The organism is Streptomyces sp. NPDC050433 (assembly GCF_044458565.1).
In the GTDB taxonomy this organism is placed as follows: Bacteria; Actinomycetota; Actinomycetes; order Streptomycetales; family Streptomycetaceae; genus Streptomyces.
Genome location: NZ_JBITIB010000019.1, coordinates 1 through 57,110, shown reverse-complemented (window position 1 = coordinate 57,110; position 57,110 = coordinate 1). Strand labels below are relative to the sequence as shown.

Genomic DNA, 57,110 nt, shown 5'->3' with positions numbered 1-57,110 from the left:
GTGGAGAGAGAAGCATGGTGGGTCGAGCGCCTGGAGGAGATCTACCACCTGCTGTGCGCCCAGCAGCGGCCGGCCTTCGCGCAGGCGCTGAACGACGGTCCCGCGGCATGCGGCGAAGGGGCGGAATCGGCACGACGCTGGGCCCAGGTGTTCGCCGAGGCCGGTGAGGCCACGGCGGACGACGCGTTGCGCGACTGGGGAACCGGCTGCCTGGCCGCGTTGGGGGACGAACAGCGGGGTGTCGAGAAGCTGCTCGGCATGCTGCTGTCCCGGACGGAACTCGACGACGGGGCCCGCGCGAGCGCCTTCGTGATCCGTGGCGAGGAACGCAGCGACGCGGGGAGGTACGCGGACGCCTTCGCCGACTTCGACCGGGCTATCGCGCTGGCCCCGCAGCGGGCTCGTCCGTATACGGGCCGGGCGCTGGTACACCGCGCACTCAGCCAGTACGAGCAGGCGCTGGCGGACCACGACCGGGCCGTCGAACGACGGGTGACCGGCGTGCGCGCCTTCTGGCACCGGGGCGAGACGAACAGGATCGCCGGTCACCCCGAGGCGGCGGTGGTGGACTTCGACCAGGTGCTCGGCATCGATCCCGGTCATGTCCCGGCCCTGGCCAGCCGCGCGCGAGTGGCACACACGCAGGGGCGGCCCGCGGCAGCGCTGGCCGACCTCGATCTCGCCCTTGACATCAAGCCCGACCACATCTGGTCCCTGGTCCGTCGCGCTCAGGTACGGCGCTCGCTGCAGGACACCACCGGGGCGTGGACGGACCTGGACAGGGCTCAGACGCTGTCACCACGAAACCCGTGGATCGTGGGAGAGCGAGGGGAACTCCTGCGACAGGAAGGACGGCACACGGAGGCCATAGCCGAGTACGACCGGGCACTCGCGCTGGACCCGGGCTACTCCTGGGCGTTGGGCAGCCGGGCGATGGCGAACGAGGCACTCGGCAGACCCACGCAAGCCCTGACCGACCTCGACCGTGCCCTCGCCATGAACCCGTCCTACAACTGGGCTGCCCAGCAGCGTGAACGTATCCTCGCCACAACGCTGTAACTGGACTCACCGGTTGCTTGACGGTTGCTGATCGGGTGACCCGCAACGCTACGGTGGCACCGGCGCCTCCGGGCAGTGAGCGTGCGTTCAGAACACCGGCAGGGCGACGACCGAGCCCTTGTGAAGCAGGAATACCCGGTTGCCCGCGGCGGCCATGTGCCAGGAACCCTCGGACTCGGGTTCGTAGGTCCACATGAGTCGGCCGTCCGATTCGTCGCCCGGGAAGTTGCCGAAGGCCGATACGCCTGACGAGGTGCCCCCCTCGCCGATCCAGACGGTGTTGCCCTGGACGACCGGTGGAGTGCGGGACGGGAGAGTGCCGTCCGGCCACGAGATCCGGCCCCCGGTGCCCGACGCCTTGTCGACCCGGTAGAGCTTGCTGTCGTCGATGGCGGCGATGGTGTCGTCGGTTATCGCGGGAGAGCCCCACCCGTCCCGATCGGGGTTCAGCGACTGCGAAGCCGCGGACCAGACCTCCTCGCCGCTCTGCGGATCGAGTGCCAAGAGCGACTTCCCGCCGACGTAGACGAATCGTTCATCGACGGCGGGGGTCAGCGCCGTACTGGCGTGGCCGCCCAACTGCCAGGCGTTGTCGCCGTCGGCGGAGTCGAGGGCGAAGTAGTGCCCCTCCGCCGTGCAGACGACCACTCGGCCGTGTCCGGCACTGGCCACGGCCGCGGGGTCGATCACAGCACCCGCGGGGGCCCCCGCGGTCCAGCGGACCTTGTGGGCCTCGGTGTCGACCGCGGCCACCTCGTCGTTCTGCGTCAGCACGTACACGAGCGTCGCGTCGGGTGCGGTGGCCAGTAGTTTGGCCGCCTTCGCCGGGGCACTCCACAACTGCTCACCGGTGGACGCGTCGATGCCGAGGACGTTGCCCTCGGCATCGGCTGTGACGAACTGCTCGGCCGTCAGCCGCAGGAAGCCTGCGGACGGTGACACCTGCGGAAGGGTCCACTTCTGTCGGCCATCGGTCACCTTGTGCGCCGTAAGTCCTCCTGACGGACCGGCGAACATGACGACGTCCCGTACCGGCAACAGCATGAACGCGCTCGGAGCGGCCGCCTTCAGCGGCCCCCACAGCGGCCTCGGCGGCGACCCCGCCTCGTACTCGCCGGAAGTGAGCAGCTCGGCCGGCGCGGCGTCTGCGGCTGCGGGCAGATCGGGCCCTCTGGTCAGCCACCAGGCCGTCGCGCCTCCTCCCAGTGCCAGTACCGCTCCGCCGGTGGCGAGCGAAGCGAGGAGGCGCCGCCGAGACGGCTTCGCCCCTGAACCTTTCGCGCTCGGAGCAGTGGTGGCGGCCAGAGTGGTGAGCTGGTCAGTCCGGGTTTCGTACTCCTTGATCTGCTTGCCGAGAACGCCTTGTTTCCACAACCGGTGTGCGCCGCGCGGGGGTGCGAATGCCTGGATGACCGCCGCGGGGTGGGGACGGTGGGCGGGCTCTTTGGCCAGGCAGGGGGCGATGAGAGGGCGGAGCGTTTGCGGCACGCCGTCGAGGGCGGGGCTTCCGTGCACCACTTCGTACTGCACCGCCGCGGCATGCGCACCTTCGTACGCTTGCCGGCCACTTGCCGCGTACACCAGTACCGCACCGAGGGAGAACACGTCGGCCGACGGGCCGACGCGCTGGCCCAGTATCTGCTCAGGTGCCCCGTATCCGGGGGTGGCCGGAGCCTGGCCCGTGGTGGTGAGGGTGAGGCCGTGCTCGGGGCGTGCGATGCCGAAGTCGATGATGCGGGGGCCCGAGGAAGTGAGCACGATATTGGCCGGCTTGAGGTCGCGGTGGATCAGCCCCGCCGCGTGGATCTCCCGCAGTGTCGATGCCAGGGCGCCGGCCAGCGCGCGCACGCCGGCGTCGTCCAGCGGTCCGTGGCCGGTGATCGCCTGCTCCAGAGTCGGCCCCGACAGGTACTCGGTGGCGATCCAGGGGCGCCCGCCCTCGGTGTGCGAGCCGACGACGCGTGCCACACCGGTGCTGGTCACGGCCTGTGCGGTCTGGGCCTCACGCAGGAATCGCTGGGCGAGGTTGCGGTCGTGCGCGAGTTCGGGACGCAGTACCTTGACGGCCGCGAGGCTGCCGGAACTGTCGTGCCCCACGTACACCTTGCCCATGCCGCCCTCGCCGAGCACTCCGGCGATGCGGTACGGCCCAAGCCTGATCGGGTCGCCGAAACTCAGAGGTTGCATGGTGTCTGCCGAGCCCTTCGTGGGATGAGGCGGGGAGCCTACGAGGAGGCATGGTCCGAGGGCTCCAGCGGTAGAGCGACCATGGGTCCTTCGCCGACGCCGATGAGCAGTCCCGCCGTCATCAGGGCGGTGAACCTGTCGAGAGGCTCCGGGTGGAGCCAGGCGGTTTCGTGGGTCCGGAGATCGATCGCGCGCAGCCCCGCGGCGGAGTGTTTGTAGATGTACTTGTCGCCGACGCTGGGGGCCACTTTCAGCTCGTGGCCGGACGACACGGGATTCTTCTCCCGCCACAGGAGTGCGCCGGTGTCCGCGCTGATGGCCACGAGCCCCCGCGCTCCCGCGGCCCCTGCCTCTCCGGCCTCTCCCGCCGCTTCCACCACGTAGACGACTCCGTCCTTCACCGTGGGAGGCCCGTACCCGGTCACGTCCGCTCCCTGGTAGCTCCAGGCTTCCTCGCCGTCGGTCGTGCGCCGTGCCCGCACCGCGTCCGACGAGGTGTAGAGGTGTTTGCCGTCCACGGCGACGGGACTGCGGGCGGCGTCGTCCGCGTTGAGGTCGAGGGGTGCCCGCCAGACGCCGGTTCCGGTGCGCGTGTCGCAGACGAGTACGTCGACCCCGCCCGATTCCGTACGGAAGAAGAGGACCAGGCTTGAGCCGACCGCGCGCACGCCGGTCACCCACGGGTAATCCTCGGGCACCGGCTCGTCCAGGATCAGCTCAGTGAGCTTCTTGCCCGTCGAGAGTGAGAAGGAGGCGATGAGCCAGCCTCGTTCGGGACCGATGCCGCTGGACTCGTCGGTGTCTTCCTTCCGCACCCGCGCCGTGAGCAGCCAAGCGGCGTCACCGCTGACACAGAGAAGCTGATTTCCCACCAGCTTCCCGTTGTACGCCTTCTCGGTGACGGCCGGATCCATCAGAGCTCCGTCGTCGAGGTCGATCTGCGCGATGCGCAGTCCTTCCCTCGGGGACAGTGAGTAGTCCACCGCGAAGAGGTTCTCTCCGTCTGTGGCCACGTCCCAGGAACTCAGCACCTGGTTTTCGGACCAGAGACTCCTCCCGCTCGACGCCTCGACGGCGCTCATTCCGTCCCTGGTGGTCACGATCAACTTGTCGCCCACCACCAGAGGCCGTCCCAGCTCCGCCGGTGACGCCGTCGCGATGCTTCTCCGCCACAGAGCAGCGGGAGCCTTGCCCGAGCCGGTGGACTCCGACGTGTCCGAGTTCCGCTCTCTCGTCGATGCCCACACACCCGCGCCGATCCCTGTCGTCGCGAGCAGCGCACCGCCGCTGATGGTGAAGAGCTTGCGGCGGCTCAGGCCGGGTGCGGTGGTGACCGGCACGGTCTCGGCCGTCGCGTGATCCGAGGGGACGGGCAGCCGCTCCGGCCGGTGTTGCCAGACCTCCGAAGCCCGCCGGGCTATGTCTGCCAGGAGTGCATCGGGCAGATGGTCGGCGAAGTGGCCCTGACCGCTGTGGAGTTGGCCGGCGAGGTCGTGGGTGGTGGGCCGCCGGTCCGGGTCTTTGGCCAGGCAGGCGCCGAGGATCGGGATCAGGGCCTGGGGGAGGCCGGTGAGGTCCGGGTCGGCGTAGCGGACGCGGTAGAGGAGGTCCGCCGCCTGCCCGGTGCCGAAGGGACCGTGGCCGGTGGCGGCATAGAGAAGAACGCCGGCGAGGGCGAACACATCGCCCGTGGGTGTGTGTTCCTGGCCTATGGCCTGCTCGGGGGACATGAAAGCAGGGGTTCCGGCAGCCGCTCCGGCGCGTGTGAGGTGGTCGTCGCCGGAGGCGCGGGCGATGCCGAAGTCGATGATCTTCGGGCCGTAGGCGGTGACCATCACGTTCGAGGGCTTCAGATCGCGGTGGACGACGTCAGAGGCGTGGAGTTGGGCGAGGGCTCCGGCGAGTGCGGCGCCCAGGGCGCGTACGGACACCTCCGGCAGGGGGCCGCAGAGGTCGATGGCGTCGTCGAGGGGCGGGCCGAGGACGTATTCGGTGGCGAGCCACGGGGTGGGCGCCAGGGGGTCGGCATCGACGACGGAAGCACCGTGGTGGCCGCCGATGACGCGGGCCGCGTCCGTCTCCAGGCGGAAGCGGGTGCGCGATGCCGGGTCGGTCGCGATGGACGGGTGCATGGTCTTCAGCGCGACGGTTCGGCCGCCCGCCGAACGAGCCAGGTAGACGGTTCCCATGCCGCCGTGGCCCAGCCGCGCGAGCAGCCGAAAGCCCGCCAGCCCGGCCGGATCGTCATGGGTCAGAGGGGAGAGCATCGCGTCAGATCCTGGCTGTCTGTGAGATCGGAGTACGGACTTCCGTGGCGAGGACCTCCGAGGACTGCCGTGCCATGGCCGCGACCACCCGGCTCGGCAGCCAGCCCGGTACCGGCAGCGCACCGGCCGGATCCAGGACCGTCGCCATGGGGGTGGACGACTCTCCGGACAGCGCGCGCAGCACCTCGGGCGCGGTCGGACGGGTGGCGGCGTCGCGCGTCAGGCAGCGCGCGACCAACGCCCTGAGCGGCTCGGGTAGTTCCGCGGAGTCGGGGACCGAGTGGCCGGTCGCCGCGTATGCGAGAACCGCGCCCAGTCCGTAGATGTCGCCGGCCGGCCGGGGCCGCCCGCCCGATGCCTGCTCGGGGGCCAGGCTGCCAGGATCGAGACAGGGCAGGCCGGTGCGCCGCTCGCCGTCCGGGGCCGCCGCGCGGACCGCGCCGAAGCAGGTCAGCCGCGGTCCGTCCCAGGCGAGGAGCACAGAGGCGGGGGACAGGCCGGCGTGCGTGATGCCGATGGCGTGCGCACCCGTAAGGGTCTCAGCCAGGGCGGTGCCCAGGACTCGGACTGTGCGCTCGGGCAGCGGGCCGCCGTGTACGGCGAGCGCAACCGGCAGCGGGAGTACGGGAAGGTACGGAGAGGCGTACCAGGGGGTCTCGGACGGGGCGGCGATCTCGGCGACGGGCAGTACCCACGGGCCGAGGAGCCGGCAGCCGGCCTCGGCCTCGACGAGGAAGCGCCCCGGATCGGCGCCGTCGAGTGGCGTGCTGATGAGTACGGTACGGTCACCGTCCGCGCTGCGACCGATGAACCGGCGTACGGGGACCGGTAGTTGGCCGGGGCCACTCGGGTCGAGACGGGTGACGAGGTGGTACGGGCCGATCCGCTGCGACCCGTCCGGGCGTGAGGGTTCTGTGTGTGCTCGTTCCATCTGTGCATCTCCCCAGCCAGGACAGCGGCCTGGTGAGACTACCTGCGTGACGGCGCGGGCCGACAGGAGGGTCGGGCGGCGAGGTCCGGCCGTTCGGACCGGAAGCGTGGAAGGTCGGCCGACGCGGTGCCGGAGAACGCGGGCTAGCGTTCTTGTCGGTTGGTAACACCAGGGAGAGGACGACCCGATGGATCAGCGAACTTCCGACCGCAACGCCGGCATGACCGCCGAGTTCGAGAGCGATGTCGTCAAGCTGTTGCTGGAGACGATGAGCAACGTGGCCAAGCAGGGACGCGAGGACGTCGGTACGGAAAGCGTGCTGGCCGCGCTCGTGTCGGACGACTGGACCGCGGGTTCCGCGATCGCCCCCGGGATGAGGGCCTCCGGATCGCTCAGCGGTTCGATCGGAGCCCGTGGAACATCCGTGTGGGTCAGCGACGACACGGGTGACGGCGCAACGGGAGCCCCGGACGACGAGCGGGAGATCGACTCCGTCTGGCGGGAGGTCCGGCAGGACTGGGCCAAGAAGCTGCGCTGGAAGAATCGAAAGCATCAGCAGAATCAGCAGAATCAGCAGAAGGGGAAGGAGGAGCAGGAAAGTGTTGAACTCCCGCCGATGACGGGTGCGTTGCGGACCTCTCTGCGCAATGCGCTGGAGACCGCAAGGGCGGAGGGCAGTGTTTCGGTACGCGTCCGCCATGTGGCGCACGCACTGGTCGAGTTGCCCGGTACCCGTGCCCGCGAGGCCATGGTCGTGGAAAAGCTGGACGTCTCCGCCGCCTCGGCCGCGCTCGACGCGTTGCGGGGCAGCGACACCACGCCGGAGCCGGGCTCGGTGTTGATGCTGCGCAAGTCGGGGACGTTCGGGAAGAGCGGCAATCCGCTGACCCGCAAGCTCAGCGCCTGGGTGTTCGGCGGCGGCGCGGGGTTCGGCTCCGCGGTCGTGAGCGCGGTGCGCGCGGAGGCGCTACGGGGCGCGGTGCGGCGCGGGGCGTCGGCGCAGGAGCCCGTCGATGTACTGCTCGGCATCCTGGCGCTGGACCGGTCGTTGACCGTCGCGGAACGTGAACTGCCCGAGAAGCTGACAGGCGCGAACCAGGGGGCGGAACTACTGCGCCGACACGGTGCACGGCAGGATGCTGTCGCCGGAGTCCTGTTCTCTTCCACCGGGGCCGCGGAGGAGGAGCTCCCGGTGGTCGACGGCACCGGCGACCGCGACCGACGGCTCCTGCACGTAACGCAGTTCACCGCTTCCTCCCAGGGCTCGCCCACGGTCGGCACGACCCACCTGCTGGCCGCCCTGCTGGACGAGACCGGGACGGACGCGGAGTCCGCGGCGGAGATCGAGCGTGTACTGACCGAGAGCGGGGTGGACGTCGCCGCGCTGCGGGCGGAGCCGGAGCTCCGGGTCCCGGGAGGCGCGGCACGAGCTGCCTGAGGCCGCACAGGTTCGCCAACGCGTATGACGAGTAGAGCCGTTGAGAACGGCACCCACACGGAGGGAACCATGAGCCCGGCAGTGCGACCGTGGAGGCGGGTGCGCCGCGAGGCCGCCGCGATCCGGGACGCGGTGCGCGCCGCGCCCCGGCGGACCGTCGTCACGGAGTCCGTACTCGTCGGCCTGGTCCTGCTGTGCTCGCTGACGCCGATTTCGCTGATACCGCCGGCCCACCCGGTCCCAACGGCCCTCCTGGGGGTGTGGGTGGCGCTGCTCGTGCCCGCGCGGCGGGTGTACCCGGCTCTGACGATCCTGTGCTGCGTGCCCGTCGTCGCCGGGGAGAACGTGTGGGCGACAGTGGTGGCGCCGTGCGTCGTGTGGTCCGCTGCGCGCCGGATCGCCCCAGCACGGCGCGCCTGGTGGGTGGTCGGGGCGAGCGCCGCCGGCTCCGTACTCGCGTCGGTTGCCGCCCAGTCGCTCAGCGGGCTCCCGACGATGCCGTACCTGGCCGCCGGCGCCGCCGTGAGCGCGCTGTTCATCCTGCTGCCCGCGCTGTCCGGCCTGATGCTGGGGCGTCGCCGTCCGCTGACCGGGCTGCTGCGGGAACGCAATGCCTACCTCGAACATGCCCGCTTGCTCACCGACGAGGCGGCCCGCATGGAGGAACGGGCGCGCATCGCCGCCGAGATGCACGATCTGCTCGGCCACCGCATCGGCCTCATATCGATGCACGCCGGAGCCCTCCAACTCGCCGCCGAACGACAGGCGCCCCCGCTGGCCGCCCAGGCCGAACTCCTGCACACCACCGCGGGAACAGCCATGGAAGAGCTGCGCGGCATCCTCGGCGTCCTTCGCCACCAGCCCTGCGAGGAGACCGGCGAGCGAGGAACCCGCGAGGATCTCTCGGCCCTCGTCGCGGACTCCCGGAGCGCGGGAGCCGACGCCGAACTGCACTGGAACGCGACCCGGCCCGCGGACGCGGACGCCCGCACCCGGCAGGCCGTCCACCGTGTCACCCGCGAAGGGCTCGCCAACGCGCTGAAGCACGCGTCCGGCGCGCCTGTCCGCGTGACGTACCACGACGAGGGGGACATGGTGGTGGTCGCCGTCGTCAACGATGCCCCGCCGGTGCCCCGTCCGACCGGGGACGGGAACCGCAGCGGACTCGTCGGCCTCCGGGAAAGGGTCGGCCTGCTCGGTGGCGCCCTCGACGCCGGACCGCGTCCGGAGGGCGGCTTCGCCCTCTCCGCCCGGATACCCGCCCGGCCCTCCGTGCCGCCCGTGTACGCCAATTCGTCCGAGCCGGTGTCCGGCGGGGCGGGCTCCCAGCCCCCGCTGTCCACGGAGGTCCTCACGTGGCCCCGCCTCCTGGGCGGGGGCTGCGCGGCGATGCTGGTGCTGCTGCCGACGGCCGGCGGCGCCCTCGCCCTGCTGATCATGCAGGTTCTAGACTGAACCGATGATCCGTGTGCTGATCGCCGACGACGAGGCGCTGATGCGCGCCGGGATCCGGCTGATCCTGGAGAACGACGACGAGATCCGTATCGTGGCCGAGGCGCAGGACGCCCGTGAGGCCGTCGAAGCCTGCCGCGCACACCCCGTCGACGTCGCCCTCCTCGACATCCGCATGCCCGGCGACGGCATCACCGGCGCCGCCGAGATCGCCCGCCACTCGCCCCGCACCCGGGTGGTGATGCTGACGGCCTTCGGCGAGGAACCGAGCGTCACCCGTGCCCTGCGCGCCGGAGCTCACGGCTACCTCCTCAAGGACACCGGCCCCCGCGACCTCATCGACGCCGTACGCCGCGCCGCCACCGGGCAACCTGTCCTCGCCCCGCAGGTCACCCGCCAACTCATCGACTTCCGGACCCGGTCGGGCCTCAACAGCGACGCCGCGTCCCGTCGGATCGCGGACCTGACGCCGACCGAACGGGACGTCCTCCGGCTGCTGGGCACCGGCCTCTCCAACGCCGGAATCGCCGCACAGCTCCACCTGAGCTCCGGCACGGTCAAGGCCCACATCAGCAACATCCTCACCCGCACCGACTGCACCAACCGCGTCCAAGCGGCGGTGCTGGCACAGGAGGCGGGGCTGCACGACTGACTCCGGGACGCTTCCGGAGGTAGTTGCGGGGCGGGGCTGAATTCGCGAGTTCTTCTTCTACGACCTGCGGCCCACGGCCAATACGCCGGCGGCTGACACCGGCGCAGATCGCGTCACGGCTTTCTGGCAACCGCCCCGTACATGGCGATGTCGCGGCCGTCGATGCCGGCCTGTTCGGGGCCAGGGTGCCAGGTGTGCACCTGGGTGACTCCTGGCTCCTCCAGTTCCAGTCCCTCGAAGAACGATGTGGCGGTGGGGAGATCGCGTAGTGCCATGGGCATGTTCTGCTGCCGGTATTCCTCTGCCACCCGGTTGACTTCCTCGGGTGCGAAGTCGGCGGTGCCGATGGTCATCGCCAGATAGCTGCCGGACGGCAGCGGTTCCAGCAGCCGCTTGATCAGGCGCCGGTCGTCCGGAGGCAGGATGAAGTGCAGGATGCCGATCACCATCAGGCCGACGGGCCGGTTCAGATCGATGAGGTCACGGAACTCGGGGCTGTCCAGAATGGTGTCGGGGTGGTGCATGTCGGCGTCCACATACGCGGTGGCCCCTTCGGCTGAGCTCTGCAGCAGGGCGCGGGCGTGGGCGAGGACGACGGGGTCGTTGTCGACGTAGACCACACGTGATTCCGGCGCCACCTCCTGCACGACCTCATGGAGGTTGGGCGAGGTCGGCAGACCGGTCCCGACGTCGAGGAACTGGCGGATGCCCCGCTCCTCGGCAAGGAAGCGGCCGGCGCGGTGCATGAATCGGCGGTTTTCCCTCATGTGGACGGGCAGGGCGGGCCAGTGCCGGCACATGGCGTCCCCCGCTTCGACATCAACGGGATAGTGATCCTTGCCGCCCAGGATGTAGTCGTACACGCGGGCGGAGTGGGCGCGCGAAGTGGCAAGTCCGCTCTGTCGGTCGTGCGGAGCATTCATGCGGCGCCTCTTTCGGTCAAGGACGGCTCGCTAAAGGTATAAACGTGATGTTCCGGGCGCAAGCGAAGGCCCACGGTACGGCGGGGTCTCACCGCTCCCTCCGGGCTTGCAGGGCGATGACGGCGATGTCGTCCCAGCGGTTCTGGACGGGCGGCAGGAGCCCTCGGATCAGGGTCAGCTGGGGTACCCCCTTTCGGACCAGTGCGTCGGTGTTCTCACGCAGGCGCCGGAGACCGTCACCGATGTCCGTGCCTGGCACCTCCACGAGTCCGTCGGTGTAGAGCACCAAGGTGTCGCCCTCCCGGATGACCGCGTGGAGGTCGGTACGGGGGAGGGCCTCGCCGACGCACAGCGGTGGGTCCGAGGCCGTGAGGTCGTGCAGGTACCGCGATGGCGCGTCGGCCGGGATCAGCAGGGGTGGCGGGTGGCCGGCGTTGGACAGAGCGATGTGCCAGGCATCGTCCGCCTGCCGGTGCAGGACCGCGTGCACCGCCGTGACCATCGACGGGCTGTCGAGCGCCTGCACGATGCGGTCGAGCCGGCTCAAGGTGGCCGCGGGGCTGGCGGCCGGTCCACTGTCGTAGGCGAGTCCCCTCAGCATGCTGTTGACACGCCCCATCGCGGTGGCCGCGTCCACGTCGTGACCTGCGATGTCGCCGATGGACAGGGCGAGTGAGTCGGCCGAGAGTCTGACGGCGTCGTACCAGTCCCCGCCGACCTCGGCGGCCGAGTCGGCCGGATGGTAGAGCGCCGTGATGACGAGACCTTCGACGGACGGCGGGACGGCCAGGAAGGACTGCTGAAGTACGAGGGCCGTATCGCGGATGCTCTGCAATTCCATCGTCCGGCGCAGGGGCCCGCTCATCTGCTGGAAGACGTCCTGCAGCAGGTACAGGTCGGCCTCGTCCGAGGGTGGGTTACCCCGGCAGGTCGCTGTGGTCGCCAGCGCGACGGTCCGGCCGTCCACCACGACGGGCAGCAGGGCCACGCTCGTCGCGTCGGCCTTCCGCAGCCACCGGACGGAGACCTTGGAAAGACTGTCTTGGGGCGGCCCTCCGGGCGGGAAGGTCAGCAGCCCTGCCTCCTGGCTCTCGATGGCCTCTTGTGCGGCCGGCCCCAGCAAGAAGTCCGCGTCCAGCGGATGGATGGGAGGCAGTCCGGGGGCCAGCCCCACCCGCTCCGTCGACGCCGCGGCCGGTACGCCCTCGGAAGTCCGAAAAGCAGCTTCGGCGTCGCTCTGTACGTGGAAGACAGCGACGGCGTCGGCAAGTTCAGGTACGACGGCTGCCGCAGTGGTCAGAAAAGCCTCGGACAGGTTGTGCGCGGCCGGTACCGGTGCCATACGGGCCAGCAGCTTCTCCCGCATGCGGGTGCGCCAGTGGTCCTCGGCATCGGTGGCGGTACCGACCCATTCCAGTTCCCCGCTCCCGTCCAGGACAGGTGCAGCGATGATCTTGATGTGGCGGAAACGGTCGGGGGCTTCCTCAAGCCGTACTCGTACGATCGTGTCGAGGGGGGACCGCTGCTGATTGGCCTTGCGCCACGCCCGCTGGAACCAGTCCCGGTCCTTCGGATGCACCGCATCCATCCATGAGCTCTCATCGTCGGGGTGCCACAGCCTCTCCGGCATCCCGACGCCCAGCAACAGAGTGACGACCCCGTCGGCCGACATCACCCAGACCGACTGCGGCACGGCGCCCAGGAGCGCTTCGTACCGTCTGAGGAGAGATCCTTCATTCACCGACCCTCCCCCGCTGCGGGGCCGACGACCGCGCGGAGCCGCCTTGATCGGCGGCCTTCTCGGCCCCGGACCCGCCGGACAGGACCCGTCACGGACACGGCTGCCTCCGTCACCGCCTCCTCGAAGCCCTGTAGGCCCGGCTCCGCACCGAACACCAGAGGATCACCTCTCATGCTCCGATCATCCCTCGCATGCGGGACAACAGCACGCTCTGACCCTTCGCGCGCTGGACTTCGTCCGGGAGGTCGACGAAGACGTCGACGTCGCGTGTGTCCGTGGCCGGGGGTGGTTGTCGGACCTACCCGGCCGGTTCGGGTGAGGGGCGGAAGCGGGCGGGGGAGGCGGTGCCCGCGTAACCCTGTTCCATCGAGAGTGCGCGGGCGGCCCGCAGGGCCGTCTCGGTGGCGCGGGTGCGGGCCAGCGGGTCCCGCATTCGCTGGCCCGCGGCAGCGAGGGTGATGCTGGACGTGGTCTGGCCGGTGGACCCGAACACGGGGGCGGACACTGCCCAGACGTCGTCGTCCAGTTCGTTCTCGCACACGTCGAAACCCTGCATCCGCACCTGGACGAGATGGGCGGTCACATGCTCCTCCGTGTGCGGGGTGTCCGCGGTGTAGGCCGTCAACTCCTGTGCACGCAGCACCATGGCGACGGTCTCGGGTGTCTGGTACGCGAGGATGCTGCGTGCCGAGGCTGCCGCGTGCGGTGGCATGTCCTGGCCCACCCGAACGAACAGGCGGAGCGGGTGCACGCCCTCGACCAGGGCCACGCAGAGCAGGCGGGTGCCGGTCAGTTCGGTGAGGAACACCGTCTCGCCGCTTTCCCTGGCGGCCTCTTCCATGGGGCGCGGCGGGCTGACCGCCGTGCCCTGTGAGGCGACGGCCATCGTGGACAGCTCGGTGAAGGCCGGTCCGAGGAAGTAGCGGCGGTTGCTGGGGGAGCGGGTGACGTAGCGTTCTTCGACGAGCGCGGCCATCACCCGGTGCAGGCTGCCTATCGGGATGCCCAGCTCTTCGTGCAACTGTTGCAACGACATACCGCGCAACTGGGCCGCGATGACCCGCAGGATGCGCAGCGTTCTGGTGTAACTGTCGGTACTCAGCGGTCTGTCCGTTCGTTGAGGCCAAAGGACTACCGGGCGGGGACAGGGGGGCGTCGTCCTGGCACCGTCGTCACGCCCGCTCGTACGTGGCTCCGGTACTGATGTGCGGCTACCCGTGCCCTGTTCAGGACGTGACCGCGGTGTCCGCCTGCGGATCGTCGTCGTCCGAGAGTAGCGCCGCGGCGCCTACCGCCACCCGCAGCATGGCGAGTTGGGCGGGACGGTAGTCCTCCAGCCAGCCGTCGGTGGCACGGTTGGCGTGCGCGACCAGAACGGCGCCCGCTCGCACGCCGAGGGCCCCGGCCACCGCCAGCACCGTCTCGGTCTCCATCTCCAGTCCGTCGACGCCCAGTCCGCGCAGGACGTCCATCCTCGCGGCGGCACGTTCCTCGTGTCCGGGAAGCGGTCGTCCCTGCCCGAGGTAGTACGAGTCGACCGTGGCGACGGAGATCTCGGTGAGCGGTACGTGCAGGTCGCGTGCCGCACGCCGGAGGGCGGTCAGGACGGCCGGATGGGCCGCTGGTCCGGCCGGGTCGGCGGGATAGTGCGAGGCGGCGCCGCTGCCCGGCACCGCTCGGGTGGCCGCGCAGACGGTGCCCGGCGGTATGCGGCCGGTCAGGGCGCCCATGCCGCCGGTGCGCAGCACGGTCCTGACTCCGAGCCGGGCGAGTTCGACGACGGCGATCTCGGTGGAGGGGCCTCCGATGCCGGTCGAGCAGACCGCGATTCGCCTGCCGCCGGGTGCACGGCCGGTACCGATCCTGAACTCCCGGTTCTGGCCGAGGATGTGGAAGTCGTCGAGCACCTCGGCGGCCAGGTCGACCCGGGCGGGGTCTCCCGGGAGCAGACAGACCGGTGGGAGGGCTTCGGCGGCGTCGGCCGGGAGATGGGGCGGCGCCCCCCTGTGCCATGGATCCTGCGCGCTTCTCGCCATCGGCGACGACCTCCGTATGAGTTCCTGGATTCCACAGATGGAAATAGTGCGTGACGGGGGCGTAACTTTTCGCCATCTGAGTTGTGGTCATGCAGGCCCCTGTGCTGCGAAAAATCGAACCCGCATCACGGTATACACCGAATTGCGGGCCAGATCTAGGTCTTGACTGTGGCCGAAAAACCCTCCAACCTCTGAGCAGCGCAGTGGAAACGCCTTTTCCAGATACGGAAGCTGCGAGGTGGTGGTGTGCCGGTGCCCGGAACGATCCCGCTGGGCTCCGTACGGACACCGACCGCCGTGACTATTGAGGAGATCTTCATGCCACATCGCCCCACACACGCCGATGACAGGTGTCACCGCGGCGCGGGCGTCCCGGTCCGCACGACTCCGGGGGCGGGGTCCGCATGAACCCTCTCCTGTCGGTGCGAGGCGTCCACAAGACCTACACCGCCGCCAAGCGCTCGAAGGTGGTGGCTCTGGAGGACGTCGACCTGGACGTGGGCGAGGGCGAGATCGTCGCGCTCATCGGCCCCTCGGGGTGTGGCAAGTCGACGCTGCTGAGGATGATGGCCGGCCTGGACACGGACTTCGAAGGAGACCTGAGCTGGAGCGTCCCTCCGCGCCCGGGAAAGGACATCGGCTTTGTCTTCCAGGAGCCGGCGCTGCTTCCCTGGCGCACGGTGCGGCGCAATGTCTCCCTGGGTCTGGAGGCGCAGCGCGACACCTCGGAGCAGGGGCGCGAACAGGTGGCGACCCTGCTCGACCTGGTCGGACTCACCGACTTCGCCGACTCGTTCCCCAAGGAACTGTCCGGCGGCATGCGCCAGCGCACCGCCATCGCCCGGGCGTTGGCCTACAACCCCCGGATCCTGCTCATGGACGAGCCCTTCGGGGCGCTGGACGCGATCACCAGGGACCGGCTCCACGACGACCTGTTGCGCATCTGGGAAACGACCCACAAGACCATCGTCCTGGTCACCCACAGCGTCGAGGAAGCCACCTACCTCGCCGACCGCGTGGCCGTGATGTCGGCACGACCGGGCCGTATCAGGGCCGTCCACACCGTCCCCCTGAACCGTGACCGCACCCCTGAGACCAGGCAGTTGCCCGAATTCGCGAAGTTCGCCGGCATGCTCCGTCAGGAACTGGTGTGAGCATGGAAACCCTCACCCGCCGCCGGGGCCCCGACCGGGACGTGAAGGGCTCCGCCGCGTCCGGCCCCGGTGACAGCGGCACCTCCCGCAGGGTCGTACGTGTACTCACGCCGCTCGCCTACGTGGCAGCGGTGCTGGCCGCCTGGAGCGCCTACGTCACGCTGGCCGACGTACCGTCCTATCTGCTGCCCGCTCCCGGTGACGTGCTGGACGCGGGGCTGAAGCTGATACAGGACGGCACGCTGTGGCCCAACCTCACTTACACCCTGCGCAACATCGTGCTGGGTTTCGTCGGCGGGTCACTGATCGGTATCGCCCTGGGCTGGGTCCTGTGGGCCTCCCGCACGGTCCGGGAGATCCTCGCCCCCTACATGGTGCTGCTCCAGGCGGCTCCCAAGATCGCCGTCGCACCGCTGCTGGTGCTGTGGTTCGGTCTCAGCCTGACCTCGCAGTACGCGCTCATCCTGCTGCTGGTCTTCTTCCCGATGGCCATGGCCACGGTGCTCGGGCTGAAGGACGTGCCCGCGGACATCAGCACACTGGGCCGGCTGCTGCATCTGTCCCGATGGCAGTACCTGCGGATGATCCAGCTCCCGGCGGCGGTGCCCGCGCTGCTGGCCGGCGCCAAGATCGCCGTCATCGACGCCATGACCGGCGCGTTCCTGGCGGAGTACCTCGCCTCCGAACGCGGCCTGGGATACCTCATGGTGCTCGGCAACACATCCAGTGACACCCCCCTGCTGATCGCCGCGGTCCTCATCACGGTAGCGGTCGGGCTCCTCGGTTTCGGCCTCGTCTCCCTGGCCGAGCGCAGGCTCCTGCGCGGACGCCGCTGAGTTTCACTCCCACTTCGCCCTAAGGAAAGATCATGAACAGAAGGCCCCTGAAGCTGGTCGGCATTCCCGCCGTCGTGGCCGCCGCCACTCTCCTCGCCGCCTGCAGCCCCGGCTCCTCCGACTCGGCGAAGACGTCGTCCGACGGCACCAAGAAGATCACCATCCAGATCGACGGCGCCGCGGTGCCGTACTACGCCCCGCTGTACGAGGCCAAGGAACAGGGCTACTTCGCCGACGCGGGCCTGGACGTCGAATTCACCTACGCCCAGGGCTCCGACATCGTGAAGAACGTGGCGTCGGGCAACGTCGACTTCGGCTTCCCGAACGGCGACTCGGTCGTCACCGCGTACGGCAAGGGCATCAAGACCAAGGTCGTGCACACCACGTACCAGCAGGGCATCGGCGCGCTGCTGTCGCAGCCTTCGGCGAACATCAAGTCCCCCGCCGACCTGAAGGGCAAGACCGTCGCCGTCACCGACCTCGGCAGCCCGAACTACATCCAGCTCCAGGCGATGCTGGAGAGCGCCGGCCTGAAGCTCTCCGACGTGAAGGTCCGCACCCTGGGCACCGGCGTCATCGTGGACGCGCTGAAGAACGGACAGGTCGACGCGATCGTCTTCTCGCGCCTGCGCTACTACGCGCTCCAGTCCGCCGGGGTCGACGTGAACCAGATCCTGAGTGACAAGTACCTGCCCTCCTTCGGCAACGTGGTCATCGCCGGCGAGGACTTCGTCAAGAACGACCCGGACACGGTCAAGGCGTTCGACAAGGCGCTGAACAGCGGCATCGAGTACACCGTCAAGAACCCGCGCGCGGCGGTCGACATGTCGGTGCAGAAGTACGCCTCCTCCTTCAAGGGCCAGGAGAAGGACATCACCACGATCATCGAGGACCTCTTCGCCAAGAGCCTGTGGCAGTCCGACAACACCGAGAAGAACGGCCTAGGCTCCCCGGACCTCGCGCGCTGGCAGCAGGCCATCGACTCCCAGAGGCAGTTCAAGCTCCTCGACACGTCCTTCGACGCCGGTGACTTGGTGGTGAAGCCGGATGACCTCGGCTGAGGCGCCCGCCCGCCCCGGCCGGACGGCCGACGCCGTCCGGCCGGTGGTGGTCGGCACGTTGTCCCTGCTGGCCGGTGTCGGGCTCTGGTGGCTGGTCACGGTGGCTTTCGGGATACCGGCCTACAAGCTGCCGAGCCCGGCTGCCGTAGCCGATCACGCCTGGCGGTTGGCCGGGGACGACGTGCTCACGGTGCACGTCCAGCAGACGCTGGCCGAGGTGGCCCAAGGTGTACTGATCGGCGCGGTGGCAGGGGTCGTCCTGGCGATCCTCTTCACCCGCTTGCCGCTGGTCGAACGGCTGTTGATGCCGCTCGTCATCGTGGCGCAGGTGACCCCGAAGATCTCGATCGCCCCGCTGATCGTGCTCTGGCTGGGCCTGGGTGTCGGCTCCAAGATCGCCCTCGTGGCCCTGGTGTCGTTCTACCCCGTCATGATCAACATGGTGACGCGGCTACGGTCCGTGCCCAAGGGCGTCGACGACCTGGCCCGTCTGCTGCGCATCGGACCGGTCGCCAGAGCCGTCAAGATCGACCTGCCGTACAGCCTGCCGGCCATCGCCGTGGGTCTGCGCCTGGGGGTTCTGCAGGCGGTGACAGCGGCGGTCATCGGCGAGTTCATCGGAGCGCAGTCGGGGCTGGGCTACCTGGAGAAGCAGGCACAGGACAACGACGACATCAAGCTCGTGATCATCTGCCTCGGGCTGCTCTGTCTCATGGCATGGGTCATGTACGCCCTCATCGGCTGGGCCGAGCGCAAGCTCACCGAGCGATTCGGCGGCTGACACCCCGCCACCCCGGCCGGCCCACGCGTCGGCGGCCCGCACTCCGACCGGCACGGCGGGCTTCCGCCCACTCCCGCCCCCTTTTTCTTCCTCGATCCCCCTGACGCAGAAGGCAGGTCCCATGACGGAGGTCCAGGACCACAGTCCCGCGGTGCTCGACGACCGCGACCGGCATTTCGCGGACCACGCCGCGTTCCGGACCGATCTCGCGGTCTCGCTGGGCCCGCTGCGGCTGGCCAACCCCGTCATGCCCGCGTCGGGCTGCTTCGGGCCTGAACTCGCCGCTCTCCTGCCGGTACACGAGCTGGGCGCCGTGGTCACCAAGACCCTCTTCTCGCAACGGCGTTCCGGCAACCCCTCGCACCGGCTCACCGAGAGCGCGCAGGGGATGCTGAACAGTGTGGGAATCCCCAGCCCGGGCTCGGCGGAGTTCATCCGCACGGTGCTGCCCCGCTACCGGTCGTTCGGGGTACCCGTCGTGGTGAGCGTCGGGGGCCTCGCCGTGGAGGAGTACCTGCGGGTCACCGAGGACCTCGCCGACGCCCCCTGCGAGGCGCTGGAGGTGAACGTCTCCTGCCCGAACCTCGAGCACGGCGGGCTCGCCATCGGAACGGACGCGGCAACCGTGGAGCGTGTCGTCTCGGGTGTCGTGGCACGCACTTCGCTGCCCGTCATCGTCAAACTGACCCCGAACGTGACATCGATCGGTGACATCGCGCGGGCCGCCGAGCAGGCGGGCGCGACCGCTGTGACCGTCGCCAACACCTTCCCCGGCATGGCCATCGACCTGGACGGGCGGAGCGCGGTGCTGGGCAACGGGGTGGGAGGACTGTCCGGACCCGCGGTCCGGCCCATGGTGCTGCGCCTGGTGTGGCAGGCCGCCGCGGCCGTCCGGATACCCGTCGTCGGATGCGGCGGCATCAGCACCGCGCGGGACGTCCTGGAGTTCGTCCTGGCCGGGGCCACCGCCGTACAGATGGGCACCGCGACGTTCACCCGCCCGTACGCGATGACCCAGGTCCTGCGGGACCTCGACGCCCTGTGCCGCGAACTCGGCATCGCCCGTCTCGCGGACGAACGCGGCACGGTGCGGACCTGACCCTCAGCCGCGGACCACCTATGCACCGTCCCGTCCTCGGACCGTCCGGTCCACAGACCGTCCCATCCACGGAGCCCCCATGAACCTCGCCCAGGTCCTGCGTACGGCACCTGACGCCCCCAGCGCCTTCCAGAGCGCCCGGCAACGAAGCGCCGAACTGTACGCCGACATACTCGCGGTGGCCCCCGGCGGCGACGGCCGGGTCGACGTCGAAGCCGTCCAGAGTCGGCCGTCCATCCTGCGCCGCACCGCGGCGCTGCTGTCCGAAGCGCTCCCACCCGGGACCGACCGGTTGGTGTGCGCCGCCCCCGACGGCATCGCCGCCACCACCGCCCTGGCCCTGCACACGGGGCTGCCGTTCGCGACGGTGACCGGTACCGGGGACGACGCCCGGCTGACCGGCGAGGCGCACGCGGGCGAACACACCGTCGTCGTCGTGCCGTTGGTGGGCACGGCGCAGGACGCGGCACCACCGGTACTCGCCGCCACGAAGGCCGGGATGCGGGTCTCCTGCGTCCTCAGCGTGCTCGACAGCGGCGACCGCAGCGTGGCGGACACGCTCCTGGAACAGTACGGAGTACGGTTCCACGCGCTCTTCTCCACCACCCCGTCACGGGCCCCGCTCGGGTCCGCGACCGACAAGAAAGAGGTGGATCCCCGATGACCGAAAGCACCTCCGCGATCCTCTCCGGCATCCGTGAGCTCGGCGCGGCCACGGACGCCTACGGCACCACCCTGAACACGCAGGTTTCCCCGGCCGCGGCCGACCTCGTCGGCCGGGCCGTCGCCGACGCCGTGCGCGACCTGACGCCGGATCGCATCTCGGTGTGGGAGAGCAGCGACGAAGCCGTGCTCGCCCACATCGTGGCCCTGGCGACGGGCGCGACCGTCCTACGGGTCACCGACGAGTCCGGAATCACCTCCGTCACCCCGGCGATCACCCCCGGCGACCGGGTCGTGCTGCTCGCGACCGCCTGGGAGCCGCGCCGGCTACAGGCGATGCTCGGCCTGCTGCGCGGCGCCGCCGCCGAAGTGACCGGGGTGGCCGCTGTCCTGCACACGCCGGCGCTCGATGCCGCGGGTTCCGTAACCGTGGTGTCGCTGCTCTCCGAGGCGGAAGCCTCATCGGCCGGACTCCGATGACCGCACCGACCCTCGCCGCTCCCCGTCGCGCCGACGCCGACCGGCTCCGAACGCACCTGGACACCTTCGCCGGAATGTCGGAGCCCGGCCAGGGCCCCGGCGTCACCCGGCTGGCCTACACCCCGCTGGAGCGCCAGGCCCATGACGTGTACGCGGCGCACATGCGTGCGCTCGGCCTCGACGTACGTACGGACACGGCCGGCAACACAATCGCCGAACTGCCCGGCACGACCCCCGGACTGCCGGGCCTGGGCACCGGCTCCCATCTCGACAGCGTGCCGGGCGCCGGCGCGTACGACGGCATAGCCGGCGTGGCCGCGGCGATGGAGGTGGCACGGCTGTTCGTCTCGGGCGGGATCCGGCTCACCCGGCCGGTCCGCTTCGTGGCCTTCGCCGCCGAGGAGGGAGCCCGCTTCGGACAGGCGTGCACGGGCAGCCGGATCGCCGCCGGACTGACCGGCCCCGCCGACCTGAGGACCAAGCAGGACGCCGAGGGCGTATCGCTGGCACAGGCCATGACAGCCGTGGGCCTCGACCCGGACGACACCGAGGCGGCCCGCTGGCGCGGCGAGGACTGGGCCGCCTTCCTGGAACTGCACATCGAACAGGGCTCCCTGCTGGAGTCCGAGTCCGTTCCCGTCGGACTCGTCGACCTGATCTCGGGCAGTACGCGGCTGCGCCTCGATCTCACCGGACGGGCCTCGCACACCGGGGGAACCCCGATGCGGATGAGGGCCGACGCGATCGCCGCGGCGGCGGAGGTCATCCTGATGATCGAGACCCTCGCCAACGACAGCCGCCATCACGGCACCCGTGCGACCGTCGGACGCATGCACGTCTCGCCCGGGTCCCTCACCACGATCGCCGGGCGCGCCGAGGTGTATGTCGACGTCCGAGACGTCGACAACGACCGGCAGCGGCTGACCGCGGCGGAGATCGTCGACAGTGCGCAGAACATCTGCTCCCGGCGCGGGATCGGGTGCCAGTCCCGGCTGCTGGCCGACGCCTCCCCCGTCATCCTCCCCAGATGGCTCCGGGACACCGTCGCCGAGGCCGCGACGGAGGTCGGGATCGCGCACCGGGTCATGCCCAGCGGGGCCAGCCACGACGCACAGATGATCAACCATGTGGTGCCCACCGGCGTGATCTTCGTCCCCAGTCACAACGGCGGGGTCAGCCACAGTCCCGAGGAGCTGACCCGGCCGGCCGAACTCGCCGTCGGCACCGACATCCTGGCATCGGGTCTTCTGCGACTCGACGCCCGGCTGTCCGCACAGGAGGCCCCAGCGGCATGAACACCCTCGATACGGAAGCAGCATGAACAGCCTCGACACGGAGGTCGGCATACCGGTCCGGGACAGAGTGACACCGCTGCGCGAGTCCAGGCCCGGGTTCGAGTCCAGGCCCGGGTCCGGGACCGACCTGCCCGCCCCGACCTGGCACCGTGCCCGGGTCCTCGCCTCCACCCCGCAGGGCCCGGGCTACCACTTCCTGCGCCTGGAAGCACCGAGCATCGCCCGGACGTGCCAGGCAGGACAGTTCGTGATGCTGACCGCGGCCCGGGACGGGGACAACGGCCCCGTCCTGCCCCGCCCCATGGCCGTGTACGGCCGGAACCCGGGGGCCGGCACCATCGACATCCTCCTCGGAGTGGTCGGTGACGGCACCCGTCGGCTGGCATCCTTCCGACCGGGCGAGCGAATGCTGGTCGTGGGACCGCTGGGCCAGGGGTTCCGGATCACCCGGCGAACGCGGCGCGTCCTTCTGGTCGGACGCGGCATCGGTACCTGTTCGCTGACCACGGTCGCCCAGGAGTGCGCCGGGACCGACGTCGAGATCGTCGCCGTGGCCAGCGGCAGAAGCGCGGACAGGGTCGTAGGCGCAGACGTCTACCGGGCGGCCGGTGTGACACGACTGCACGAGGTCACCGACGACACCGGCGGCAGCGATGTGACCCGGCTCCGGGACATGCTGACGGAGGACCTCGATCAGGCCCCTCCACAGCAGATCATGACGTGCGGTTCGGAGCGGCTGGCCCGGCTCTGCGAGGAGCTCGGCCGACGCTGGGCGGCGGACGTCCAGGTATCGCTGGAAGCCCACATGGCCTGCGGCCTCGGGTACTGCCACGGCTGCGCCACCGGGACCAGAAGCGGTCCCGAGGAGTCCCCGCTGATCTGCGCGGACGGACCGGTCTTCCGCCTCTCACGCCTGGACGCGGACCGGTGAACGGCCCGGCGGGGACGACGATCCTGCGAGGCGTCCGGCCGCTGGGGGGCGCGCCGCGGGACGTGACGGTACGCGGCAGCCGTATCGCCGCCGTAACGGCACCCGGGAACGGGACCGGACCCTCCGAGGCAACGACGGTCGACTGCGACGGGCTGATCATGCTGCCGGCCCTGGTGGATCTCCATACCCACCTGCGCGAGCCCGGTGACACCGCCTCGGAGACCATCGTGAGCGGCACCAGGGCGGCAGCGCACGGCGGGTACTCCGACGTACTCGCCATGGCCAACTGCGTTCCGGTGACGGACACCCCCGAGCGGGTACGGCACATCATCGAGCGGGCGGCGCGAACCGCGTCCTGCCGGGTGCACCCGGTGGGGGCCGTCACCAGTGGGCTCGCCGGCCGAGGCCTCGCCCCCCTCGACGCCATGGCCGCGGCCGGCGCCGTGATGTTCTCCGACGACGGCGTATGTGTCGACGACCCCAGGCTCCTGCTGCGGGCGCTGGAGGCCGCGCGCCGTACCGGAACCCTCGTCGCCCAACACGCGCAGTGCCCGCGTCTTGTGGAGCGAGGCCAGGTCAACGCCGGCGCGGCGGCACACGCCACCGGTCTGCCGCCCTGGCCGGCGACGGGCGAGGAGACGATCGTCGCCCGTGACGTGGTACTCGCCGGGGCCACCGGCGGACGCCTGCACATCTGCCACGTCTCCACAGCGGGGACCGTCGAAATCGTCAGGTGGGCCAAGTCGCGCGGCTGGCCGGTAACAGCCGAAGTGACCCCCCACCACCTGCTGCTCACCGATCTCATGACGCGCGACACCGACCCTCTGCACAAGGTGAATCCGCCCCTGCGCGGTGCCGAGGACGTGGCGGCGCTGCGCGAGGCCCTGCGCGACGGAACCATCGACGCCGTCGCCACCGACCACGCCCCGCACACCGCGTCGAGCAAGGACAACCACTGGTGCGAGGCACCCTTCGGCATGCTGGGCCTGGAGACCGCGCTCCCCGTGGTCGCGGAGGCACTGGGCGCCGGGGGCGAACCGGACTGGGGCCTCGTGGCGACGGTGATGTCGACACGTCCCGCCCGTATCGCGGGGCTCGCGGAGGTGGCGGGCCGTCCGTTGCGCGCGGCGGAGCCCGCGACGTTCACCCTGGTGGACCCCCGGGCCGACTGGCGGGTGGACCGGACCGAGTCGGTCAGCGCGTCGGACAACACCCCGTTCCACGGCATGACGTTCCGCCACCGCGTCGTCGCGACCATGGTCGAGGGCCGCGTCACCGCCGACATCGACCGCAGGCTGACCTTCCCCGCGCGGGTGTCGTAGTCGTGTTCACCAACGGCCAGAGACTAGGTGGTCCTGCCCGTGCCGGTGTCCTGTCCCGGCTTTCGGTGGGCGCCGTCGCGGCAGCCGCGGCCTGGGTGGTGCTTCCCGTGAGCCTCGCGTGACGAGGCCGGGTAGGGCCGAGATGGTGAGGTGCAGCGCCGCTTCGAGTCTGTGGTGCGCAGCGTTCAGGGCTGGCGCTCCACGATCTCGCGTTCCTTCTGGGGTGGTTTGTCGTTGATCAATCGGCACCTGGGCAGCTGCTGTTGCGTACACCGCTCCGGTCGCTGCGCCCCCGTACCCGAACCGCAGGGATTGAGCCGTGCTCCTGGACTCCGACCTCCTCCCCACGATCCCACTCGCGGGCCGGCTCACTTCCGAGGTGCTGGAGCGGGCCGCTCGTCCCGTGCACTTCGAGCCCGGCCCCGAGGTGCGCCAACGGGTCGCCGAATGCCGTGACTTCACTCTGCTGGCCATGGGGGACGGACAGCAGGTGTACGGGGCGACCACCGGGTTCGGGCCGCTCGTGGGGTTTCCCGGCCGGGACAACGGCGCCGAGCAGTGCGACAACGCGCTCAACCATCTGGTGGCCGGGCAGGGGGCGGACCTGCCGCCCGCTGTCGTGCGCGGCGCGCTCGCCGTCCGGCTGTGGTCGCTGTGTCAGGGCCGTTCCGGTGTCTCGCCCGAGGTGGTCGACGCGCTCTGCGCGGCCCTGCGGACCTCTTTCGCACCCGCTGTGCCGACGTACGGATCGGTCGGTGCCAGCGGAGATCTGATCCCGCTGGCCTACGCGGCGCGGGCCCTGCGCGGTCAAGGGCATGCCTACCTCGGCGCGGAGCGCATCCCGGCGGACGAGGCGTTGCGTCGTGCCGGTCTGCGTCCGCTGGAGCTCGACGGGCGAGACGCGCTCGCCCTGGTCAACGGGACGTCGGTGACCGCCGCCGCGGCCGGTCTGGCACTTGTGGGACTCCGGCGCTCGTACGAGGCCGCGCTCACCCTCAGCGCCTGTCTCACCGAACTGCTCGGCGCCGCACCCGCCTTCCTCGCTCCCCAACTGCTCCGGGCCTACGGGCACCCCGACGCCGAGCACGCTGCCGCGGCGCTGCGCGAGCGGCTCGAAGGGAGTGTTCCCTCGGGTGACCGGCCACTACAGGAGCCCTACAGCGTCCGCTGTACGCCGCAACTGCTGGGCGCGGCCAGGTCCTCGCTCGGATACGCGGCGCGGGTCATCGGTGACGACCTCGCCGGGGTCAGCGACAATCCGCTCTTCTTCGCCGAGGACGGCCTGGTCGCCCACGGCGGCAACTTTTTCGGCCAGCCCGTGGCCTTCGCCGCAGACCTCCTCTCGATCACCGCGACACAGATGGGCAATCTGGCCGAGCGCCAGCTCGACCTGCTGGTCGATCCGCACCGCAACGGGGGCCTGCCGCCGATACTGGCCGTCGAGCCGGGCCGTCAGCATGGAGTCCAGGGCGTCCAGTTGGCCGCGACCGCCACAGTGGCCGCGATGCGCCGGGAGGCCGTGCCGGCGTCCGTGCAGAGCCTGCCGACCAACGGCCACAACCAGGACGTGGTGCCCTTCGGCACCCAGGCCGCTCTCACCGCCCTGGCCCAGGCGGAGCGGCTGCGCTGGCTGCACGGCTCGCTGGCCGTGGCCGTACGGCAGGCCGCGCATCTGTCCGGGCGCCGGCCGGCCGCTCCGCGGTGCGCCGATGTCGTGGACCGCCTGATCGCGGCGATCCCTCCGGTGGACCCCGACAGACCGCTCGATGTCGAGGTGCGGCGCGCCGCCGATGTCCTGGACGAGTTCAGCCGTGTCACCGCGACCGAGAACGCCGCCGAGAACGAGGTCCACAGCTCATGACCGAAGCCGTCACCCCCGCCGTCGAGTTGGCCGACAGAGTCCGCGCCGTGGTGGAGGGCGCACTGGGCCGGTCGCTGGACGACTGGCCTGCCGACATGTCGCTCACGGAGTTCCCGAGCGCCACCTATGACAGCCTCATGCAGTTGGAGGTCGCCACTCGACTTGAGCGTGAATTCGGCCTGGAGACAGGTGCGTTGGACACGGGGGATGTCGGCACGCTGGACTCGGTCGCGGCCCGGCTCGCCGAACTGGACGGCCCCTCGTGACCCCAACTCCCGTCCCGTACACCGAGCTTCCCTTCGACGCGCTGTGGGACTCACCCGGCATCGGCTCGACCCCGGCCGGGGCCGAGCCCTCCGACGCGCCGTGGCACCTCCCGTGGGACCGCCTCCCCGCGGCCGACGCCGCGGCTGTCCGCGCGGGACTCGAATCCCGAAGCTACGTATTCCGCACGTCCGGCAGTACCGCCGAGCCCGTGAGCCGCATCCTGTCCGGCGCCCGGCTGAGCGCCGACAGCACACAACTCGCCCGCCTGGTAGACCCGTACGCCCCGCAGGCCGTCGTCAGTTTCGCACCGGTACGGCACGCCTACGGCGCCTCGGCGACGATGCTTCTGCCCGCGGTGACGGGGCTGCCGGTGTGGTTCTGGCCCACGTTCGACTGCCCGCCGCCGATCGTGCCGGCCGCCCGGATCGTCGTGGTCGCCATCCCGTGGACTTTCCGTATCCTGCGCCGGCATCCACGCTGGCTGGCCTCCTTCGAGCACATCACGTTCCTGCACAGTTCCGCCGAACTTCCCCCCGAGGCAAGGGAGTTGTACGACGGCGAGCGCACCGCCGTCGTCGAGGTGCTGGGCTCCACCGAGACCAGCGCGGTCGCCCACCGCCACGGCTGGGACCCGTCGGGCCCCTGGACCCTGTTCGACGACGTCACGATCGCCTCACCCACCCCCGACGCCGGGTCCAACCCTCCGAACACCGCTGACGGTGTTCCGCTGACGGTGTCCGGCCCGCGACTGGCCGCCCTCCCCGACGGAAGCCACCCCGCCTTTCACGAACTGGACGATCTCATCCGGCCCTTGGACGACCGGCGCTTCCTGCGCCTCGGCCGCCGGGCCCACCTGGTCAAGGTCAACGGAGTCCGGCACGACCTCAACGGGATCGCCGCCCGCCTGCGGGCCGCCCTGGACTGTGCCGACGTGGCCTGCGTACGAGTTCCCGACCCGCTGCGCGGAGAGACGTACGACGTGCTGATCGCGGGGGGTACCGGACTCACCGAAGACGCGGTGCGGGCCACCGCGCGCGATCTCGGCGCGGCGCCACGGGAGATCCGGCTGGTGGACCGCGTCCCGCGCAGCTCCCTGGGCAAGCCTCTCGCACCCCGGGCGACCTCATGACCGCGCCGGCCGCCTTCGCGGGCGTCGCCGTGACCGGGATGCATCTCGCCTGCGCGTTGGGTGACACCCCTGCCGCCGTGTGGACGGGAATCTCCGGGGCCGTCCCGGGCCTCACACGGCGCGCGGAGCGCCACACCTGCGGTCTGCTGGCGCGGGACGACAGCGCAGACACCGTACGGCTGGCCGTACGACACGCTGTCGCGGCCTGGGAGCAGGCCGGGCTCGCCCCGCTCCCGGAAGCCGGCCGGTGCGCCGAGCGGGGAGTTCCCGAGCGCGTAGTTCCCGAGCGGGTCGCTCTCGTGCTGGGAACCACCGACTGGGGAGCCCCCGACTTCAGGCACCACCTGCCCACGCACCGGGACCAGGCGCTGGCACGGCCGCACACCGCGGCGGACGCGATCGCCGCGGCACTTGGGCTGACAGGGCCGCGAGAGGTCTTCGTCAACGGGTGCGTCGCCTCCGCCTGCGCACTCGCGCGCGCCGCCGAACTGATCCGCGCGGGAAGGATCGACGCCGCACTTGTGGGCGGAGTCAACGTCCTCGACGACTCCGTACTCGCGGCCTTCGACAGCTGGCGGGCCCTGGACCGCGGCCCGTGCTCCCCCTACGACCGCAGCGCGGGCACCAGCCTCGGCGAGGGCGTGGCCTTCCTCGTCCTGGAGGACGGGGCGGCAGCCGCGCGGCGCGGGGCGAAGCCGGTCGGATACCTGACCGGTCACGCACTGACCGGCGACGCCCACCACATCACGGCGCCGCACCCGCGAGGTGAGGGTCTGCGCAGGGCGGTGTCCGCCGCGCTCGCCGACGCCGGACTTACGCCCGACGAAGTCGGCTACATCAACGGTCACGGGACCGGCACCCGGGCCAACGACACCGCCGAACTGGCCGCCCTGGCAGCCGTGTTCCCGAGCGGTACGCCACTGAGCAGCACCAAGTCCCAGACCGGCCACACGCTGGGCGCCTCAGGTGCCCTCGAAGCGGCCGTCACGCTTCTCGCCCTCCGGCGCGGCATTGTGCCCCCCACCCTCGACGGCGCACTGGGTCCGGCTGCCGACCAGCCGGCCGGTGCTGACACGGTGACGGCGGAAGAGCTCTCGGGGCACACGGCCCGCGGTGGAACACAGGACACGACCGAGTTCCGCCACGCCGTCAGTGTCTCCGTCGGCTTCGGCGGACAGAACGCCGCTCTCGTATTCGCCGCCTCCCGGCCTCCGGCGAGGCCGCCGAAACCCGCCGCGCGGGAGGTGATGGTCACCGGCGCCGGAGTCATCACCCCGAACGCGTACGGACGTTCAGCGTTTCTCGCCCACCTGCGCACCGCCGGACCCGCACCACTCGACTCAGCACTTGAGGCAGTACTCGAACTCGACGAGGACGAGCTGGCGCCTCACATCCCCACGGGGCTCTGGACCAGGCTCGACCCCTTCGGCCGAATCGTGCTCGCCGCCGCCGGCCTCGCCCGGACGGACGCCTTCGGTGAGGAGCCGCCTTTCGGCGAACGCGTCGGAGTGGTCATCGCCACCGCCTCCGGGCCGGTCACCACGCACACCGCCATGGCCGAACTGCATGCCCAGGGCCAGACTCCCAGCCCGCTGCTCGCCCCAAATTCGGTCGCCGCGGTCCACGCCGGGCACGCGGCCATGGCACTCGGCGCCCGAGGCCCGGCGACGGTCGTCAGCGCGGGCGACGCCTCCGGTCTGCTCGCGCTGGGTCAGGCCGCCGACCTGATCCGGCACGACCACGCCGACACCGTGTATGTCATCGCCGCGGACGAGGCGGCTCCCGCCCTCCGTGCCGCCTTCGCCCACCACGGACTGCTCACCAAAGAGGCCGGCCGGCCGTACGACCTCGCCGCAGACGGAGGCGTGCTCACCCCGGCCGGCGTGGCGCTGGTCCTGGAGTCCGCCGGGCAGTCGGCCCGTCGCGGCTTCCGGACGCTCGGCACCGTGCTCACGTGCGCCAACGCCGGGGCGCCCGTCGAGCCCGGCGGCGTGGAGGCGTCCGGCGAAACACTGGCACGATGCCTCACCGAAGCAGCGGCCCGCTCCGGCTTCGGCCCGGGAACACCCCTGCATCTCTACGGCACTTCGTGGGGGAATCCGGCTCTGGACGAGGCCGAAGCCAGCGCTCTCGCCACAGTCCCCGGTGCCGTACTGCCGACGAACATCACCGGCATCACCGGCCATACCCAAGCCGCCGGGGGGCTTCTCGCCACCCTGGCGGCTCTTGAAGCCTGTACGGACCCGGTCGTCGGCCGGCGCCCGCTCACCGCAACCCGCCGCCCGCTCCCCGAGATCACCCGCGCCCTCACCCACCCTGGCCCCGCCCGCGCCGCCCTGGTGACCGCGACCAGTTGGGGCGGCACCTGCGCGGCGGCAGCCGTGCGCGCACCCGCCTGACACGTCACCCCTCCCGAAAGCGACGACCGTCGATGACCGCTGCCCCGCTTGCTGCACTCGTCTGTGTCACATCATGGTGAGCGTCTCCCTGACCGGCTCGGCCCCGACCGGCTGCGCCCCGACTGTCACGGTCCCGCCGCTGCTGCTCCCCATGCCGGACCAGGACCCCGCCGACTGCTCCCACCCCGACTGCCCGGATCTCCTGCGCGTCGAACTGTCCGCCCTGCGCCACGCCCTGACCGGCGAGCCACCGGCGACGCATGTCCCACCCTCCGGCGAGGCGGACCGGGCCCGCCACCGGTGGTTCATCGGCCACCATGCCGCCTTCGTCGTATGGCAGCTACAGGCCCGCGCCCTGCACGCCGTCGCCGCGACCCCCGAACCCCCGGCACAGTCGGCAGTCAGCTGGGCGGCGACCCTGTACGACGCCTACTCCGTACTCTTTCTCTACTCGGGCAGTTGCTCGCCCGAGCTCTACGCCGCCGTCGTGCGCCCTCACATAAGCGCGGCGCACCCCGCGTTCAGCGGCGCGTGGGCCCGTGACTACGCCGCGGTTCCGGCCGCCCTGCGCGTCGTCCGGGGCCGCCACCCCGCGGCCCTCCTCGCTCCGCTGACCCGTGCCGTCCGGGACAATCAGCGAGCACACATGGCGGTGGCCGGGAAACTCGTTCCCAGCGGCGCTTCCCTGCTCCAGCAGGCCGGTCGGCACCCCGCCGACATCACCACCACCGCGGAACACGACCTGTACGACGCGTACTTCCGCGTGCACCGGCGAACGGTGTGCCGTCTCGGCTACGAGGCGCAACTGGTCCGCCGACTCGTCCAGTGCGTGAGCGACATCATGGTGCACGGTCTCGGCCCGAACCCGGACGGATGTCCCGAACGTTTCACGCACGACGCGCTGTCCCTCCTCACGGCCCCCGTCGAGCACATCGCGGCACAGCAAGCACAGCAGGCACAGCAGACCCCAACTCCGCTCCCCTCGAAGGAACTCACGACATGAGCAGCCCTGCGGACCAGATCAAGTCGGTCCCCCTCACCCCCGCCGTGTACGACTACATCGTGGCCCAGGCGGAACCCCTCACCCCCGTCCAAGAACGCCTGATCGCCGACACTCGGGCTCTCGGCGGGCCCGCCGAGATGCAGATCCCGCACGAACAGGGCGTCCTGCTCACCCTGCTGGCCCGGCTCACCGGCGCCCGCCGCATCGTCGAGGTGGGCACCTTCACCGGTTACTCGACCCTTGCCCTGGCCGAAGGGCTGCCCCCCGGCGGCACCGTCCTGACCTGCGACATCTCCACGGACTGGACCGCCATCGCCCAGGAGGCATGGGAGGAGGCCGGCCTGCGGGACCGTATCGACCTCCGGATCGCCCCGGCCCTCGACACCCTCCGGGCCCTGCCGGCGGAGCCGCTCGTCGACCTCGTCTTCCTGGACGCGGACAAACCGGGCTACCGCGCCTACTGGGACGAACTCGTACCGCGCGTCCGTCCGGGCGGGCTCCTCCTCGCCGACAACGTGCTGTACGGCGGCGAGGCGGCCAGCGCCGACGCAGAGGGGAACGGCCTGGCGATCCGCGAGTTCAACGCACACGTCCGCGCCGACGACCGGGTCGAGTCCGTGCTCCTGCCGATCGCGGACGGCCTGACCGTCGCTCGCAAACGCTGACCAACTTCCAGGGCCTCCCAGGGTTTGCCGACGATACGGACTGGAGGCTGCCGGTACACCGCCAACACCTTCCACCAGGTCGCGGGCGGCGAACGGCGACACGGGCCGTTGCGGCTTCATCAGCCACGCTCCCGCCGTGCTGGTGTCCGCCGCGCCTCATGTACGGGGAGTGCGGCCGACCTCGACCAGGTCGGGCGGGGCCAAGAGGATCCAGCGGTACGGCTCAACGCGAGGCTGACCCGCACGTCCGAGAGAGGAATCCACTCGATGCGGTCGGTGATCCCGTTGGCCGACTCGGCGTAGATCAGGGGCTTGATCGGACCAGCGCGCCAACCGGTCCGCCAGGACCTCACGCGCTGCCGCTTCCTCCGGGGTCTCGCCGTCCTCGATCAGGCCCATGGGCAACTCCCAGGCCCAAGCTCCTGGCATCGCAGCGCGCAGCCCGTTGCAGGCGAGGGCCCGATGGGTTCGCCAAGATGACGATGGGGTGGTCATGGGCGTTGGGCTTCCTTCGAAGCATGCCGGCGCGACAGCAGCGGCCCATCGTGGCCATCGGCAAGAGGGCCCCGGCCCACCCGAGTGTCCTTGGGTGCGCCGGGGCCGCAGGCCACGCCACGTGGCGACGTCAGCAGGGGCGCGCGGTCAGCCCCTCCCTGGTCCGAGCCGGAAGCACTGACTGCCTGTGCTTGCGCAGGGCCGGATCAGCCCCTGCGAGCGGTTCAGTGTCGGCTCAGCAGGTTCAGCGTGTTGGTTGCGTCGTCGACAAAGTAGACCCGGTCGGGGTTTTCGGCGATCGCGAGCCCGAACAGCGCGCCCGCTCCCGGCGGCGTACCGCTGCTGTCGAGCGTGCGCACCGCCACCTGGGCGCCGCGCGGAGTGGTCTCGACGATGTTGCCGTCACCGCCGTTGGTGGTAAGGATGTGGCCGTTCGGAGCGATTGCCAACCCGAGCGGGCCGTTGAGGTTCTGGTCGGTGGTGACCACTCTGCCGGTGTCGGCGCTGGTGTCCCGCTTCAGCGCGTCCGGGATCGCGGTGATGCGGTTGTCCTCGGTGTCCGCCACGTAGAGCGTCCCATCCCGCAGGCCGACACCCGTCGGCCCGATCACGAGGGCCGCCGGGTCGGTCTTCTGCGCGAAACCCGAACCGATCACGGTCGTGGCCACACGGGTCGGCGGCCGGTCGTCGTGGCGGTGCAGGGTGATCCGCAGCACGGTGCCCTGCCGCACGACGTTGCCGCCGCCGGCGACCGTACCGTTGAGCACGTTGGTGACGAACAGATCGGTCTTGTCGCCGTGGCTCTTCGCGGTCATGTCCCAGGGGCCGTTGATCCCCTGGCCGCTGAGGGTCTCGCGGACCTTGCCATGCTTGTCCAGCACGATCAGGCACCCGGCCTGCGCCGTGGCGGACGTGCCGTCGGCCGTGGGCAGGCTCCCCACCACCACCCAGCCGCCCGGCAGGATGGACAGTGCGGTCGTCAGCCCCACGCCCCCCGGGCACGGTCCCGGCAGCTTGTTCGGGTCGATCTGAGCGAACAGTCTGGTCTCGCCCTCGGGACTGATCTGCACGAGCGTGGTCCCCGTGCCCTGCTGGTTCGCGGCGTTGTTGAAATTGCTGACCAGCACGTTGCCGCGCCGCAAATCACCGGTGCTCTTCTTGACCAGGGCGGTGCCGTACGGGTTCAGGTCACCGTTGGCCGGAACCGTCGACGCGACGGTGGAGACGGTGTGCAGCGGCCCGATGAACGGCTTCCCGTCCCCGCCCACCGGCGCGGCGGATGCCGTCTGGCCCACCGTCACGATCGCTGTCACTGCGGTGATGGCCACCGCTGCGAGACGCGAACCGAAATCAAGCCTCATCAGAGTCCTACCTTCTCAGCGTCGTGGGGACGTCCTGCGGCCTCATCGACGGTCACAGAGAGTTGCCAGTCATCACATAAACGAACCCCGTGGCGCATTGCACGTCAAAGAGCGCCGAATGTGTGACCCGGGCCGCTGATCGAGGCAGGCCGCCGGTGCGCCGGCGGCCGAATGTCCGTGACGAGACTGTCTGGGGGTAGCGGAGTGTGGGGTCGGATCACTACGCATGTCGGCTGGCTCCCACAGACAGTGGAAACCAGGGCCCACCGGCCGCCGGCGGCTCAGAGCCCTCGACACTTTCTTTTTCGGGGACGGGCTTTGTCGTTGCGCTCGGAGTTGACCGCAACCCTGACGGCAACGACGTCACACAAACGCCCATGAGCGCCAACCTCGGCGGCCAGAACGGGAGGTCATCGGCTCCCGTCGCAGCGCGCCACCCGATCTCACGGGTCAGAAGGCCCTGTCACCCCCGTGCCCCATCCGTGCCCGATCGTGCGGGAAACGGCGGGGGGCACCGAGGGTAGCGGGCACCAAGTAGCGAAACAGCCGCTGACACCTGGTCAGGGGCTGTCTCACGTGGCGGTGGGTGTGGGATTTGAACCCACGGTGACATCGCTGCCACGACGGTGGATCACGGCCCACATGGCCCACAGCGGTGCAACCGAGGATTCCCGCGCCGCTGCTGCGGCCGGTCGGTCTGGGGACTGAGGCGGCCCGAGCGTGCGAGGCTCAACGTATTGCTATAGCCATACGTTGACGGGTACAGACCCTAGTGCGAAGAGGTGAGAGCAGGTGTCGCAGCAGGCCAGCCCACAGGGGACGTTTCTGAAGATCGCCGACGTGCTAAAAGCTCAGATCGAGGCTGATCCGGAGATGGTAGAGCTCCATCCTTGAGTGAGGTCACGAACGATCACGGTGTCTCCCCGTGGAGTAGCACTCCGGGCGTTCGGCGTACTCAAGGACCAAGGACTCGCCGAACCGGCCCCTGGCGGGCGCTGGCGAGTAGTGAGGGCGGGACAGTGCTCCGACCGTAGGATGCCAACCGGTACGACGAGGCCCTGCCGCTGGGGCAGCGGGCGCTGGTGATCACCGAAGCCGCTCTCGGCCCGGACCACCCTGACACCGCAATCTCCCTCGGCAACCTTGCCCGCCTGCACCACAGTGGGTTTCTCCCAGCCACTGGCGTTCGCTTTCGTAGCGTGACCGGCGTAGCCGGGGGCCGGAGCGAGGGGCCTTGAAGCCGTAGAGAGGTTGTTACTCAGGCTTCGGGGCGGATGCGCCAGAGCGGGGGTTGGTACTGCTCTGGGCGGTTGTTGAGTAGGAGGTCCCTGAGGTCCTGGCGCTGGGTGCCGTTGAGGTCGAGGGCTTCTGTTAGGTGGCGGAACGTGGTGTGGCTGTTGATCCGCATCATTTCGCCGTCGGACAGCCGCCCTTCGGCATGCCAGTTCTCGACGCAGCTATTGCGCCACGTGCTGTTGGTGATGCCGATCGCGACGAGGTCCAGCAACGTGGCCAAGTTGTCGGGATCGACATTGGCCTTGGTACGTAGCGTTTCCTCCAAAAGCTCCTCCGTCATCATGGCTTGAGCTTCTTCGATCATGCGTCGCGCCCCAGGGGACAGGCCATCCTCGTCGCTCATCTCGGGCAGCCTCTCGCGCGTGGGCAGGATTGTCCGATCGAGCGTAGGCGTAGGTGGCCACAGAGCGCGGCGAATCGATACGTCGAGCAACTCTTCGTCCTCGTCCGGCACCCGACGGGCGAACTTATCCGGAAGTCACCGAGGATCCTCGTACGATCCATTCCAGCCCTCCTCCCCGTCGGGGTGGTCGAGCCGGTGCAGAATCTCGTCGCCCTGTGGGACTCCGATGTCGCTGAGGACACGTGCCAGGTTGACACCGACGAAGCCTCTGTCCTCCGGTGTCAGCGACTGAAGCGTCGCTGCGAGGGTGTGTTCCCAACTGGCCTCGTCGGAAAGGAGATTCCGGTGGGTCACCGTCCATTCGAGCACGTCCTTCGCCTGCTCCGGCTGGTGCAGGAGCCAGAGGGCGGCCAGGCCGACGGGTCCGCCCGCGACGACCTCCCGGTAGAAGCGGTACGCCTCACGGTGGGCTTCGCCGAAGCCCGGCGGCAGGGCGGGTTCCGCACCGGCGCCGGGGGTGGGCAGGAGCGCGGCCGGCGGATCCAGGAACCAGTACGTGAGGCCGTAGCCGTCGATCACCTGTGGCCGGCCGGGGGCCTCGACCTCGGTTGTGCCGAAGTGGGGCGGTGGCTGTCGTAGCGGGTCGGCCACGCCCGGCAGGGCGGCGTTGTCGCTGATGTGGCCGGCCACCAAGTGCCCTGCCCGTTCCTCGGTGAGGTGGTTCCTCGCCGCGAGGACCGGGTTGCTGATCCGCCAGGCGACTCCGTACCGGGCAGGGGGCTTCGGCGGTCGGCGCGGGATGTCGACCGAGATCCGCCGTTCCGTGAGCGAGACCCACACGATGTCGAAATAGTCTTCCTGACGCACCGCGCGCAATGTTGGCCGGGGATAGCCCCAGTAGTCGCCGCCGCGGGGCGGCACCATTCCGTCGGCGCCGCCGTCCGCGAGGAACACCAGGGCCCGGTTCTCCGGGGCGCTGAAGCGGAGGCGGAGCAACTGCCAGCCCGGCGAAGTCTTCAGAGGTGTGATGAGCGGACTGGTCATGAGGCGAACCCTTCTGCTGTGGAGACCGTGCGTACGCGGTGGCGGCGCAGGACGAAACGCAGGACGCCGCGGTTGGTTCTGGCTGTACCGGAGAGTGCGGAGAGGAAGCCAGGGAAGGCGGTCCGGCGCCGTTGGTCCGGGTCGCTCTCGATCTGGGACAGCCCCTTCGCCATGGCTTCATGGGTGGTGGGGTCGTTCAAGGCTGTGGCGACGAGATCGAGGGCCCGCTCGGGGTGGTTCGCGAGCAAGTCGGCGAGACGCACACGCCGTGCGCCCGGGGCCCCGGGCCGCGGGAAGGTCGAAGAGCTCACCGATTCGATGAAGTGAACCGCCAAGGCGTGGTGCTGAGTGCCCGGAGCGGCTGCCTGCCACTCCCTTTGTCGGTCTAGGACGAGGGAGTAGTTGGCGTTCTCGGAGAGAAGGGTGCTCAGAGCGAAGGACACCGCGGCACGCAGGCTGTCCTGCAACTTCTCGTCCGGGCCGTTGAGTACGGAGTCCAGCAGTTTCAGGGCGGCGGCAGGTCGGGCCAAGCCGTAGCTGCCGGCGCAGGTCTCCGCCACGGTGCAGCGCAGGGCGATGGGGGCGGCTCGGCTCCATTGCCGCAACTGTTCCCGTACCGTGCTGGTGAGAGCGGGGTACTGGACCATCTCGCCGAGCGCGTAGGCCACCAGTCGGCGCTGCCAGCGTCTGTCGGAGATGGCGAAGGGATGCAGCTGGCGCAGCGTGTCCGGGCCGGTCGCGTGGGCCAGTACCTTCCCGATCGCCTGGCCCGCAGCCAGTTCGATGCCGGAGTGGTGGGGAACCTCGCGCAGGGCCTGCCACATCAGGTCCGCCATGCCTTCGTAGTCGAGCCACAGACAGCGCAGCAGGGCGTCCGACCTGTGCCGACCGGAGAACGCGACCGGCTGGACCGGATAGCGCTGCGCGGATCCGAAGCGGAGCGGCAGTGGATGTGCGCCGACGGCTTCGAGCCGCTCCTCGAAGGACGGCCCGAGAAGGTCGCGTCCCTTTCGAGACTTCTCCGCGGCCGGTCCCCGGTTGTCGATGCGTTCATGCAGCCCGGACATGTCAGGTGTCGGGCCACCGCGCTCCTCGATGCGGGGGCGCAGAACCGCGCTGAACTTCTCAAGGACCGTACGGTCCTGTTTGGAGAGCAGCGAGATTGCCGCCATGAGGGAGAGCCTGTCGGCCCGGTCGCTCGCTTCCGCCAGCGCTCTCCGGGCCGCCGTGAGGCTGCCGGCTCGCAGATCGTCGAGTACGGATTCGGCGGACTTTCCGAACACGACGAGTTCCCGCAGTCCCTCCGCCACTTCGACACCGTCCTGTGGCAGCGGATGGGCGCGCAGGTAGTCGGTGAAGTCGGCGGAAGCGAGGTGTCCCAGCGCTTCGGCGCTCTGCTCGGTGGTGAGTTCGTCCGAGTCCGGCATGGTTTTGAGGCGCTTCGAGGCCAGCTCGACCGGCGGTGGCGGGAGGTGCACCACCTGCCACGGCACCGTGTCGACTCGGAGCTTCGTCTCCGACCGTACGGTGATGACCAGATGGGCGCCCGACAGGCGCAGCTGCTCGGCCAATCCGGTGAGCACGACCTCGCCGAGAGAGGCGGCAGCGGCGGGTGACAGCCCCTGCAGCAGGTATCCGCGACTTTCGGCCGGGCGCCAGCGCGAGAGGTCGTCCGGGGGGTCGATGCCGGTGATGCCGTCAGTTCCGTACCGCTCCGCGAGCAAGGCGAACGCCGCCGTGCTCGCACCGGTCCCACTGCCCGCCCTCAGCACCAGAATGTGGCTGTCCAGCACCTTGCGGCACTGTCTGAAGGTGGGTGGTTCGACGAACGCGCGCAGTCGGGCGCGGACATCGGCTGCGGGATAGGGACCTTCGCGCAGTCGTGGGGGGACGATCAGGTCCGCGACGGTCTCGTCGAGCGGTGCTCCGTTGATCACGGTGACGTTGCCGCCGACCGCACCCATGACTTGTGCGCCTTGGCCCAGCCGCTGCTGGTTGTCCCGGTAGGAGTCCCCGGCATCCGTTCGGCCGTCGGCCTCCGAACCGCGTGAGTCCGCACCCGCATCCGCACCGGCGTCGGCGCTCACCGGTCGCCTCCGGCCTCGCCGACCTGCTTGTCGCCCGTCACGTTGTCGCCGCTGCCCCAGTGCTGGTTGGTGCCGCGGTACGAGGTGGAGCCACCCCGGTACGTGACGTCCCTTCCGACGTTCCCCATCACGGCTGCGCCCTCCCCCACGTGCTGCTTGTTGCCGCTGTACCGCGCGCCGGGCCGCGTGACCGGGGCCGGTTCACGATCGACGGACTCGCTGCCCTGCGCCGCGGACTCCTCGCGCGGCCGTACACCGGCCTGTACGAGGTTTCCGGATGGCGACGGAACGTACAGCCAGGCCCGCTGCGAGAAGTTCTTGCCCTCCACGGTGGCCGGCACTTCCACACAGCGGTCCGGGTGCAGTCCGGTGTACGCGCCGAGCACCACGTCCTCGTAGACGCGCTCGGAGATGACCGCCGCCAGGTGGGTGACCTCTTCGCTCGCCGCCGCCATGATGGCTTTGACCGGACGAGAGTCCAGCAGTCGGTGCGTGTCGTTGCGGGCCGTGCCGTTGCCGTCGCCGGGGTTGTCCGCGTCCGGCAGCGGTCCTACGTGGACACTGGCCCGGAGCCGGATGCGGGGGCCGACACTCTGCCTGTTGTACGCGCCGAGGATGTCGTCCAGCACGCCCAGGAACGGCCAGAGGACGAAGGGCAGCAACGCCGGGTCGAAGCCGAACACCACGCCGTCACCGGTGTTGGCCGGAAACCGCTTGGAGTCACGCAGCTCGTGAAGCCCGGCCTGCTCCAGCGCCTGGTCGACCAGTTCGGGGATCAACTGGCTCACCGGACCGTGCTGCACGGCGGGCAGACCCGTGAAGTCCTTGGCGTCGACGGCGAACAGGGCGCGGTAGGGAGGCAGCGCTCGGCTCTCGGAGTACGGGCCGGGAACGGACGTGGACATGTGGGATCTCCTCGTGGAAGCGGGGCGGGGACGAAGCCGGTGGCCGGCTGCTTCGAGGTTCTGTCGGATCCGTCCGTCCGACTGCACAGTGGAGGGCGCTTCACGGGTGTCCCACATCACAGCGGCGGCGTGCTCAGGTGGGGGAGCCTGCTCTCGGGCGGGCAGCGCTCATTCAGCTGAGGAGGAGAGAAGACCGTCGCTGTCGTGGTTCACGGGGCGGTCGTCGCCCAGTCGCGCAGCATCTTCATGTCCTTGATGACGATCGCCCGGCGGGCCGTCTCGACCGCGCCCGACTCCCGTAGCCGTTGCAGTCCTGTGATGGCGGCGTTGCGGGTCACACCGATAGCCTGGGCGATCTCCTCCTGGCTCAGACCGGTCAGTCGTACGACATCGGACTCGGCTCCGGGCGCGGTGAGTTCGACCAGACGCAGGAGCGCCCGCGCCAGCCGTACGACCACCGGCAGGGTCAGCAGTTCGGAGCGGTGTGCGTCGGACTCCCGCAGCCGGGCGAGGGCCTGGCGCATCAAGTCCATGACGAGACCGCGCCGTTCAACGAATCGGCGGAACCGTTCCGCTTCCAGCACGACAGCCGTGCAGGGGGTGAGCGAAACCACTTCCGCCGTACGCGGGGAGCCGTTGAAGACAGACACCTCACCCAACAGGTCACCCGGCCCCCGGAAGGCCAGCCAGGTCACGACTCCGCCCGGCTCCCGGCACACGACTTTGGCCAGGCCGTCGGTGAGAGCGAGAAGGTGCGTTCCCGCAGAGCCCTGTCTCAGCATCACGCTGCGCTCGCGAAAAGTGCGGATGGCTCCCTGCCCAAGCAACTCACGCCACGCCTCGTCCGACAGCACCCGTCGCCTTCCCGTCAGCCCTGTACACACGCCCGGCGTTGCCCCGTACGCGAGACCTCTTCACCCGTACCTATCCTCAAAGAGTTCTACGCTGGGCCGACCGCTTCCGCCGCGAGTCGGGCGACCTTGTCCGAGAACGGCTCCACCTCGCACGCCACCACGCAGGCGCCAACTACGCTGACGCGACGTGATGGCCCAGGTGAACGGTGATCTCGCCAGTCCGCCAGCGCACCCCACTCGCGTTGGCTGCCGTCCGGAGCGGAAGGGCTCCTGGGTGGTGCGCAACGTCGCCGGAACTAGTGTCCTGCGCCGGAGATCCGTTGGCAGAAGTGGGCGAGGGCGACGCGGGCTCCCTCTGGGTGCGCCGTGCCGCGCCCGAGCTGAACACCGGACACCGCGTCATCGGTGACCCCAAGTCCCGGGCGGGCAAACGGGAGATCGTCCTGCCCGCCTTCCTGTACGAAGACCTCCGCCGTCACCTGGAATGGTTCGCCGAGCCAGGAGGCGACGGGCTGGTGTTCGTCGGAGAGAAGGGCGCGGCCCTGCGCGGTACGACCTTCGGGCGCAAGTGGCGAAGGGCCCGGGACCGGGCGGGCCTGCCCGAGGGTTTCCGCTTCTACGATCTGCGGCACACCGGCAACACCCTCGCCGCCGACACGGGGGCCAAGCTGAAGGACCATGGTCCGTGCGGGTCAGTCCTCCGAGAAGGCGCAGCTCATCTACCAGCACTCCACCAAGGAGCATCAGCGCCGGCTCGCCGCCGACATCGACCACGACGTCCGCCGCCAGACACAGCCACCCCAGCAGAGCGGCAGCGGAAGCGCGACCATCCATCCCCTTGTGCCACGCCCTTCTGGGTCAGGCACACAGCGCGCGCGGCGTAGGTAGCCCTGTCGGCACGGGTTCATCCCAGTGCGACGACGGCCCTGGTGAAGGCCCCAGTTGAGACACCGACTGTCAGAGGCAGCGGGTTGGATGAGCGCATGACCGCATACGACGTCGCGCGCCGACTGCCTGCCATTGGTGACCTGCGGAACCTGTGCCGTTCCTTGGCGGTGCTCGACGCGATCCTCAGCCCTGACTGGGAGTACCGGTACTACTCCTTCAACTCCGGTTGGGCTCAGGGTGAGGAGATGGCCTCGATGCGCAACGGATCGGGGGACGAGTACTCCATCGTCTTCTCGTCGGCAGGTGCCTACGTGCGCGGGTTCGATCACGAGTCGCCGATGAGCCCGTACGCCAATGACGGTGAAGTCTGGCCGGGCGTGATCGACGGTGTTCCCTCGGCCTTCCTCTCGTGTGTGGAGGAACCCGCCTTCACCGACGAAGACCACATGCCGGTCGTGACGGCCTGTATATGGCGCGAGACGGCTGACACCCGGTGGAGACACGGAACGATTGACTTCCCAGCAGGCTATGACGACCCCGACGGTGCGAACCGGCTGTTCCACCTCCTCGCGGATCCCTCTCCCGAGGCGTACCAGCGCTTCGCCGAGGACTACTACGAGGTCCCCTTGAACCTCGCAGCGGTCCGCCACGTATACGCGCTGAGACCGTTGACCCCCGCGCTCGTGTCGGGCCTGAACGAGGCGACCAGCCTGTCGGACGTGGCTGAGGAAATCGGAGAGATCGGCTACCCGGGCCGGAGCGCAGTTCCTTCTGAGCGCTGCACGCATCTGGCAGAACTTCGCGAACGGTTCGCGTGTGCACAGCTCGGCCTGTCGCGTGGCCTGTGATGCAGGTCACTCAGAGTGCGTCTCGCCAAATGGGATGACGGGGCGCCATATGTCGCCCAAGAGGGTCGGTCGGTGACGTTCAGCCTGGTCGGAGGGCTCGCTATGGCATGCGGCCGGAAAATGGTCTAGACAACAAAGGAGGCCCAAGTCGTTGACTTCGTTGACTTGGGCCTTCGTCGTGGAGCGGGTGACGAGAATCGAACTCGCGCTGTGAGCTTGGGAATCCACGGCGCCCTGGAGCACTAAGAGGGCGGTTCGTGAGTTGATGTCCTTTTCCGGGTGAGGGTGGTGCAGGGCTGCTGGTCGCGGTGTCCGGTCGACTATTGGTTCCTGGTGAAGCTGCCGGCGTCGGCCTCGGTGAGGACATCGAGCTTGACCAGGCGTTTCAGCTTGGCGCGGGTGCCTTCGATGTTCTTCGGCAGCAGTTCATGGTCGAGGGCTTCGCAGACTTCACGGGCCCGGAGGGGGCCGGTGGCCTCGTTGAAGACGGCGAGGATGCGGGGGTAGTCCGGGTGCTCGGGCCGGTCTGGTGCGGAGGTCTGGGCCGGGAGCCGGTCAGCGAGAGCGGTGACGGTCTTGCGGGTGATGGCGAGGTGTTCGAGGTGGGTCTCGGCTTCCCGCAGCCGGGCCTGTAGTTCGGTGATCTGTGTGCGGAGGTCGTCGGCCAGGGCCCGGGCGGCGTCCTCCTGGATGCCGAGTGCGTCGAGGAGAAGTTGGATGTTCACGCGCTCACCGGCTTCGGGTCGCGCCAGGTGGGAGTGTTCGCGCCGGTGAGCCGGCGGGTCATGGTGTGGGTCATCGCCCAGTAGACGCGGGAGGCGGAGGAGGCCGGGCGGTGTTCGTAGTCGCGGACCAGGCGCCGGTGCAGTATCAGGATCCCGTAGGTCTGCTCGACCCTCCACCGCTTCGGCTGCGGGACGAACCCCTTGTCCTGCGGGTTGCGTTGTACGGTCTTGACGTCGATGCCCAGGAGGGTGCCGTGGGCGGCTACCTGGTTCTTGAAGCCCTGATCGACCAGCGCCTTTTGGACGGTGCCGCCGGTGTGCTCGGCGGCCTGGTCGAGCAGGGCGATACCCGCGGCGTTGTCGTGCGTGCTCGCGGCGAGGATGGTGACGGCGATGACGAGGCCGAGCACGTCCGCGGCCAGTCCCCGCTTGCGGCCCGGCACCCGTTTGGCCGGGTCCAGACCGGTTGTGGAGGCGGGGACCCCGGCAGCCACGTGGACACTCTGGGTGTCCAGCACCACCAGGGTCGGGTCCTCTAATCGGCGGGCCTTCTCGCGGACCTGGCAGCGCAGGAGTTCATGGATGACCTGGTCGGTCCCGTCGTCCCGCCACGTGGCGAAGTAGTAGTACGTCGCGCTCTTCGGCGGCAGGTCGTGCGGGAGGTAGGCCCACTGGCAGCCGGTCCGGCCCTGGTAGAGGATCGCGTTCACGATCTCCCGCATGGCGTAGGCACCCTGGTGACCGCTGACCGAACGGTGCCGGTCCTTCCACGCCGTGATCACCGGCTCGATCAGCGACCACTGCCCATCCGATAAGTCGCTTGGGTACGGCTTGCGTTCACTCACCCCGCAACCCCAGCAGACCACCAGCGGCGGACCAGCGGATTCCGCCCACACCACACCATCAGGCGACGACAGAACCACTCAAAGAATCACGAACCACCTTCTAAGAGCTCTGACCACGTGTTACTTGGGTCTATGAGCTGTGCTGGCTCCGGTTGGACTGACCGCTTCTGACCTTGGTGTACCGCCCTGAAGGGCTGGGACGGGGCTGGACTTCGATTGGACGGAAAGGAAGAGAGCTCCGGCTGGTGCGACGAGCGATATCGGACAGAGGGTTGCGCGGTGGTGTGCTGGCGCGCGGCGTTTTGCAACACCGCCCCGGCCAGCCGTTTCCGGGTGCGGACACCAGTTGACCGGCGCGCATCGGGGGGAATCAGTACTCAATCGTCGCGTTGGCGCCCTTGGTCGTGTCTTCAAAGTAGCGCCGTCCGCCCGCAGGGCGGGTCAGGCGGGACCTTGAAGACACGACCAAGTAGGGCTTGGTCCTGTGCCATCCCTGATGGCGTGTCTTCTTGATCGATGGTGTAGATAACCGAGTGTGCTGAGTGGGGAGTTGGCTGCGGTGTGATCTGGAGGACTTCGCGGCGGAGATGTTCGAGCCGTGGGCGCGGGCGGATCAGCAACGGTGGGGCGGGGTCTATCTACGGGGACCTGCTGCTGGACTGCGGGCGCAAGCAGTGGAGCCGACGGCCGGCCCGGCTGTTCCCGGCGGCCAGGCCGATGAGGGCGGTGAACGCCTCCTCAATTGTCGGCGACTTCGGTCGTGTGTGTCCTGTTGGCGAACCCTCCGCCCGGTTGCCGGGCAACGCTCCCGGGGTGAGGGCAGGGATGGCGGGGGCATTACGAAGCCGATGTCGATGGGGGTAGGCGCACCGGACGATCTGTGTCCCTTTTCTGCTGCCATGGTCTGAAGCGAAGTTGTTAGGGTGACGCGGGGTGCCAAGTAACCAGTCCAGCAGTGACGTTGACGACCACGGACCGGGGGATGCGATGAGCGGCGCAGGTGGACATCCACGACTTCGGGCGCAGGCCGAGCGGCTGACGGACCTGGCCGATGACCTCGACAGTATGCAGGACCCCCTGGACAAGCAGGTCAGACGCATGGACGCGATCGTCGACCGGATCGAGGCGGGATGGCAGGGGCCGGCCGCCCGTGCCTACCGGGACCTCCACCGCGGCGCGGCCGAGGACGCCGTACGTATCCGCATGGTCATCCAGGCTCTTGAACAGGCCGTGCGGTTGAGCCGGGACGGGTTCTCGGAGCAGGACCTGGACATCATGGCGCAGCTACAGAAGATCCAGGTCGAGACGGATGTGGAGCGCGAAGCAGACGCGCTCTCGACGCCGAACACCGAGGTACCCGCCGCGCCGCGCAGCACGCTCTCCGACCTCTGAGGGCTCATACGGCAACTGACGACTTCTGAACCGAGGGAAGCATGGCGGACTACGACCAGATAACCGTCGACTTCGCGACGCTGCAGGAACTTTCCGGAGATCTTGAGGACATTCTCAAGCGCCTCAACGAGCAGCTGGACGTGCTCTACCGGCGCGCCGAGAAGGTGGTCCTGACCTGGGAGGGCGAAGCCCGCGAGGTGTTTATCGACAAGTTGGACGAGTGGGACCGGTCCGCGGCGGACCTTCAGGCGGCGCAGGCATGGCTGCACGATGTCGTGGTCAACGGGGAGATCAACTACGCGGCTGCACACAGGGCGGTACTGCGGGGCTGGGGTGCGGCCTGATGGCCGATCTGCCCTCCGACAAGCAGCGGCAGCGAGAACGGGACCAGGCCAAGACCGCCCCACCCAACCAAGGTGTAGGCCGCTTCGATGTGCAGCCTCAGCACCTCTACTTCACCTCGCTCGTCGTGCGCGATGGTCAGTTCGCCTATGACAAAAAGGCGAAGACGTTGACGGGCACGCTGGACAAGTACAGCCAGTCCGCGGGAACGGGCTGGGGCGCGGACTCCTTCGCCGACCGGTACGGCATCGTCGCCGGGAAGTTCCTGGAGCTCTGGGCGAAGAGCGTGGTGTCGGTGGGGGGTGTGTCGGTGGGCTTCACGCAGACCGCGAACAACTACGCACTCGCGGACTGGGCGGCGAGCAAGGGCAAGGGGGAACCGCCGGAGGAGAGGCCGCCTCCAGCGGTGATCGCCACCGCGCCCAAGTACGGTCCGCCGAACGACCTCAGGTGGCGGGGGGAGGGCGAGTACCACGACTCGTGGGCGATTTCCGGAATCCTCGGAGAGGTCCCGGACTTCCTCATGTTCATCATGAAACCCGTGGTCGACGAAGGGCTGAGACTCGGCCGCATCCACGAGAAAACGCCGGGCGTCAAGGAAGAAGAGTTCCGCGACATCGCTGGGGCCTGGCGGATCGCCTCCGAGGACGTGAAGAAGGCGGCGGACGACTTCACGGACGCGATCTCCTACATCACCGACCCCACAGGCAATGGTGAATGGCAGGCCGCGATGAAGGCTTTCTGCCAGACGATCTGGGGAACCACGGCCTGGGGGAAGGTCCGTGACCAGCGGGCCGAGGTGACTCCCAAGAAGGGCGCCCGGAGCTGGAAGACCCACGGGAAAATGGACCCCGCCACCAGGCGCCCCGTGATCGAGGTTCTCGACAAGAGTGCGAACGTGATTCAGAAGCTGTTCGACGATCTTGCGGACGTGGGCCAGAAGACCACGGAAACCACCACGCGCCTGGCCAAGGAGGCCACGGACAAGACGGTTAAGGACCTCACCTCGGGCCTCGATCTCACCAAACTCACCAGGCTCGTGGCCGGGCTCGTGGTCGCGGAGGTCGTCCTGACCTTCCGGTCCCATATGGACAAGGCGGCCATGGACGCGGCGGTCGCGGCCTATCACGAGGCGTTCAGCGATGCCGCCGGCAAGCTGGCCATGCTTGAGTTCGAACTTGATGAAGCGCTCCAGAGCGTGCCCACGTTCCAGGCGGAACGGGCTCGGGCGCAGGGGTTCGGTGCGCGCTCCCTGAATGAGTTCAAGAAGGAGCACAGCTGGCAACTGCCGGAGAGTAAGTTCCCATACAAGTACTCGGTGGACCTCGCGGCGATGGAGGGTGTGGGCGGAGCGCACGCCATCGACAAACACGTGGGGAAGACCGATGAGCAGTTGTTGCAGCGGCTTCGAGATGAGCGGAAGCAGAGCGGCGAGTACAACATTCCTGGCGCATCTACCTATGCCGACGTCGAGTCCGCTCAGCGATACACGCAGTACTGCCTCCGCGAAAATACGGCTGAGATCGATGAGTGGCTGAACGAGGACCCGCCGGACCCGACGAAGGAGATCGGGACGAAGTCCATCCCCGTCCAGGGGCCTCTCGTCGGCGATGCGGTCACCGGCAGGGGCTCGACCGTGGGCGACGACGGCAAGCCCTCGAAGGTAGAAGACACCAAGGGAGTCGCGATACGTCTCCTGTATAAACCGGACTTGAACCCGCCCTATATCGTCTTCAGCTCGATGCCCAAGTGAGAGGCCCCGGATGCACAGCCAAGCCGACCACGACCCGACTTGCGGACCGTCGGCGTGTCTGGATGCCGATATGTGGTCGGCCGCAGTCGAGATGTACCGCCATCGGTACTCATTCATCGCTGTCGGTCCGCGAACTGGGGAGAACTGGCTGCCCGACGTCGCCGCGATCATGCGCAGGGAGGTGGCGGATCCCCGGGGGTGGCGAGGCAAGGACCCGGAAGTGGGGGAACCGGAGTTCCTGGAGGACCCCGCCTTCCCGTTCCGCGTTCCGCCGGTGGACGAGGCCGGCGCTGCGGAGTGGCGAAGCGGACTCTTCGAGATTCCACGCCGCGCGGTGGTGCGCCTCCTCGTCATGCTGGCCACCAATGAGATGAACGTGACCAGGCAACATGGTTTCGCCGAGCGCAGAGCCGGGATGGAATGCCACGCAGAGGCGATCCTTTCGCGCTTTCCTGACGGATCGACATTCTTCACCAACACTCGCCATGGCGGTGAGAATCCGGACTTCTATGAGCGGGTGTCCGGTTGCTGGCCTCTGAGCCAGTACGTCTGGGACTTCGGGCTCCTCGCGGTGTCCGATGACGAAATTGGCCTCATCTGGTCGTTCGACGCAAGCTGAAGTGGACAGACATGACCGCACGGACCCGTTCGGCTACCTACCCCGACCGAGAAACCGCCCAGTGGGCCACCCAGCAGGTGGTGACTGGAAACGAGCAGAACATTCACCGCTGGCTCGCCCAGGGCACCCGCGCCCGCCTCGCTATCGAGGCCACCTGGCCCTCCCGCGAGGCGCCCGTCGGTCGTGTACTGCTGCAAGCAATGATGCTCGCAGGGCGCGAGCCCGTCGATGTGCGCGCGGCACGCGTCGTCCTCAAGCGTGATCCGAACAGTCCGCACGGCTTCGTCGTGCTCACCACCGTCCCGATCTATCTGTAGAGGTTGAGCGCCGTGTCCATGAAGCCGCTCGAATTCGACCGCCGCTACGGAGAGTTGCACCAGGTGATCAGCGCGTACGCCGGTATGCCGGCCGACGACGAGCCGAGCGAGCTGAGCGAGGCTCTGCAGGCGTACCTGCGCCACACCTGGCACACCCGCCCCTGGGCCCTGGCCGCGGCCGAACAGCAGATCCGCGAGTACGCCCGCAACCCTCCGGGCCGACTGCGTCTGAGCCTCGGTGAGTTCTACCCCGTGCCTGACATCGGCCTGCCCGAATCGGCAATCCAGGGATGGCTGTTCGTCATTGCGGACCACCTGAAGCGGTCGATCGAGGAGGGCGAGGTCCCGCGCCCGTCCGTCCCTCGTACCCACTGGGAGTGGCACGCCCGCTTCCCTGAGCTCGGCCAGTTTCTCGGCGGCTGGTTCTCGCAGGACATGCCGGACGAGTTCCCGGACCACGACGCGGCCGTAGGCGACTACGCCGTCACCACGGACTCGCAGCTGGTCGCCCACCTCATGGGTGAGCTGCACGAACTGCTCGCCCTCGTTCTCGAAGAATCCGAATACGCCCTCGCGTTGGCGGAGCTGGGTATGGAGGTCGACCCGCCCCAGCCGTACTCCCCGAGCGGCTGGCTGGCACACCTCGCGGACGGCCTGGGCGGATTCAAGGCGGACTACGGCCCCGAACCGGCCACGGGCTGACCGCGTGCCCGTCTTCGCTCACTTCGCCCCGGGCGCCGGCCCCCCCCCAGAGCGCGATGCTCAAGGACGCGATGGCCCGGGCCGGGCAGCCCGAGAAGGCCACGTAGATCTATCAGCACGCGGATCTCGAGCGGCGGAAAGAGGTGGCGACAGGCTGGACGGGATGATCCGGGGCTCGCTCATGTGAAGGGCTCGGAGCAGCCGAAGACGGTCAAAGTGGTCCTGAGGTAGTGCGCGATGGTGGATCGGTCCAGACAGCAATTAAGCCCCAAGCCGCTGGCCTGGGGCTTTTCTGTGGAGCGGGTGACGAGAATCGAACTCGCGCTCTGAGCTTGGGAATCCACGGCGCTCTGGAGCACCACAGGGCTCTGGCCAGGTGTTACTTGGGTCTACCAGCTGTGCTGGATCCGGTTGGACTGACCGCTTCTGACCTTGGCGTACCGAACTGAAGGGCTGGGATGGGGCTGGCCTGTGAACGGACGGATACGAAGACGGCTCCGGTGGCCCGGTTCCGCTCGTGGCGAGGGACGACGCTGCCTGTTGCCGCGCGCTGTGCTGACGCGAACGAATCACCGGGACGTGTGGCGCGTCCCGCTCGGCGCTGGTCAGGCCGTCCTTATCGCCTACGTCGACCTGGGCCTGGTTGACCCACAGCCGCACGGCGGTCTCGGTCGGGTCGAAGTCCCGGGCGACCTGACCGATCGTGTGGTTACCGCGTCGGCACAACTCGACGATCTCGGCTTTGAACTCGGGGTTGAACGAGCGGCGAGGGCGTGATCAGGAAGCTCCTCCTGAACGGGGCCATGGGGCCGGACTTGTTGGCAAGCCCGTTCGTGGCTCTCGGTTTGTGTCCTTCCGGGACGAGCAGCGGACCTTGTCCGACAAGGCACGGCACCGGACAGCTGAGGAGCCGGTCGCACGCGCCGTGGGGCGAAATGTGGCGGTCATGCCCTCACCGCCGAAACTCATCGCCTTGTTACCGAGTTCCAGCCCCACCCCTTCTGTCCGCCACCTTCATGACTGACCGGCGCCCCCTTGCTGCCACAACGTGTATCTACCAGGCGCTGCGCAGTTCGATCACCGTGATGTCTGGTGGGGCTCCGACTCGGATCGGTGGGAGGGAGGCCCCGACCCCGCGTGAGACGTAAAGCTGGGTGGTGTCGAAGGTGGCCAGTCCTGCTGTGACCGGCTGCGTCAGGGGGGCGAGCAGGTTCCCGGGGAAGAAGCCTCCCCGTGGGTGTGTCCGGAGAGCTGGAGATCTACGTCGTGTCGGGCTGCTTCGTGCACCTGGACGGGCTGGTGGGCGAGGAGAACGACGGGGTGGGAGGCGTCGCGGTCGGCGAGGGCCTTGTCGTAGTCAGGAGTGTCGTGGTGACGTTCGCCTTCGACGTCGGTGACGCCGGCCAGGTCGATGGCTCCGCCCCGGTGTGTGATCAGGGTGCGGGTGTTGCGCAGGGTGGTGATGCCGAAGTCGGTGAGGGTGTCGATCCAGGCCTCGACGTCGTAGCGGTAGTCGTGGTTGCCGGTGACGAAGTAGGTGCCATGGGTGGAGGCGAGTCGCGCCAGCGGTTCCGCGTGTCCGGCAAGGTCTTCGGCGCTGCCGTCGGAGAGGTCCCCCACAATCGCGACGATGTCGGGCGAAGTGCTGTTGATCAGGCGGACGTTGCGGGCGGTGTGGGCGCGGCCGAAGAAGGGGCCGAGATGGAGGTCGCTGGCCATGGTGATGCGCATGCCGTCGAGAGACGGGTGAAGTCGGGGCAGTTTGATGGGCACCGTCTTGATGTCGGGTGGTCCCAGGCCACGGTGGAAGCCGTAGCCGGTGGTGGCGGTGGCGGTCGCTGTGGCCAGCAGGGCGACTGAGCGGGCGAGTATGAGGCGGCGGGCGGCCATCGTCGGCGGGTCGGGGCATGGAGCGGGTACGGCTGGCCCCGACGTGTCCATGGCCGGGCCCGGTTGCGGCTGCCGCGTGTTCCGGGTGTGCGGTGCGGGCGTGTGACGGGTTACGTGGGCGCGCCGTAGCGAGCGCGTTGTGAGGTACGCCGGAACTTCGAGGACGGCGAGGACGAGCAGGAGGTAGGCGGCGCACGCGACCCAGGCGAACACCGGCCGGACGAGCCACGCGACGCGTGTGGGGTCGGCGTACTGGGCTGTCAGTACGCCGGCGGGGACCAGGGCGGTCAGCGCCACCGTGGTGATCTGCCCACCGAGGCGCAGCCGGAGGGAGGCGGTGATGTTCTTGACGAGCCGCAGGTAGAGGTATCGGTGGGTGGCGGCCGCGACGACAACGCTCGTACCGGCGACGGTTATCTCTTGCGCGAGGGTGCTCATGCCGCTCCCGCCGGGGCGGGGGTCGCGGTGTGGGCGCATGGCCGGCGGGCGGGTTGAGGGTGCCTGGGCATGGGGCGGTCGCTCCTGGTGAGGCGTGGGTGATGAAGGGTCGGTGGAATTGGCCGTCCGGCCCGGCTGCTGATGAGCGCTGATGGGTGCTGCGGCTGCTGTGCGTGGGATCAGTTGGGGCGGGCCAGGCCGACGTCGTAGGCGAAGATGACGGCCTGGACGCGGTCGCGGGCGTTGATCTTGGCGAGGATGCGGCTGACATGGGACTTCACTGTGGACTCGGCCAGATGGAGTTCGGCGGCGATCTCGGCATTGGACGATCCGCAGGCGACGGCGGCGAGTACCTCGCGTTCCCGCTCGGTGAGGAGGGCCAGTTGTCGTTGCTGCTCGCGGCTGAGATGGACCGGGTCGAGGTGCTGCTGGGGCCGTGAGGTGGTGAACGCGTTGATCAGCCTGCGGGTCAGGCTCGGTGAGGTGACACAGTCTCCGGCGGCCACCGCGCGGATCCCGACCACGAGTTCCTCGGGGCGTGCGTCTTTGAGGAAGAAGCCTGCGGCTCCCGCGCGCAGGGCTTCGTAGGCGTACTCGTCGAGGTCGAAGGTGGTCAGGACCAGGACGCGGGAGCGGCCGCCCGATGCGGAGATGCGGCGGGTAGCCTCGATGCCGTTGAGGCCGGGCATGCGGATGTCCATGAGCACGACGTCGGGGCGCAGTTCGGCGGTCATGCGGACGGCGTCGTGTCCGTGGGCGGCTTCGCCGACGACGGTCATGTCGGGTTGGGCTTCGAGCAGCATGCGAAAGCCGAGCCGCTGCAGGGTCTGGTCGTCGACGACGAGGACGGTGGTCATGTGAGGTGCTTCTCCATGGCGACGGTGGGGGTGCTGAGAGCTGTGTGTACGCGCCAGCCGCCCGAGGGGGTGGGTCCGGCACTGATCCGGCCCTGGTAGAGGGCGGCGCGCTGGCGCATGCCGACCAGGCCCTGGCCGCTGGGGTGTTCGGTGTCCGCGCGGCGTGGCGGTCCGCAATCCTCGACACTCACGTGCACCGTGCTGCCGTCGGTGGTCACGTTCACTTGTACGCGGGTGTCGGATGCCGCGTGCTTGAGGGTGTTGGTGAGCGCTTCCTGGACGATGCGGTAGGCCGTGAGCTGCACTCCTTTGCTGAGTGCGGTCAGGTCGCCGTCAGTGCGCAGTGTGGCGGCGGGGCCGGCGGCCCTCACACGGGTCAGCAGCGCGGTGAGATCTTCCAGAGTCGGCTGCGGGGTGAGCGGCACATCCTCCGTCTTCAGAGCACGGTCGTCGATGACGATGAGGAGGCGGCGCAGCTCTGCGAGGGCTTCGCGCCCGCTGTCGGCGATGATGTGCAAGGTGTCGGCCGAGCGTTCGGACCGGATCTTGGCCAGGGCCGCGGCACCGTCGGCCAGGCCGACGATCACGGCGAGGGTATGGCCGAGGATGTCGTGCATCTCGCGCGACACCCGGGTGCGTTCCCGCGCCGCCGCCAGCCGCGCCTGCTGGTCCCGCTCGATCTCCAGGGCCACGATGTATGCCTTCGCCAGCCGCCCGGTCAGGGCAAGGCCCGCGCAGGCGGTGACGGCCAGCATGGTGAGCAGGGTGATCATCTCGGGTCTTTTGGCGTGCTGGAGATGGCCACTGCCCCAGAACGCCGAGGCCCACACGACGAGTTGCGCCGCCGTGACGGTGCAGGCGGCAGCCAGCTGGCGCGGCGTGCCGTAGCGGCTGACGTTGTACAGCGCGACGATGCGGGCGGCGTCGGCGCCGTTGAGCACGTGGAGGGGCAGGGCCAGCACCGAGGCGAAGGTCGTCAGGGCGAACACCAGGCCGGGGCGCCGCTCGCGCCACAGGAGGGGCACGGCGTACGCGAGGGTGAGGGCGATCTCGCTGGGCAGGTGGGCGCGGTTGGCCGGGTTGAGCAGCGAGGGCAGTGCCAACAGGGAGCAGAAGGCGGGCAGGGCCCACCGGCGCAGCTGCGGGTGGCGTTGGTTGAGCATCCGCCATGCGGCAAGCCCGCTGATGATGGACACCGCCACGCGCTGGTCCGGATCGCTGGTCAGCGAGTGCGGCAGCCGGGCGGCGTGCATGGCAGTCCGGGGGGCGGGCACCGGGTTGATCGGCTCGGGCATGGCAGGGCGCCTTCGTAGTCGGGCCTTCGCGGTCCAGGTCAAGGGAGAGCCGCCCGCCGGCTCTCGGGGGGAGAGAAACCGGCGGGCGGGGTAGGAGGGGGGACCGGGGCAGCTGCCTGGTGGGAGGTCCGGCCTTCTGCTGCCCGAGTCCGGGCCGCCCGCCGCCCTCGGAGGGACAGGGTCGACGGGTGTGGCCCACCGGGCGTTCAGCCGACGGGGGCAGCCGGCTCCGGTTTCTGGCCTGCGGGGGCGGGCACGCCCGCCCCCCGACCTCGGTCGTCGAGGATGTGGCGCAGCTTTTCCCCCTCCACATCCACGTTGGGCAGGATCCGGTCCAGCCAGGTGGGAAGCGACCAGGCCCGATCGCCGAGCAGGGTCATCACGGCCGGGACGATGGTCATACGGACGACAAACGCGTCGAAGAGGACCGCAACGGCGAGTCCCATGCCGATCGACTTCACCAGGGCGACATCGTCGAGGAGGAACCCGGCGAACACTGAGATCATGATGATGGCCGCTGCGGTGACCACGCGGGCTCCGTGCCGGAAGCCGGTGACGATGGCTTCGGTGGGCGAGGCGCCGTGGACGTACGCCTCGCGCATGCCCGAGACGAGAAAGACCTCGTAGTCCATGGCCAAGCCGAAGACGACGCCGATCAGCAGGATCGGCAGCAGACTGACGATCGGCGCGGTCTCGTCGACGCCGAACACGTCCTTGAGCCAGCCCCACTGGAAAACGGCAACCAGTACACCGAGGGTGGCGACCACGCTGAGCAGGAAGCCGAGGGCGGCTTTGAGCGGAACCAGCAGCGAGCGGAACACCAGCAGCAGCAGAATCAATGCGAGCCCGACGACGATGGCCAGGTAGGGGACCATCGCCTCGCCCAGCTTGGCCGAGACGTCGATGTTGAGGGCGGTCGTGCCGGTCACCATCACCTGCGCGCCGCTGTCATCGTCCGTGGCCGTGCTGCGCTCACGGATGTCGGCGACCAGATCCACCGTGGCCTGGCTGGTGGGGGAACTGCCCGGAACGGCGGTGATCAGGGCGACGTCACCGGCCTGGTTGAAGACGGGCGGTCGCACGGTGGCGACATCAGCGAGTCCGTCCAGCAAAGCGGTGGTGTCTTTCGCCGCCGCCTCGGGATTGTCGCTGCTGCGCGCGTCGACGACGACGGTCAGCGGGCCGCTGAAGCCCGGCCCGAAGCCCTTGCTGAGGGTGTCGTAGGCCATGCGCTGGGTGCTGCCCGGGGCGGCCATGCTGTCGTCCGGCAGGGTCAGCCGCAGCGACAGGGCCGGGAGGGCCAGCACGCCGAGGCCGACGACGGAGGCCAGGAGCGTCTTCCAGGGGTGGCGGGTGACGAAGCGGCCCCAGCGCACTCCCATCGTGGTGCGGCGGCCGCGCTCCGCGGCGCGCATCCGGCGTGTGGTCAGGCGGCCGTTGGCCACGCGCGTGCCCGTGAAGCCCAGCAGCGCGGGCAGCAGGGTCAGGGCGACCAGGACCGCGATGGTGATGGCGAATGCCGCGGCCAGCCCCATGGTGGTCAGCATCGCGATGCCGATGACGGAGAGACCCACCAGAGCGATGATTACCGTCAAGCCGGCGAACACCACCGCGGATCCCGCTGTCCCCAGGGCCCGGCCCGCGGCCTCCTCCGGCCGGTGGCCCCGCAGCAACTCGATTCGGTAGCGGGAGACGATGAACAGGGCATAGTCGATTGCCACCGCCAGGCCCAGCATGAGAGCCAGCGTCTGCGCGTTGGAGGCCATGTCGACGAACGACGAGGCGACGGTGATCCCGCACAGTGCGATTCCGACGCCGACGATCGCGGACAGCAGCGGCAGCCCGGCCGCGACCAGCGAACCGAAGGTGATCACCAGTACGAACGCGGCGACCAGCAAGCCGATCAGCTCCGCGGCGTTGCTCTCACCCTCGTCCAGAACCGCGTTGCCGCCCAGGCTGACGGCCAGGCCCGCCTCCGCACCCTGCCGCACCACCTCGCGCAGGGCGTCGGAGGCAGCGGTGGTTATCTCCGCCTGCGGCACCGCGTAGGTGACCTGGGCGTAGGCGACGCCGCCCGAGGCGGACACCAGCCCGCTGGAGAACGGGTCGGCGACAGAGGCCACCTGCGGCGCCGTGCGCAATTCGTCGACCAGCGCCTCCACTTGAGCCTTGTGGGCGGCCGACGTCAGCTTCTCGCCGTCCGGTGCTTCGACGACCACGCGGGCGGTGGCACCCGAGGCGGACGCCTGCGGAAACTCCGCCTCCAGCAGGTCGATGGCCCGCTGCGACTGGGTGCCGGGAAGGGTGAAGTCGTCCGTCGTACTGCCGGAGACGCTGCTGATGCCGATGCCGGCGGCGACCAGCACCGCGACCCAGGCCAACAGCACACGCCAGCGCCGCCGGAAGGCGAGCCGGCCGAGCCGGTAGAGGAAGGTGGCCACGAAAAGTTACTCCCACCAGGAGAAAGAGGATGTGTGAAAGCGGGCCTGACAGGCGCCGGATGAAAACGTAGAAGGCAGGCGTGGCCGACGTGAGCTACTCAAGGCTGAATCCGCGCCGGGGCCAGTACCCCGGTACCTGCCGGCGTCCTCCTTGAGACGGAGCCGCCAGGTCTCAGCCGAACGCGCCGCGGTCCGCCAGCAGCGCCATGGTCTGATTCCAGAGCTCCTTCTGTACGCGGGGGTCCCGCCCGGGTTCGGGGCACTCCAGCGGCTTGGCGTCGCGTACGGAGAAGTAGCCGCCGCTGGTGTGGGCGAACGCGGGATCGGTGGCGAGCCGGACGATGATGCCCGCACCCTTGCGCGGGTCACCGATGCGCAGCGTGTTCAGCACCCGCTGCAGCACTTTGGACCCGGGCAGATCGCGTCCCAGACCGGTGGCGTTGAAGCCGGGATCGCAGCAGTTGACCGTGACCTTCGCGGGATCCAGGCGTCGGGCCAGTTCCTGCGTCCACATGATCGTCATCAGCTTGGTCCGCCCGTACAGCGGCATCGACGCTCGGCGGGTGTAAGGGGCGACATCGCGCAGGTCCTCTGCCGGTGCGATCGTCTTCGCCTGCTGGGACGCCTCGGAGGCGACGTTGACGATCCGGGACGGCGCCGAGCCCAGGAGCCGGTCGGTCAGGGCCTGGGCCAGCACGAATGGACCCAGATAGTTGACCGCCGTCATATCCGCGAAGCCTTCGGTGGTGGTGCGCTGCGAGAAGGCGTGCAGCCCGGCATTGTTGACCAGCACGTCCAGACGCGGGTAGAACGCGGCGATCTCCTGTCCGACCCGTCGAGCGTGTGAGATCAGACCCAGATCCGCGTAGAAGACGTCCGCCGGCACATCACCGGCCACCGCCTTGAGTTCACTCGTCATGGCGTCGGCCTTGGTACGGGAGCGGGCCACCATGCCGATGCGGTAGCCGCGGCCGGCCAGGTCGAGGGCGGCGATACGGCCCAGGCCGGAGGTGGCTCCGGTGATCACGGCAACGGGACGGGTCATCACTTCACTCCATTCGTGAGGTACCTCATGATCTCTGTATGGGAGGATACCCGACACCATGAGCGAGTACGAGGCGATCACCGCCGACACCGGCCCTGAGCAGGTAGGACTGACCTTCCTCACCATCGCCCACGGCCTGCGCGGAGCAGTGGACCGGCACATGCAGTCGACCGTGGGACTCTCCCTGTCCCGCACCAAGGTCCTCCAGGCCCTGGCCACGCACGGCACCCTGCACCAGGCCCAACTCGCCGACACCCTCGGCCAGGCCCCCCGGTCCGTCACCCAAATCGTGGAAGGACTCGAACGCCTCGGGCTGGTCTCCCGCACCGACGACACCGACGACCGCCGCCGCAAGACCGTCTCCCTGACTGCCGCAGGCAGCACCACGCTGACGGCAGCGGAGGAAGCGGGCTCCCATGTCCTGCGTAAGCTCTTCGGCTCGCTGGACCCGCAACAGCTGAAAAGCCTGCAGGCATCGCTGGCTCGCCTCGACACGGCACTCGCAGACTGACGAGGCCCGCCAACCTTCTGTCATGGCCTGGGGCCTTTTCATGGAGTCGGTGACGAGAACCGAACTCGCGCTCTGGGCTCGGCTGGAGTACTAGATGAGTAAGTCCGAAGTCGTGGTCGTGTGCATGAAGCGAGGGTCTCGTTGGTCCGTTTGTGACGACAGACCTCGAAACCCTCGCGCTTGCA

48 protein-coding genes and 4 pseudogenes (1 of these 52 running past the window's edge) are annotated in these 57,110 nt (G+C 69.4%); 30 read left to right on the top strand and 22 right to left on the bottom strand.

Features of this window, described 5'->3' with window-relative positions:
* Nucleotides 1–1,059: the end of a tetratricopeptide repeat protein gene (locus tag ACIBLA_RS23175; RefSeq protein WP_399199705.1), read on the top strand. The gene continues 1,335 nt to the left of window position 1, outside the view; the window shows 1,059 of its 2,394 coding nt (coding positions 1,336–2,394); its start codon lies beyond the left edge, outside the window; it ends in the stop codon at nt 1,057–1,059.
* Nucleotides 1,060–1,146: 87 nt separating this feature from the next.
* On the opposite strand, the gene ACIBLA_RS23170 is transcribed toward ACIBLA_RS23175, so the two are convergent.
* The 3 genes from ACIBLA_RS23170 to ACIBLA_RS23160 are packed head-to-tail and all read right to left on the bottom strand — an operon-like array spanning nt 1,147 to nt 6,444.
* Nucleotides 1,147–3,246, bottom strand: a complete 2,100-nt coding sequence (locus ACIBLA_RS23170) for a PQQ-binding-like beta-propeller repeat protein (protein ID WP_399199704.1) — start codon at nt 3,244–3,246, stop codon at nt 1,147–1,149.
* A 38-nt stretch (nt 3,247–3,284) separates the two neighbouring features.
* Entirely contained in the window at nt 3,285–5,513 is a 2,229-nt protein-coding gene (locus ACIBLA_RS23165) for a PQQ-binding-like beta-propeller repeat protein (RefSeq protein WP_399199703.1), read from the bottom strand.
* Nucleotides 5,514–5,517: 4 nt separating this feature from the next.
* On the bottom strand, nt 5,518–6,444 hold the full coding sequence (locus tag ACIBLA_RS23160) for a serine/threonine protein kinase (RefSeq protein WP_399199702.1): 927 nt from the start codon (nt 6,442–6,444) through the stop codon (nt 5,518–5,520).
* A 187-nt stretch (nt 6,445–6,631) separates the two neighbouring features.
* Here ACIBLA_RS23160 and ACIBLA_RS23155 point away from each other — a divergent pair, with 187 nt between their 5' ends.
* The 3 genes from ACIBLA_RS23155 (at nt 6,632) to ACIBLA_RS23145 (ending at nt 9,986) form a co-directional block, all read left to right on the top strand.
* Nucleotides 6,632–7,882 carry a Clp protease N-terminal domain-containing protein gene (locus ACIBLA_RS23155; RefSeq protein ID WP_399199701.1) on the top strand — a complete coding sequence of 417 codons (1,251 nt, stop codon included), beginning with the start codon at nt 6,632–6,634 and terminating at the stop codon, nt 7,880–7,882.
* A 69-nt stretch (nt 7,883–7,951) separates the two neighbouring features.
* Entirely contained in the window at nt 7,952–9,337 is a 1,386-nt protein-coding gene (locus tag ACIBLA_RS23150) for a sensor histidine kinase (protein ID WP_399199700.1), read from the top strand.
* Between the two features lie 4 nt (nt 9,338–9,341).
* A complete protein-coding gene (locus ACIBLA_RS23145) occupies nt 9,342–9,986 on the top strand; it encodes a response regulator transcription factor (RefSeq protein WP_363240445.1) in 645 nt (214 codons plus the stop codon).
* A gap of 113 nt (nt 9,987–10,099) precedes the next feature.
* Here the strand turns inward: ACIBLA_RS23145 and ACIBLA_RS23140 are convergent, their stop codons facing one another.
* From ACIBLA_RS23140 to ACIBLA_RS23125, 4 genes are all read right to left on the bottom strand, one after another.
* On the bottom strand, nt 10,100–10,909 hold the full coding sequence (locus tag ACIBLA_RS23140) for an SAM-dependent methyltransferase (protein WP_399199699.1): 810 nt from the start codon (nt 10,907–10,909) through the stop codon (nt 10,100–10,102).
* 88 nt (nt 10,910–10,997) lie between these two features.
* Complete coding sequence (locus ACIBLA_RS23135; protein WP_399199698.1) at nt 10,998–12,650, bottom strand: SpoIIE family protein phosphatase; 1,653 nt, start codon at nt 12,648–12,650, stop codon at nt 10,998–11,000.
* A 298-nt stretch (nt 12,651–12,948) separates the two neighbouring features.
* On the bottom strand, nt 12,949–13,725 hold the full coding sequence (locus tag ACIBLA_RS23130) for an IclR family transcriptional regulator (protein ID WP_399199779.1): 777 nt from the start codon (nt 13,723–13,725) through the stop codon (nt 12,949–12,951).
* A 151-nt stretch (nt 13,726–13,876) separates the two neighbouring features.
* Nucleotides 13,877–14,686, bottom strand: a complete 810-nt coding sequence (locus tag ACIBLA_RS23125) for a nucleoside phosphorylase (protein ID WP_363240442.1) — start codon at nt 14,684–14,686, stop codon at nt 13,877–13,879.
* Nucleotides 14,687–15,090: 404 nt separating this feature from the next.
* Here ACIBLA_RS23125 and ACIBLA_RS23120 point away from each other — a divergent pair, with 404 nt between their 5' ends.
* From ACIBLA_RS23120 to ACIBLA_RS23045, 16 genes are all read left to right on the top strand, one after another.
* A complete protein-coding gene (locus tag ACIBLA_RS23120; protein WP_363240441.1) occupies nt 15,091–15,840 on the top strand; it encodes an ABC transporter ATP-binding protein in 750 nt (249 codons plus the stop codon).
* A 2-nt stretch (nt 15,841–15,842) separates the two neighbouring features.
* On the top strand, nt 15,843–16,676 hold the full coding sequence (locus ACIBLA_RS23115; RefSeq protein WP_399199778.1) for an ABC transporter permease: 834 nt from the start codon (nt 15,843–15,845) through the stop codon (nt 16,674–16,676).
* 32 nt (nt 16,677–16,708) lie between these two features.
* On the top strand, nt 16,709–17,737 hold the full coding sequence (locus ACIBLA_RS23110) for an ABC transporter substrate-binding protein (protein ID WP_363240440.1): 1,029 nt from the start codon (nt 16,709–16,711) through the stop codon (nt 17,735–17,737).
* Nucleotides 17,724–18,518, top strand: coding sequence for an ABC transporter permease (locus ACIBLA_RS23105; RefSeq protein WP_399199697.1), 795 nt, complete (start codon nt 17,724–17,726; stop codon nt 18,516–18,518). Before ACIBLA_RS23110 ends, ACIBLA_RS23105 begins: the two co-directional genes overlap by 14 nt.
* Nucleotides 18,519–18,639: 121 nt before the next feature.
* The gene (locus tag ACIBLA_RS23100) at nt 18,640–19,617 is read left to right on the top strand and encodes a dihydroorotate dehydrogenase (RefSeq protein WP_399199696.1); all 978 of its coding nucleotides are present in this window, start codon (nt 18,640–18,642) and stop codon (nt 19,615–19,617) included.
* A gap of 79 nt (nt 19,618–19,696) precedes the next feature.
* Complete coding sequence (locus tag ACIBLA_RS23095) at nt 19,697–20,281, top strand: hypothetical protein (RefSeq protein ID WP_363240437.1); 585 nt, start codon at nt 19,697–19,699, stop codon at nt 20,279–20,281.
* Nucleotides 20,278–20,760, top strand: coding sequence for a hypothetical protein (locus tag ACIBLA_RS23090; protein WP_363240436.1), 483 nt, complete (start codon nt 20,278–20,280; stop codon nt 20,758–20,760). Before ACIBLA_RS23095 ends, ACIBLA_RS23090 begins: the two co-directional genes overlap by 4 nt.
* The gene (locus ACIBLA_RS23085) at nt 20,757–22,055 is read left to right on the top strand and encodes a Zn-dependent hydrolase (protein ID WP_399199695.1); all 1,299 of its coding nucleotides are present in this window, start codon (nt 20,757–20,759) and stop codon (nt 22,053–22,055) included. The genes ACIBLA_RS23090 and ACIBLA_RS23085 overlap by 4 nt, the downstream gene beginning before the upstream one ends.
* A 22-nt stretch (nt 22,056–22,077) precedes the next feature.
* Nucleotides 22,078–22,986, top strand: coding sequence for a dihydroorotate oxidase electron transfer subunit (locus ACIBLA_RS23080; RefSeq protein ID WP_399199694.1), 909 nt, complete (start codon nt 22,078–22,080; stop codon nt 22,984–22,986).
* Nucleotides 22,983–24,308 carry a dihydroorotase gene (locus ACIBLA_RS23075; protein ID WP_399199692.1) on the top strand — a complete coding sequence of 442 codons (1,326 nt, stop codon included), beginning with the start codon at nt 22,983–22,985 and terminating at the stop codon, nt 24,306–24,308. The genes ACIBLA_RS23080 and ACIBLA_RS23075 overlap by 4 nt, the downstream gene beginning before the upstream one ends.
* A gap of 319 nt (nt 24,309–24,627) precedes the next feature.
* Nucleotides 24,628–26,169, top strand: coding sequence for a histidine ammonia-lyase (gene hutH, locus ACIBLA_RS23070; protein ID WP_399199691.1), 1,542 nt, complete (start codon nt 24,628–24,630; stop codon nt 26,167–26,169).
* Nucleotides 26,166–26,435 (top strand): acyl carrier protein, encoded by a 270-nt coding sequence (locus ACIBLA_RS23065; RefSeq protein WP_399199689.1) that lies wholly within the window; start codon nt 26,166–26,168, stop codon nt 26,433–26,435. The genes hutH and ACIBLA_RS23065 overlap by 4 nt, the downstream gene beginning before the upstream one ends.
* Nucleotides 26,432–27,565 carry an AMP-binding protein gene (locus ACIBLA_RS23060; protein ID WP_399199688.1) on the top strand — a complete coding sequence of 378 codons (1,134 nt, stop codon included), beginning with the start codon at nt 26,432–26,434 and terminating at the stop codon, nt 27,563–27,565. The genes ACIBLA_RS23065 and ACIBLA_RS23060 overlap by 4 nt, the downstream gene beginning before the upstream one ends.
* Nucleotides 27,562–29,964, top strand: a complete 2,403-nt coding sequence (locus tag ACIBLA_RS23055) for a beta-ketoacyl synthase N-terminal-like domain-containing protein (RefSeq protein ID WP_399199687.1) — start codon at nt 27,562–27,564, stop codon at nt 29,962–29,964. The genes ACIBLA_RS23060 and ACIBLA_RS23055 overlap by 4 nt, the downstream gene beginning before the upstream one ends.
* A gap of 73 nt (nt 29,965–30,037) precedes the next feature.
* The gene (locus ACIBLA_RS23050) at nt 30,038–30,967 is read left to right on the top strand and encodes a hypothetical protein (RefSeq protein WP_399199686.1); all 930 of its coding nucleotides are present in this window, start codon (nt 30,038–30,040) and stop codon (nt 30,965–30,967) included.
* Nucleotides 30,964–31,632: an O-methyltransferase gene (locus ACIBLA_RS23045; RefSeq protein WP_399199685.1), complete on the top strand. Its 669-nt coding sequence runs from the start codon at nt 30,964–30,966 to the stop codon at nt 31,630–31,632. Before ACIBLA_RS23050 ends, ACIBLA_RS23045 begins: the two co-directional genes overlap by 4 nt.
* A 119-nt stretch (nt 31,633–31,751) precedes the next feature.
* On the opposite strand, the pseudogene ACIBLA_RS23040 reads toward ACIBLA_RS23045, so the two are convergent.
* Together ACIBLA_RS23040 and ACIBLA_RS23035 are read right to left on the bottom strand one after the other, a co-directional pair.
* Nucleotides 31,752–32,052, bottom strand: a pseudogene (locus tag ACIBLA_RS23040) (NUDIX domain-containing protein); the annotation flags it as partial.
* Between the two features lie 299 nt (nt 32,053–32,351).
* Complete coding sequence (locus ACIBLA_RS23035) at nt 32,352–33,488, bottom strand: hypothetical protein (RefSeq protein WP_363240426.1); 1,137 nt, start codon at nt 33,486–33,488, stop codon at nt 32,352–32,354.
* Between the two features lie 1,049 nt (nt 33,489–34,537).
* On the opposite strand from ACIBLA_RS23035, the pseudogene ACIBLA_RS23030 reads away from it, so the two are divergent.
* A pseudogene (locus ACIBLA_RS23030) lies at nt 34,538–34,726 on the top strand (tetratricopeptide repeat protein); the annotation flags it as partial.
* 20 nt (nt 34,727–34,746) lie between these two features.
* On the opposite strand, the gene ACIBLA_RS23025 reads toward ACIBLA_RS23030, so the two are convergent.
* From ACIBLA_RS23025 to ACIBLA_RS23005, 5 genes are all read right to left on the bottom strand, one after another.
* Nucleotides 34,747–35,238 (bottom strand): hypothetical protein, encoded by a 492-nt coding sequence (locus ACIBLA_RS23025; protein WP_399199684.1) that lies wholly within the window; start codon nt 35,236–35,238, stop codon nt 34,747–34,749.
* A 24-nt stretch (nt 35,239–35,262) separates the two neighbouring features.
* Nucleotides 35,263–36,171, bottom strand: a complete 909-nt coding sequence (locus ACIBLA_RS23020; protein WP_399199683.1) for a hypothetical protein — start codon at nt 36,169–36,171, stop codon at nt 35,263–35,265.
* Nucleotides 36,168–38,258: a hypothetical protein gene (locus ACIBLA_RS23015; protein ID WP_399199682.1), complete on the bottom strand. Its 2,091-nt coding sequence runs from the start codon at nt 38,256–38,258 to the stop codon at nt 36,168–36,170. The genes ACIBLA_RS23020 and ACIBLA_RS23015 overlap by 4 nt, the downstream gene beginning before the upstream one ends.
* Nucleotides 38,255–39,163 (bottom strand): hypothetical protein, encoded by a 909-nt coding sequence (locus tag ACIBLA_RS23010; RefSeq protein ID WP_399199681.1) that lies wholly within the window; start codon nt 39,161–39,163, stop codon nt 38,255–38,257. Before ACIBLA_RS23010 ends, ACIBLA_RS23015 begins: the two co-directional genes overlap by 4 nt.
* A gap of 209 nt (nt 39,164–39,372) precedes the next feature.
* The gene (locus ACIBLA_RS23005; RefSeq protein ID WP_399199679.1) at nt 39,373–40,017 is read right to left on the bottom strand and encodes a Crp/Fnr family transcriptional regulator; all 645 of its coding nucleotides are present in this window, start codon (nt 40,015–40,017) and stop codon (nt 39,373–39,375) included.
* Between the two features lie 341 nt (nt 40,018–40,358).
* Here ACIBLA_RS23005 and ACIBLA_RS23000 point away from each other — a divergent pair.
* A pseudogene (locus ACIBLA_RS23000) lies at nt 40,359–40,905 on the top strand (site-specific integrase); the annotation flags it as partial.
* Between the two features lie 95 nt (nt 40,906–41,000).
* Entirely contained in the window at nt 41,001–41,753 is a 753-nt protein-coding gene (locus ACIBLA_RS22995; RefSeq protein WP_399199678.1) for a hypothetical protein, read from the top strand.
* Nucleotides 41,754–42,073: 320 nt separating this feature from the next.
* On the opposite strand, the gene ACIBLA_RS22990 is transcribed toward ACIBLA_RS22995, so the two are convergent.
* Together ACIBLA_RS22990 and ACIBLA_RS22985 are read right to left on the bottom strand one after the other, a co-directional pair.
* Nucleotides 42,074–42,478: a hypothetical protein gene (locus tag ACIBLA_RS22990; RefSeq protein WP_399199677.1), complete on the bottom strand. Its 405-nt coding sequence runs from the start codon at nt 42,476–42,478 to the stop codon at nt 42,074–42,076.
* Nucleotides 42,475–43,323, bottom strand: a complete 849-nt coding sequence (locus ACIBLA_RS22985) for an IS5 family transposase (RefSeq protein WP_399199676.1) — start codon at nt 43,321–43,323, stop codon at nt 42,475–42,477. The genes ACIBLA_RS22990 and ACIBLA_RS22985 overlap by 4 nt, the downstream gene beginning before the upstream one ends.
* Before the next feature lie 987 nt (nt 43,324–44,310).
* On the opposite strand from ACIBLA_RS22985, the gene ACIBLA_RS22980 reads away from it, so the two are divergent.
* Genes ACIBLA_RS22980 through ACIBLA_RS22955 form a run of 6 tightly spaced genes read left to right on the top strand, consistent with a single transcriptional unit; the run spans nt 44,311 to nt 48,448 of the window.
* A complete protein-coding gene (locus ACIBLA_RS22980) occupies nt 44,311–44,715 on the top strand; it encodes a WXG100 family type VII secretion target (RefSeq protein WP_399199674.1) in 405 nt (134 codons plus the stop codon).
* Between the two features lie 41 nt (nt 44,716–44,756).
* Nucleotides 44,757–45,059, top strand: coding sequence for a WXG100 family type VII secretion target (locus ACIBLA_RS22975; RefSeq protein WP_399199673.1), 303 nt, complete (start codon nt 44,757–44,759; stop codon nt 45,057–45,059).
* Nucleotides 45,059–46,810 (top strand): RNase A-like domain-containing protein, encoded by a 1,752-nt coding sequence (locus ACIBLA_RS22970; protein WP_399199672.1) that lies wholly within the window; start codon nt 45,059–45,061, stop codon nt 46,808–46,810. Before ACIBLA_RS22975 ends, ACIBLA_RS22970 begins: the two co-directional genes overlap by 1 nt.
* Nucleotides 46,811–46,820: 10 nt before the next feature.
* Nucleotides 46,821–47,429: a hypothetical protein gene (locus ACIBLA_RS22965; RefSeq protein ID WP_354603056.1), complete on the top strand. Its 609-nt coding sequence runs from the start codon at nt 46,821–46,823 to the stop codon at nt 47,427–47,429.
* 11 nt (nt 47,430–47,440) lie between these two features.
* Entirely contained in the window at nt 47,441–47,746 is a 306-nt protein-coding gene (locus ACIBLA_RS22960; RefSeq protein ID WP_329146740.1) for an RNase A-like domain-containing protein, read from the top strand.
* A gap of 12 nt (nt 47,747–47,758) precedes the next feature.
* The gene (locus ACIBLA_RS22955) at nt 47,759–48,448 is read left to right on the top strand and encodes a contact-dependent growth inhibition system immunity protein (protein WP_399199671.1); all 690 of its coding nucleotides are present in this window, start codon (nt 47,759–47,761) and stop codon (nt 48,446–48,448) included.
* A gap of 261 nt (nt 48,449–48,709) precedes the next feature.
* Here the strand turns inward: ACIBLA_RS22955 and ACIBLA_RS22950 are convergent.
* The 6 genes and pseudogenes from ACIBLA_RS22950 to ACIBLA_RS22925 all read right to left on the bottom strand — a co-directional run.
* Nucleotides 48,710–49,204, bottom strand: a pseudogene (locus ACIBLA_RS22950) (hypothetical protein); the annotation flags it as partial.
* 438 nt (nt 49,205–49,642) lie between these two features.
* Nucleotides 49,643–50,776, bottom strand: a complete 1,134-nt coding sequence (locus ACIBLA_RS22945) for a metallophosphoesterase (RefSeq protein WP_399199670.1) — start codon at nt 50,774–50,776, stop codon at nt 49,643–49,645.
* Between the two features lie 179 nt (nt 50,777–50,955).
* Complete coding sequence (locus tag ACIBLA_RS22940) at nt 50,956–51,633, bottom strand: response regulator (RefSeq protein WP_399199669.1); 678 nt, start codon at nt 51,631–51,633, stop codon at nt 50,956–50,958.
* Entirely contained in the window at nt 51,630–52,928 is a 1,299-nt protein-coding gene (locus tag ACIBLA_RS22935) for a sensor histidine kinase (protein ID WP_399199668.1), read from the bottom strand. Before ACIBLA_RS22935 ends, ACIBLA_RS22940 begins: the two co-directional genes overlap by 4 nt.
* 206 nt (nt 52,929–53,134) lie before the next feature.
* Complete coding sequence (locus ACIBLA_RS22930; RefSeq protein ID WP_399199667.1) at nt 53,135–55,369, bottom strand: MMPL family transporter; 2,235 nt, start codon at nt 55,367–55,369, stop codon at nt 53,135–53,137.
* Between the two features lie 172 nt (nt 55,370–55,541).
* The gene (locus ACIBLA_RS22925; RefSeq protein WP_399199666.1) at nt 55,542–56,414 is read right to left on the bottom strand and encodes an SDR family NAD(P)-dependent oxidoreductase; all 873 of its coding nucleotides are present in this window, start codon (nt 56,412–56,414) and stop codon (nt 55,542–55,544) included.
* Between the two features lie 58 nt (nt 56,415–56,472).
* On the opposite strand from ACIBLA_RS22925, the gene ACIBLA_RS22920 reads away from it, so the two are divergent.
* Nucleotides 56,473–56,925, top strand: coding sequence for a MarR family winged helix-turn-helix transcriptional regulator (locus ACIBLA_RS22920; RefSeq protein ID WP_329077091.1), 453 nt, complete (start codon nt 56,473–56,475; stop codon nt 56,923–56,925).
* The last annotated feature ends 185 nt before the right edge of the window (nt 56,926–57,110 follow it).

Bases quoted from the DNA above. Each gene is read 5' to 3' on its own strand.
- ACIBLA_RS23010 (WP_399199681.1), bottom strand. From the start codon at position 39,163: ATGTCCACGTCCGTTCCCGGCCCGTACTCCGAGAGCCGAGCGCTGCCT.
- ACIBLA_RS22980 (WP_399199674.1), top strand. From the start codon at position 44,311: ATGAGCGGCGCAGGTGGACATCCACGACTTCGGGCGCAGGCCGAGCGG.
- ACIBLA_RS23115 (WP_399199778.1), top strand. From the start codon at position 15,843: ATGGAAACCCTCACCCGCCGCCGGGGCCCCGACCGGGACGTGAAGGGC.
- ACIBLA_RS22975 (WP_399199673.1), top strand. From the start codon at position 44,757: ATGGCGGACTACGACCAGATAACCGTCGACTTCGCGACGCTGCAGGAA.
- ACIBLA_RS23125 (WP_363240442.1), bottom strand. From the start codon at position 14,686: ATGGCGAGAAGCGCGCAGGATCCATGGCACAGGGGGGCGCCGCCCCAT.
- ACIBLA_RS23055 (WP_399199687.1), top strand. From the start codon at position 27,562: ATGACCGCGCCGGCCGCCTTCGCGGGCGTCGCCGTGACCGGGATGCAT.
- ACIBLA_RS23045 (WP_399199685.1), top strand. From the start codon at position 30,964: ATGAGCAGCCCTGCGGACCAGATCAAGTCGGTCCCCCTCACCCCCGCC.
- ACIBLA_RS23170 (WP_399199704.1), bottom strand. From the start codon at position 3,246: ATGCAACCTCTGAGTTTCGGCGACCCGATCAGGCTTGGGCCGTACCGC.
- ACIBLA_RS23050 (WP_399199686.1), top strand. From the start codon at position 30,038: ATGGTGAGCGTCTCCCTGACCGGCTCGGCCCCGACCGGCTGCGCCCCG.
- ACIBLA_RS23080 (WP_399199694.1), top strand. From the start codon at position 22,078: ATGAACAGCCTCGACACGGAGGTCGGCATACCGGTCCGGGACAGAGTG.
- ACIBLA_RS22970 (WP_399199672.1), top strand. From the start codon at position 45,059: ATGGCCGATCTGCCCTCCGACAAGCAGCGGCAGCGAGAACGGGACCAG.
- ACIBLA_RS22920 (WP_329077091.1), top strand. From the start codon at position 56,473: ATGAGCGAGTACGAGGCGATCACCGCCGACACCGGCCCTGAGCAGGTA.
- ACIBLA_RS23090 (WP_363240436.1), top strand. From the start codon at position 20,278: ATGACCGAAAGCACCTCCGCGATCCTCTCCGGCATCCGTGAGCTCGGC.
- ACIBLA_RS23150 (WP_399199700.1), top strand. From the start codon at position 7,952: ATGAGCCCGGCAGTGCGACCGTGGAGGCGGGTGCGCCGCGAGGCCGCC.
- ACIBLA_RS23155 (WP_399199701.1), top strand. From the start codon at position 6,632: ATGGATCAGCGAACTTCCGACCGCAACGCCGGCATGACCGCCGAGTTC.
- ACIBLA_RS23100 (WP_399199696.1), top strand. From the start codon at position 18,640: ATGACGGAGGTCCAGGACCACAGTCCCGCGGTGCTCGACGACCGCGAC.
- ACIBLA_RS23160 (WP_399199702.1), bottom strand. From the start codon at position 6,444: ATGGAACGAGCACACACAGAACCCTCACGCCCGGACGGGTCGCAGCGG.
- ACIBLA_RS23020 (WP_399199683.1), bottom strand. From the start codon at position 36,171: ATGACCAGTCCGCTCATCACACCTCTGAAGACTTCGCCGGGCTGGCAG.
- ACIBLA_RS23145 (WP_363240445.1), top strand. From the start codon at position 9,342: ATGATCCGTGTGCTGATCGCCGACGACGAGGCGCTGATGCGCGCCGGG.
- ACIBLA_RS22995 (WP_399199678.1), top strand. From the start codon at position 41,001: ATGACCGCATACGACGTCGCGCGCCGACTGCCTGCCATTGGTGACCTG.
- ACIBLA_RS23035 (WP_363240426.1), bottom strand. From the start codon at position 33,488: ATGAGGCTTGATTTCGGTTCGCGTCTCGCAGCGGTGGCCATCACCGCA.
- ACIBLA_RS22935 (WP_399199668.1), bottom strand. From the start codon at position 52,928: ATGCCCGAGCCGATCAACCCGGTGCCCGCCCCCCGGACTGCCATGCAC.
- ACIBLA_RS23140 (WP_399199699.1), bottom strand. From the start codon at position 10,909: ATGAATGCTCCGCACGACCGACAGAGCGGACTTGCCACTTCGCGCGCC.
- ACIBLA_RS23110 (WP_363240440.1), top strand. From the start codon at position 16,709: ATGAACAGAAGGCCCCTGAAGCTGGTCGGCATTCCCGCCGTCGTGGCC.
- ACIBLA_RS22925 (WP_399199666.1), bottom strand. From the start codon at position 56,414: ATGACCCGTCCCGTTGCCGTGATCACCGGAGCCACCTCCGGCCTGGGC.
- ACIBLA_RS22940 (WP_399199669.1), bottom strand. From the start codon at position 51,633: ATGACCACCGTCCTCGTCGTCGACGACCAGACCCTGCAGCGGCTCGGC.
- ACIBLA_RS22945 (WP_399199670.1), bottom strand. From the start codon at position 50,776: ATGAGCACCCTCGCGCAAGAGATAACCGTCGCCGGTACGAGCGTTGTC.
- ACIBLA_RS23165 (WP_399199703.1), bottom strand. From the start codon at position 5,513: ATGCTCTCCCCTCTGACCCATGACGATCCGGCCGGGCTGGCGGGCTTT.
- ACIBLA_RS23095 (WP_363240437.1), top strand. From the start codon at position 19,697: ATGAACCTCGCCCAGGTCCTGCGTACGGCACCTGACGCCCCCAGCGCC.
- ACIBLA_RS23085 (WP_399199695.1), top strand. From the start codon at position 20,757: ATGACCGCACCGACCCTCGCCGCTCCCCGTCGCGCCGACGCCGACCGG.
- ACIBLA_RS22960 (WP_329146740.1), top strand. From the start codon at position 47,441: ATGACCGCACGGACCCGTTCGGCTACCTACCCCGACCGAGAAACCGCC.
- ACIBLA_RS23105 (WP_399199697.1), top strand. From the start codon at position 17,724: ATGACCTCGGCTGAGGCGCCCGCCCGCCCCGGCCGGACGGCCGACGCC.
- ACIBLA_RS23065 (WP_399199689.1), top strand. From the start codon at position 26,166: ATGACCGAAGCCGTCACCCCCGCCGTCGAGTTGGCCGACAGAGTCCGC.
- ACIBLA_RS23120 (WP_363240441.1), top strand. From the start codon at position 15,091: ATGAACCCTCTCCTGTCGGTGCGAGGCGTCCACAAGACCTACACCGCC.
- ACIBLA_RS22965 (WP_354603056.1), top strand. From the start codon at position 46,821: ATGCACAGCCAAGCCGACCACGACCCGACTTGCGGACCGTCGGCGTGT.